Source organism: Rhodobacter sp. 4.3.4 (assembly GCF_058724655.1).
Genome location: NZ_JBZXDU010000002.1, coordinates 56,024 through 111,596 on the forward strand (window position 1 = coordinate 56,024; position 55,573 = coordinate 111,596).

General features: G+C 63.2%; 54 protein-coding genes and 7 pseudogenes (1 of these 61 only partly in view). 22 read left to right on the forward strand and 39 right to left on the reverse strand.

Annotation, left to right across the window (positions count from 1 at the left end):
* Together AC4PTB_RS17630 and AC4PTB_RS17635 are read right to left on the reverse strand one after the other, a co-directional pair.
* Window positions 1-478, reverse strand: partial view of an ABC transporter permease subunit gene (locus AC4PTB_RS17630; protein ID WP_136904868.1) — the 5' portion only. 488 nt of this gene lie to the left of the window's left edge; the window shows 478 of its 966 coding nt (coding positions 1-478); it begins with the start codon at window positions 476-478; the stop codon falls past the left edge of the window.
* A gap of 70 nt (window positions 479-548) precedes the next feature.
* A complete protein-coding gene (locus AC4PTB_RS17635) occupies window positions 549-1,847 on the reverse strand; it encodes an extracellular solute-binding protein (protein WP_136904867.1) in 1,299 nt (432 codons plus the stop codon).
* A gap of 113 nt (window positions 1,848-1,960) precedes the next feature.
* Here AC4PTB_RS17635 and AC4PTB_RS17640 point away from each other — a divergent pair, with 113 nt between their 5' ends.
* Window positions 1,961-3,142, forward strand: a complete 1,182-nt coding sequence (locus AC4PTB_RS17640) for an IS5 family transposase (RefSeq protein ID WP_492190214.1) — start codon at window positions 1,961-1,963, stop codon at window positions 3,140-3,142.
* A 350-nt stretch (window positions 3,143-3,492) separates the two neighbouring features.
* Here the strand turns inward: AC4PTB_RS17640 and AC4PTB_RS17645 are convergent, their stop codons facing one another.
* The 15 genes from AC4PTB_RS17645 to AC4PTB_RS17715 form a co-directional block, all read right to left on the reverse strand.
* Window positions 3,493-4,518: a TrbL/VirB6 family protein gene (locus AC4PTB_RS17645; protein ID WP_136904866.1), complete on the reverse strand. Its 1,026-nt coding sequence runs from the start codon at window positions 4,516-4,518 to the stop codon at window positions 3,493-3,495.
* Window positions 4,518-4,937 (reverse strand): hypothetical protein, encoded by a 420-nt coding sequence (locus AC4PTB_RS17650; protein WP_136904865.1) that lies wholly within the window; start codon window positions 4,935-4,937, stop codon window positions 4,518-4,520. Before AC4PTB_RS17650 ends, AC4PTB_RS17645 begins: the two co-directional genes overlap by 1 nt.
* 17 nt (window positions 4,938-4,954) lie before the next feature.
* Window positions 4,955-5,989, reverse strand: a complete 1,035-nt coding sequence (locus AC4PTB_RS17655; protein WP_113901330.1) for an ATPase, T2SS/T4P/T4SS family — start codon at window positions 5,987-5,989, stop codon at window positions 4,955-4,957.
* Between the two features lie 20 nt (window positions 5,990-6,009).
* Window positions 6,010-6,942 carry an IS110 family transposase gene (locus tag AC4PTB_RS17660; protein ID WP_136904864.1) on the reverse strand — a complete coding sequence of 311 codons (933 nt, stop codon included), beginning with the start codon at window positions 6,940-6,942 and terminating at the stop codon, window positions 6,010-6,012.
* Between the two features lie 203 nt (window positions 6,943-7,145).
* Entirely contained in the window at window positions 7,146-8,474 is a 1,329-nt protein-coding gene (locus AC4PTB_RS17665) for a TraB/TrbI/VirB10 family type IV secretion system protein (protein WP_136904863.1), read from the reverse strand.
* Entirely contained in the window at window positions 8,471-9,184 is a 714-nt protein-coding gene (locus AC4PTB_RS17670; RefSeq protein WP_169583143.1) for a TrbG/VirB9 family P-type conjugative transfer protein, read from the reverse strand. Before AC4PTB_RS17670 ends, AC4PTB_RS17665 begins: the two co-directional genes overlap by 4 nt.
* Window positions 9,181-9,828, reverse strand: coding sequence for a VirB8 family type IV secretion system protein (locus tag AC4PTB_RS17675; RefSeq protein WP_136904862.1), 648 nt, complete (start codon window positions 9,826-9,828; stop codon window positions 9,181-9,183). Before AC4PTB_RS17675 ends, AC4PTB_RS17670 begins: the two co-directional genes overlap by 4 nt.
* Window positions 9,829-9,854: 26 nt before the next feature.
* Window positions 9,855-10,652 carry a type IV secretion system protein gene (locus AC4PTB_RS17680; RefSeq protein WP_136904861.1) on the reverse strand — a complete coding sequence of 266 codons (798 nt, stop codon included), beginning with the start codon at window positions 10,650-10,652 and terminating at the stop codon, window positions 9,855-9,857.
* The gene (locus AC4PTB_RS17685) at window positions 10,649-11,815 is read right to left on the reverse strand and encodes a lytic transglycosylase domain-containing protein (protein WP_136904860.1); all 1,167 of its coding nucleotides are present in this window, start codon (window positions 11,813-11,815) and stop codon (window positions 10,649-10,651) included. The genes AC4PTB_RS17680 and AC4PTB_RS17685 overlap by 4 nt, the downstream gene beginning before the upstream one ends.
* Before the next feature lie 4 nt (window positions 11,816-11,819).
* The gene (locus AC4PTB_RS17690) at window positions 11,820-12,035 is read right to left on the reverse strand and encodes a hypothetical protein (RefSeq protein ID WP_136904859.1); all 216 of its coding nucleotides are present in this window, start codon (window positions 12,033-12,035) and stop codon (window positions 11,820-11,822) included.
* On the reverse strand, window positions 12,032-14,428 hold the full coding sequence (locus tag AC4PTB_RS17695) for a VirB4 family type IV secretion/conjugal transfer ATPase (RefSeq protein ID WP_136904858.1): 2,397 nt from the start codon (window positions 14,426-14,428) through the stop codon (window positions 12,032-12,034). The genes AC4PTB_RS17690 and AC4PTB_RS17695 overlap by 4 nt, the downstream gene beginning before the upstream one ends.
* Window positions 14,418-14,696, reverse strand: a complete 279-nt coding sequence (locus AC4PTB_RS17700) for a VirB3 family type IV secretion system protein (protein ID WP_018065947.1) — start codon at window positions 14,694-14,696, stop codon at window positions 14,418-14,420. Before AC4PTB_RS17700 ends, AC4PTB_RS17695 begins: the two co-directional genes overlap by 11 nt.
* Window positions 14,697-14,705: 9 nt before the next feature.
* Window positions 14,706-14,996: a TrbC/VirB2 family protein gene (locus AC4PTB_RS17705; RefSeq protein ID WP_136904919.1), complete on the reverse strand. Its 291-nt coding sequence runs from the start codon at window positions 14,994-14,996 to the stop codon at window positions 14,706-14,708.
* A gap of 20 nt (window positions 14,997-15,016) precedes the next feature.
* Window positions 15,017-15,694 (reverse strand): lytic transglycosylase domain-containing protein, encoded by a 678-nt coding sequence (locus AC4PTB_RS17710; RefSeq protein WP_346655932.1) that lies wholly within the window; start codon window positions 15,692-15,694, stop codon window positions 15,017-15,019.
* Between the two features lie 46 nt (window positions 15,695-15,740).
* Window positions 15,741-16,100, reverse strand: a complete 360-nt coding sequence (locus AC4PTB_RS17715) for a hypothetical protein (protein ID WP_136904857.1) — start codon at window positions 16,098-16,100, stop codon at window positions 15,741-15,743.
* 312 nt (window positions 16,101-16,412) lie between these two features.
* Between AC4PTB_RS17715 and AC4PTB_RS17720 the strand changes: the two genes are divergently transcribed.
* The gene (locus AC4PTB_RS17720; RefSeq protein WP_394347651.1) at window positions 16,413-16,571 is read left to right on the forward strand and encodes an RNA-binding protein; all 159 of its coding nucleotides are present in this window, start codon (window positions 16,413-16,415) and stop codon (window positions 16,569-16,571) included.
* Between the two features lie 67 nt (window positions 16,572-16,638).
* Here the strand turns inward: AC4PTB_RS17720 and AC4PTB_RS17725 are convergent.
* Window positions 16,639-17,834 (reverse strand): annotated as a pseudogene (locus AC4PTB_RS17725) (Fic family protein).
* 300 nt (window positions 17,835-18,134) lie between these two features.
* Between AC4PTB_RS17725 and AC4PTB_RS17730 the strand changes: the two are divergent.
* Both AC4PTB_RS17730 and AC4PTB_RS17735 read left to right on the forward strand, forming a co-directional pair.
* Window positions 18,135-18,800, forward strand: coding sequence for a hypothetical protein (locus tag AC4PTB_RS17730; protein WP_136904856.1), 666 nt, complete (start codon window positions 18,135-18,137; stop codon window positions 18,798-18,800).
* 239 nt (window positions 18,801-19,039) lie between these two features.
* Window positions 19,040-19,882, forward strand: a complete 843-nt coding sequence (locus AC4PTB_RS17735; RefSeq protein WP_136904855.1) for a hypothetical protein — start codon at window positions 19,040-19,042, stop codon at window positions 19,880-19,882.
* A 127-nt stretch (window positions 19,883-20,009) separates the two neighbouring features.
* On the opposite strand, the gene AC4PTB_RS17740 is transcribed toward AC4PTB_RS17735, so the two are convergent.
* Entirely contained in the window at window positions 20,010-20,345 is a 336-nt protein-coding gene (locus tag AC4PTB_RS17740; protein WP_136904854.1) for a YnfA family protein, read from the reverse strand.
* Window positions 20,346-20,558: 213 nt separating this feature from the next.
* Between AC4PTB_RS17740 and istA (AC4PTB_RS17745) the strand changes: the two are divergent.
* The 4 genes and pseudogenes from istA (AC4PTB_RS17745) to cobF all read left to right on the forward strand — a co-directional run.
* Window positions 20,559-21,635, forward strand: a pseudogene (istA, locus tag AC4PTB_RS17745) (IS21 family transposase); the annotation flags it as partial.
* A complete protein-coding gene (locus tag AC4PTB_RS17750; protein WP_492192667.1) occupies window positions 21,618-22,046 on the forward strand; it encodes a hypothetical protein in 429 nt (142 codons plus the stop codon). The pseudogene istA (AC4PTB_RS17745) and the gene AC4PTB_RS17750, both read left to right, overlap by 18 nt.
* Entirely contained in the window at window positions 22,043-22,774 is a 732-nt protein-coding gene (gene cobA / locus AC4PTB_RS17755) for a uroporphyrinogen-III C-methyltransferase (RefSeq protein ID WP_136904852.1), read from the forward strand. The genes AC4PTB_RS17750 and cobA overlap by 4 nt, the downstream gene beginning before the upstream one ends.
* Complete coding sequence (gene cobF, locus AC4PTB_RS17760) at window positions 22,767-23,531, forward strand: precorrin-6A synthase (deacetylating) (RefSeq protein WP_136904851.1); 765 nt, start codon at window positions 22,767-22,769, stop codon at window positions 23,529-23,531. Before cobA ends, cobF begins: the two co-directional genes overlap by 8 nt.
* Before the next feature lie 137 nt (window positions 23,532-23,668).
* Here cobF and AC4PTB_RS17765 read toward each other — a convergent pair.
* The 5 genes and pseudogenes from AC4PTB_RS17765 to AC4PTB_RS17785 form a co-directional block, all read right to left on the reverse strand.
* Window positions 23,669-23,773, reverse strand: a pseudogene (locus AC4PTB_RS17765) (IS5/IS1182 family transposase); the annotation flags it as partial.
* Between the two features lie 108 nt (window positions 23,774-23,881).
* Window positions 23,882-24,091 carry a DUF1403 family protein gene (locus tag AC4PTB_RS17770; protein ID WP_136904850.1) on the reverse strand — a complete coding sequence of 70 codons (210 nt, stop codon included), beginning with the start codon at window positions 24,089-24,091 and terminating at the stop codon, window positions 23,882-23,884.
* Window positions 24,092-24,162: 71 nt separating this feature from the next.
* Entirely contained in the window at window positions 24,163-25,293 is a 1,131-nt protein-coding gene (locus AC4PTB_RS17775; protein ID WP_136904849.1) for an NnrS family protein, read from the reverse strand.
* A 3-nt stretch (window positions 25,294-25,296) separates the two neighbouring features.
* Window positions 25,297-25,959, reverse strand: a complete 663-nt coding sequence (ric, locus tag AC4PTB_RS17780) for an iron-sulfur cluster repair di-iron protein (protein ID WP_136904848.1) — start codon at window positions 25,957-25,959, stop codon at window positions 25,297-25,299.
* Window positions 25,960-25,974: 15 nt separating this feature from the next.
* Window positions 25,975-26,364, reverse strand: a complete 390-nt coding sequence (locus AC4PTB_RS17785; RefSeq protein WP_136904847.1) for a UbiD family decarboxylase domain-containing protein — start codon at window positions 26,362-26,364, stop codon at window positions 25,975-25,977.
* Window positions 26,365-26,562: 198 nt separating this feature from the next.
* Here AC4PTB_RS17785 and ubiT point away from each other — a divergent pair, with 198 nt between their 5' ends.
* The 3 genes and pseudogenes from ubiT to AC4PTB_RS17800 all read left to right on the forward strand — a co-directional run.
* A complete protein-coding gene (ubiT, locus tag AC4PTB_RS17790; RefSeq protein WP_136904846.1) occupies window positions 26,563-27,012 on the forward strand; it encodes a ubiquinone anaerobic biosynthesis accessory factor UbiT in 450 nt (149 codons plus the stop codon).
* Entirely contained in the window at window positions 27,012-27,989 is a 978-nt protein-coding gene (gene ubiU / locus AC4PTB_RS17795) for a ubiquinone anaerobic biosynthesis protein UbiU (protein WP_136904917.1), read from the forward strand. Before ubiT ends, ubiU begins: the two co-directional genes overlap by 1 nt.
* Before the next feature lie 52 nt (window positions 27,990-28,041).
* A pseudogene (locus tag AC4PTB_RS17800) lies at window positions 28,042-28,659 on the forward strand (U32 family peptidase); the annotation flags it as partial.
* A 37-nt stretch (window positions 28,660-28,696) separates the two neighbouring features.
* Here the strand turns inward: AC4PTB_RS17800 and AC4PTB_RS17805 are convergent.
* From AC4PTB_RS17805 to istA (AC4PTB_RS17845), 9 genes are all read right to left on the reverse strand, one after another.
* On the reverse strand, window positions 28,697-30,313 hold the full coding sequence (locus AC4PTB_RS17805) for an ISL3 family transposase (RefSeq protein ID WP_492192661.1): 1,617 nt from the start codon (window positions 30,311-30,313) through the stop codon (window positions 28,697-28,699).
* A gap of 170 nt (window positions 30,314-30,483) precedes the next feature.
* Entirely contained in the window at window positions 30,484-31,110 is a 627-nt protein-coding gene (locus AC4PTB_RS17810; protein WP_136906878.1) for an ABC-type transport auxiliary lipoprotein family protein, read from the reverse strand.
* Between the two features lie 15 nt (window positions 31,111-31,125).
* Complete coding sequence (locus AC4PTB_RS17815) at window positions 31,126-32,907, reverse strand: MlaD family protein (protein WP_249306453.1); 1,782 nt, start codon at window positions 32,905-32,907, stop codon at window positions 31,126-31,128.
* Window positions 32,852-33,649: an ABC transporter ATP-binding protein gene (locus AC4PTB_RS17820; RefSeq protein ID WP_078542935.1), complete on the reverse strand. Its 798-nt coding sequence runs from the start codon at window positions 33,647-33,649 to the stop codon at window positions 32,852-32,854. Before AC4PTB_RS17820 ends, AC4PTB_RS17815 begins: the two co-directional genes overlap by 56 nt.
* Window positions 33,646-34,884 carry an ABC transporter permease gene (locus AC4PTB_RS17825; RefSeq protein ID WP_136906880.1) on the reverse strand — a complete coding sequence of 413 codons (1,239 nt, stop codon included), beginning with the start codon at window positions 34,882-34,884 and terminating at the stop codon, window positions 33,646-33,648. Before AC4PTB_RS17825 ends, AC4PTB_RS17820 begins: the two co-directional genes overlap by 4 nt.
* A 33-nt stretch (window positions 34,885-34,917) precedes the next feature.
* Complete coding sequence (locus AC4PTB_RS17830) at window positions 34,918-35,613, reverse strand: DUF502 domain-containing protein (RefSeq protein ID WP_212635384.1); 696 nt, start codon at window positions 35,611-35,613, stop codon at window positions 34,918-34,920.
* A gap of 179 nt (window positions 35,614-35,792) precedes the next feature.
* Complete coding sequence (locus tag AC4PTB_RS17835) at window positions 35,793-36,380, reverse strand: hypothetical protein (RefSeq protein ID WP_136906882.1); 588 nt, start codon at window positions 36,378-36,380, stop codon at window positions 35,793-35,795.
* A gap of 215 nt (window positions 36,381-36,595) precedes the next feature.
* Window positions 36,596-37,387 carry an IS21-like element helper ATPase IstB gene (istB, locus tag AC4PTB_RS17840; RefSeq protein WP_136906884.1) on the reverse strand — a complete coding sequence of 264 codons (792 nt, stop codon included), beginning with the start codon at window positions 37,385-37,387 and terminating at the stop codon, window positions 36,596-36,598.
* Window positions 37,377-38,906: an IS21 family transposase gene (gene istA, locus AC4PTB_RS17845; RefSeq protein WP_136906904.1), complete on the reverse strand. Its 1,530-nt coding sequence runs from the start codon at window positions 38,904-38,906 to the stop codon at window positions 37,377-37,379. Before istA (AC4PTB_RS17845) ends, istB begins: the two co-directional genes overlap by 11 nt.
* Before the next feature lie 202 nt (window positions 38,907-39,108).
* Between istA (AC4PTB_RS17845) and AC4PTB_RS17850 the strand changes: the two genes are divergently transcribed.
* The 7 genes and pseudogenes from AC4PTB_RS17850 (at window position 39,109) to madM (ending at window position 45,763) form a co-directional block, all read left to right on the forward strand.
* Window positions 39,109-40,164 carry a patatin-like phospholipase family protein gene (locus AC4PTB_RS17850; RefSeq protein ID WP_136906886.1) on the forward strand — a complete coding sequence of 352 codons (1,056 nt, stop codon included), beginning with the start codon at window positions 39,109-39,111 and terminating at the stop codon, window positions 40,162-40,164.
* 3 nt (window positions 40,165-40,167) lie between these two features.
* Window positions 40,168-41,547, forward strand: coding sequence for a GntP family permease (locus AC4PTB_RS17855; RefSeq protein WP_136906888.1), 1,380 nt, complete (start codon window positions 40,168-40,170; stop codon window positions 41,545-41,547).
* Window positions 41,548-41,807: 260 nt separating this feature from the next.
* Window positions 41,808-43,484 (forward strand): alpha/beta hydrolase, encoded by a 1,677-nt coding sequence (locus AC4PTB_RS17860; RefSeq protein WP_136906890.1) that lies wholly within the window; start codon window positions 41,808-41,810, stop codon window positions 43,482-43,484.
* Between the two features lie 15 nt (window positions 43,485-43,499).
* Window positions 43,500-43,724, forward strand: a pseudogene (locus AC4PTB_RS17865) (hypothetical protein); the annotation flags it as partial.
* Window positions 43,725-43,873: 149 nt separating this feature from the next.
* Complete coding sequence (locus AC4PTB_RS17870) at window positions 43,874-44,338, forward strand: excisionase family DNA-binding protein (protein ID WP_136906892.1); 465 nt, start codon at window positions 43,874-43,876, stop codon at window positions 44,336-44,338.
* Entirely contained in the window at window positions 44,335-44,904 is a 570-nt protein-coding gene (locus AC4PTB_RS17875) for a PIN domain-containing protein (protein ID WP_136906894.1), read from the forward strand. Before AC4PTB_RS17870 ends, AC4PTB_RS17875 begins: the two co-directional genes overlap by 4 nt.
* A gap of 172 nt (window positions 44,905-45,076) precedes the next feature.
* Window positions 45,077-45,763 (forward strand): malonate transporter subunit MadM, encoded by a 687-nt coding sequence (madM, locus tag AC4PTB_RS17880; RefSeq protein ID WP_249306457.1) that lies wholly within the window; start codon window positions 45,077-45,079, stop codon window positions 45,761-45,763.
* Here the strand turns inward: madM and AC4PTB_RS17885 are convergent.
* From AC4PTB_RS17885 to AC4PTB_RS17905, 5 genes and pseudogenes are all read right to left on the reverse strand, one after another.
* Entirely contained in the window at window positions 45,696-46,865 is a 1,170-nt protein-coding gene (locus AC4PTB_RS17885) for an ABC transporter permease (protein WP_136906896.1), read from the reverse strand. The genes madM and AC4PTB_RS17885 overlap by 68 nt on opposite strands.
* Entirely contained in the window at window positions 46,862-48,013 is a 1,152-nt protein-coding gene (locus AC4PTB_RS17890) for an ABC transporter permease (protein ID WP_136906898.1), read from the reverse strand. Before AC4PTB_RS17890 ends, AC4PTB_RS17885 begins: the two co-directional genes overlap by 4 nt.
* Window positions 48,014-48,017: 4 nt before the next feature.
* A complete protein-coding gene (locus AC4PTB_RS17895) occupies window positions 48,018-49,007 on the reverse strand; it encodes an HlyD family secretion protein (protein ID WP_131389224.1) in 990 nt (329 codons plus the stop codon).
* A 78-nt stretch (window positions 49,008-49,085) separates the two neighbouring features.
* Window positions 49,086-50,226: pseudogene (locus tag AC4PTB_RS17900) on the reverse strand (IS3 family transposase).
* A gap of 21 nt (window positions 50,227-50,247) precedes the next feature.
* Entirely contained in the window at window positions 50,248-50,838 is a 591-nt protein-coding gene (locus AC4PTB_RS17905) for an IS4/Tn5 family transposase DNA-binding protein (protein WP_249306459.1), read from the reverse strand.
* 165 nt (window positions 50,839-51,003) lie between these two features.
* Between AC4PTB_RS17905 and AC4PTB_RS17910 the strand changes: the two genes are divergently transcribed.
* Genes AC4PTB_RS17910 through AC4PTB_RS17920 form a run of 3 tightly spaced genes read left to right on the forward strand, consistent with a single transcriptional unit; the run spans window position 51,004 to window position 53,042 of the window.
* Window positions 51,004-51,645 (forward strand): TetR/AcrR family transcriptional regulator, encoded by a 642-nt coding sequence (locus tag AC4PTB_RS17910; protein ID WP_136906900.1) that lies wholly within the window; start codon window positions 51,004-51,006, stop codon window positions 51,643-51,645.
* Entirely contained in the window at window positions 51,645-52,055 is a 411-nt protein-coding gene (locus AC4PTB_RS17915) for an organic hydroperoxide resistance protein (RefSeq protein WP_036721207.1), read from the forward strand. Before AC4PTB_RS17910 ends, AC4PTB_RS17915 begins: the two co-directional genes overlap by 1 nt.
* 9 nt (window positions 52,056-52,064) lie before the next feature.
* Window positions 52,065-53,042 carry a zinc-binding dehydrogenase gene (locus tag AC4PTB_RS17920; protein WP_036721204.1) on the forward strand — a complete coding sequence of 326 codons (978 nt, stop codon included), beginning with the start codon at window positions 52,065-52,067 and terminating at the stop codon, window positions 53,040-53,042.
* A 440-nt stretch (window positions 53,043-53,482) separates the two neighbouring features.
* Here the strand turns inward: AC4PTB_RS17920 and AC4PTB_RS17925 are convergent.
* Window positions 53,483-53,818: pseudogene (locus AC4PTB_RS17925) on the reverse strand (IS5 family transposase); the annotation flags it as partial.
* A gap of 122 nt (window positions 53,819-53,940) precedes the next feature.
* Here AC4PTB_RS17925 and AC4PTB_RS17930 point away from each other — a divergent pair.
* Window positions 53,941-55,557 (forward strand): ISL3 family transposase, encoded by a 1,617-nt coding sequence (locus AC4PTB_RS17930; protein WP_492192661.1) that lies wholly within the window; start codon window positions 53,941-53,943, stop codon window positions 55,555-55,557.
* Window positions 55,558-55,573: the final 16 nt, after the last annotated feature.

The window sequence follows — 55,573 nt, forward strand, 5'->3', positions numbered from 1 at the left end:
TATGCTGGTCAAACAGCATCATCCCGATCAGCCCGGCCACCGGCGGCGCAATGGCATAGACCGAAATCAGCGCGGTGCGGTAAGGCCCGCGACCCTGGATCACCGCATCGGCCTTGACCGCCAGCAGAAGCCCGAGGCCCAGCGAGGCGGCAGTCACGACTGCGGTGAAGAAGGCGGTGAAGGCCGCGATATTAAGATATTCCGCCGAGCCTAGCGCATCGGTGTAGTTGTCAATGCCCACGAAGGTGGCGCCAAAACCGAACGGGTCCTCAAGGTAGAAGGACGAGCTGATCGCCTGCACCGAGGGCCAGTAGAAAAAGACGAAGATCACCAGAAGCTGCGGCAGCAGGAACAGCCACGGCAACAGCGGCCGGTCGAACTGAACACGCTTGGCAGGTTCGGGTTGTGCTGTCAGGGCGGCGCGCAGCCGGGCAAAGGGCCGGGCCTTGGCGGCAAGCGGGGCGGAAAGATCGGTCATCAGGGCCTTGCGGGAAAAAGCAAAGACCGCCGGGCCCGGGAGCGGGGCCCAGCGGTCGAAAGTCAGGCGATCAGCCCGCCGTCTTGGCGAATTTGGCCAGCAGCTCGTTGCCCTCGGTCTCGATCGCCTTGAAGGCGTCTTCCACCGTGGTTTCGCCGGAGAAGATCTTGTTGAACTCGCGCTCCTCGATCACCCGGATCTGCGGGTAGAATCCCAGGCGGTAGCCCTTGGACCATTCGCCCTGCGGCAGCGACAGTTGCATGATGCCGATCTCGGCCTGCGGGTGCTTTCCGTACCAGCCATCCGCCTTGGACTTTTCATAGGCGGCAGTGGTGATCGGAACATAGCCCGTGGCCTGATGGTAGAAGGCCTGGATGTCGGTCGAGGTCAGGAAGCTGAAGAACTCGGCCGTGCATTTGTTTTCCGCATCCGGCTTACCGGCAAAGGCAAAGAGCGACGCGCCACCGATGAAGGACGACTTGTTGCCGTCGGCCACGGTCTCGTCATAGGGCAGGAACGTGGCCGAGAAGGGCATGGTCGCGGTCTTCGACAGGCCACCGAACGACCCCGAAGAGCCGATCCACAGCGCAACCTTGCCTTCTTCGAAAGGCTTCTGGTTGTCGGCCCAGCCCGCGCCGTAGAAACCGAAAAGCTCGGCATCGTGCCAGGCCTTTACGCGGTTCCAGAACGCCAGCACTTCGGGGGCGGTGGCATTCAGCGTGGTGCCTTCGAAGCCGTCATAGCCATTGGTGTTCGAGGCCATCTGCACATTGTTGCGCGAGAAGAAGTTCTCGAAGAACATCCAGGTGAGCTGCGAGGCGGTCAGCGGGATATAGCCCGCTTCCTTCAGCTTCGGCGCCGCGGCCTCGAACTCGGCCCAGGTCTTCGGCACCTCGACGCCCGCCTTCGCAAAGGCTTCGTCATTGACATACATGATCGGCGCCGACGAGTTGAACGGCATGCCGACGAACTTGCCCGCGGCATCGGCATAGAAATGGCGGATGCCGGGGATGAAGGATTCGCGGTCAAAGGCATGACCGTTCTGGACCAGCAGATCCTCGGCCGGAATTATGGCATCGGGTGCGTTCATGATCGTGGCGGCCCCGGCGTCAAAGACCTGAAGGATGTTCGGCTGTTCGCCCGAACGGAAAGCGGCGATGCCCGAGGCCAGCGCCTCTTCATAGGTGCCCTTCGACACCGGGGTCAGCCCGCAGGCTGCCTGGGCGCTGTTGAACTTCTGGGCGATCTGGTTGATCACCTCTTCATTCGCGCCGCCCATACCATGCCACCAGGTGATCTGCACCGGTTCGGCAAGGGCCGAAGTTGCGGTCAGGGCAAGGACGCCAATGGCGGAAAGTGTCTTCTTCATCGCGGGAACCTCTAGGAATTGCTGGCCGGACCTTAGCAGGCCGCTGAAATAGTCGGCCTCGACCGCGGATGCAGAACATGATTCACCCCTTCCCATAGCGAAGGGGGATCACGATGCGGGGCACGGACGAGACGAGCGGGTCGCTTTTCAGCTATGTCGACCTCGAGGATCGCATCCCGGCCAGGCATCCGCTGCGCAAGATCCGGCAGGTGGTCAATGATGCGCTGGCCAGCCTCGATGCTGATTTCGAAGGGCTTTACATCCGCTTCGGCCGCCCCTCGATCGCGCCGGAACGGCTGATCCGGGCGAGCCTTCTGCAGATCCTGTTTTCGATCCGCTCCGAGCGCCAGCTGATGGAGCAGATGGATTACAACCTGTTGTTTCGCTGGTTCGTCGGGCTGGGGATCGACGATCAGGTTTGGGTGCCGACGGTTTTCACGAAGAACCGCGACCGGCTGATGAATACCGAGATGTCGCGCAAGATAATGGCCGCGATCCTGGCGCATCGCGAGGTGGCGCCGCTCCTGTCGGACGAGCATTTCTCGGTCGATGGCACGCTGGTGAAGGCTTGGGCGTCGATGAAAAGCTTTCAGCCGAAGGCGCCGCCGCCCGAGGCCGAGGATCCCGATGATGATCCGGGTGACGAGGATCCCGGCGCGCCGCCGCCGCCAAGCCCCGCCCCCGACGCGACCGAAGCAAAGCCCGATCCGATGCCCCGCAGCCGCCGCCAGAACCGCAATGCCGAGGTCGACTTCCGGGGCGAGAAACGCTCGAATGCGACGCATGCCTCGACCACCGATCCCGAGGCGCGGCTTTACAAGAAATCCCCCGGCACCGGTGCGATGCTGTGCTTCATCGGCCATGCGCTGATGGAGAACCGCTCCGGCCTGATCGTGCAGGGCGAGCTGACCCGCGCCGATGGCCACGCCGAACGGCAAGCCGCGCTCGACATGATCCACCGACATTCGCCGGGGTCAACCCGGCGCCTGACGCTGGGCGCCGACAAAGGTTATGACGCCGCCGAATTCATCCGAGATCTGCGCAGGGCCTGCGTCACGCCCCATGTCGCGCAAAAGGCCCGACATTCCGCCATCGACCGCCGCACCACCCGCCACGACGGCTACGCCCTTTCCCTCAAGCATCGAAAGCGGATCGAAGAGGCTTTCGGCTGGGCCAAGACGGTCGGAGGGATGGCGCAGACGATGTATCGCGGCATCGAACGGGTGCAGTCGCGGTTCATCCTGACGATGGCCGCCAACAATCTGGCAAGACTGCCCAGGCTGCTCGCCGCCTGAGGACGAAGAGCAGTGGACCGGCGGGCGCTCAAGCCCAGAACTCGTACGAAAACGGGAAGTCCTTCTCGTCTGCCGACTATTTCAGCGGCCTGTTAGGGCGGACGGATGACGGATCGATAAAACTTATATGTCGCCGTGAAGACAATCGGTGCCAGACGCGCTGCTGGTATCGACCACGCCAGTTTCGCAGCCTGACGTGCCCGGCCACGACCGCACTTCAAAAGCTCGGCCGAGCTCATCATGAATGGCTGCTATCGACAGTTGTCAGAAGTGCGATGCCGCATTGCAGTCAGACAGCTATCCGCCCTTCGCATCAACGAGAAGGCATCATGGCGGCGGCGCATTAGGTCTCACCGACCCAACTGCTTCGCTCTCTCAGCCATCCTGACCACCTGCGCGCTTGCCGTAGCTGCAGCACTCCGCACAGCGGCGGGTGCCTGCATTGTCCCCCGCCCAATCACTTCACCTGTCGTGAGCGCGCCAATCCGCGCCCTGCCCTTCACGCCGTCGGTATTGAGGATCCCCCTCATGATCCCGGCCGAGCCAGAGACCACAGCTGGTGCCGCGGCAACCATCAGGTTTCCAGAGATCCCCCGCACGATCAGGGGTGTTGCCGCAACGAAGCCCTTGGCCAGGAACACCATCACGAAGAACGGCACCAGCGAGCCGATGTTTGTGGCTGAGTTCGGGTCGCCGAGCTGGGCCAAGAGCGAGTTCGCCATTCCGACGACGGTCGAGAACATGGCGGCGATGACGATGGGGTAGAAGGCGTAGCTGATCGTCGTCGAGACCCATCTGTGGAAGAAATCCTTGGTTGCGTCGAAGAGCGACAGCGCGATCATGATCGGCGCGAGACCGAGCATCAGGGTCAGCATCATCTTAGCGAAGATGAGGACGATCCCAGTCATGAAGCCAAGGAGGCTGAGGAGCACCAGGCCGATCCCACCGAGGATCGCGCCTGTCATCCAGTTCAGATTGCTGCCGATCGCGTTCAGATATGTCGCGAAGCGCTCGATCAGGTTGTCGAACTCTCCCGCGAAATGGGTTGCGCCTGCGCCACCCCCGCCAACGGACGACACTAGCGCGCCCGCTACATAGTCAAGCCCACCAATGACGGCATTCGCAACCGCATTGAAGTTGGCCCAGTTGAAGGCGAAGAGGCCTATCAGTGTCAGCTTGATGAGATACCAGAAGAAGCTGGCCCCATCCATGCTGCGGAATTGGAAGGCCATGTTGATGCAGACGCCGATCAGCGAAAGCGTGACCATCAGCAGGACGATCGTGCCGGTATTGCTGGCCACAGCCCCGAACTGAGACTCGGCAGCATCGACAAGGAAACCGTCAGCGGTTCCGACCATCCAGCTGACTACGCCCATTACCAGTTGCCCTGAGCTTCGCAGATGTCCTGAACCGCGTGGCGCAGCTCGTTGCGCTGCTGCCGGATGTCCCGCTGCGCTGACGTATGTTCCGCGGCTGATGCCAGGCGATACCGTTCGTTGAATTCTTCAGAGGCATCTTCCCATGCCGGGAAGCGGACTTCGCAGCCGCAGTTGCCCGTATCGACGATCTGTTCCCATGCGCGCAGTTCGTACAGATCCATCAGCGTCAGCGCCTTGTAGGCCTCGCGCGGGTGGACTTCATCCATCCAGGTCGGTCGTTCAGGCCGGTCGTTGCAGATCCGGTACTGCTTGGGGGACATAGTCACTGTGAGATCATTCGTGACCTGCGGCGAGGTCTGTGCCGCGAGGGGCGCGGCCAGCAGGGTGACAGCTGCGGTGAGGGTGATCTTGCGCATGGGGTTTTCCTTTCGGGTCATTCGGCGGTGACCGTTGGGCGCTTTGTGACCCCGGTTCCGGCAGTGTTCTGGTTTGGATGTCTCGCCTGCCCCGGCAGGAAGAACTCGGTAATGCCGCGGGCGCCGTCATAGCGGCCTGCCTGGATGATCACGTCGATGGAGCCCTCGATGTAGTCGACCATGTCGGCATAGGTCATCGGCACATCGGTCTTGAGCGCGGCTATGGCGAGACGGCGGACGGCCAGTTGCGGGGTTTCGGCATGCAGCGTTGTGAGCGAGCCGCCGTGGCCGGTGTTGATCGCCTCGAGGAAGGTCATGGCCTCGCGGCCGCGAACTTCGCCCAGCACGATCCGGTCCGGCCGCATCCGCAGGGTCGAGGCCAGAAGCACATCGGCGCTGCGGGCCTCCGTGTCGCGATCAGCAATCAGCGTCACGGCATTTGGCTGCTCGGGCCGCAATTCTGCAGCCTCTTCGATCGTGATGATCCGCTCTTCGGGCGGGATCAGGGAGAGGATCTTGCGCGCTGCGACCGTCTTGCCGGTCGATGTGCCCCCCGAGACGATCATGTTGAGCTTGTTCTCGACGCAGAAGCGCAGGGCGGCATCAATGTCGCCGGAGGCCACCACATCGCGCAGCGCTGCATTCCGTTCACGGCGCAGACCTTCGAGGCTGCGCTCCTGGCCATAGAGAAAGCCGAGCTTGATTGCCTCCAGCGGCAGGGAGGAGAAGAACCGCAGCGAGATGGAGAACCCACCCTCGACGGCGGGCGGCTGGATCACCTGCGCCCGGATCGGACGGTCCCGGTAGAGGATCGAGACCGAGACGATGGGTTTCTTGGTACTCAGCGTGGTCGATGCCGCCGAGGCGATCTGGTTACCGAGGTCCTTGATCTCGGTCTGATTCAGCGGCGTGCCGAGGCCCCGCATGAAATGATCGCCCTGGAACTCGCCCCAGACACGACCATCGGGGTTGATACAGATCTCGATCGTGTCGTCGCGCTGCGCGGGCGCGCCAAGCCGGTCGAGCGAGGCTTCGAGATAGCTCGCCGCCATGTCAGAAGTATCCGTTATGATCAAGCACGGGCGTCAGCCCAAGTGCGGTCGTCGCGTACGAGCGCGTTGGCGAGGATGACGAGTTTGCGCATGACCGCAGTGATCGAGACCTTCCACGGTTTTCCGGCTCCAATGAGGGCTTCGTGTATCTGGCGCAATGGCGCGTTGAACCTCGTCGCGATGAGCGCCGGCATGAACAGCATCGTGCGGATTGTCTGGCGACCGCCGCTGATCCGAGCCTTGCCTTTCCACATGCCAGACTGTCGGGTGATCGGCGCGAGTCCCGCGAGGCTGGCGACCTCCTTGGCGTTCATGCTGCCAAGTTCAGGCATCTCGACGATCAGCGCGATGGCGGCGACCTGGCCGATCCCGGGAATGGAGAGAAGAATCTCATAACGGCGCGCGAGCTCCGGATCGGCTTTGACGTAGCGCACCAGCTCTGCGTCGATCTGGGCGATCTGCGTCTTGATCTGGCGGTAGCGCGCGTTCAGCTGCGAGATGATCACCTTGCACCGCGCTGTCGCCAACCGATTCCGGCACGCTGTCCGGTCTTTGATCAGGCCGACGCGCGCGACGTGCAACTCCTTGATTTCCATGAGTGCATTCGACCGGGCCGGGCTGGCTTCGAGGTTGAGCACTGCGCCCATCCGTGCGAGAAGCTCGGCATCGACGCGGTCGGTCTTGGCGGTCTGGCCCGTTGCCTGCGCGAAACGGCGCGCCCGCGTGGGGTTCACCTTCACCAAGCCATGGCCTGTAGCGGCCAAGGCTTGTTCGAGGTCCCGATGGTAGGGACCGGTCGGCTCGTAGATCACCCTGACGGGTGTTTTCCCGAGCCACTTCGTCAGTGCCTTGAGACCGGCGGCATCGTTGGAAAACTGCTCTCGTCGCCCGTCCGACATGCGAAACGCGTCGAGTGTCGCCTTTGAAATGTCGATCCCTACCGTGTTGTTCAACTTCGTCTTCCTTATCTTGTTATGCGGGGCAAAGTGCTGAAACCTTCCCCAGGTATCCGTTCAGGACATGCGAAACTGCAGGGGTGATCCCACTTCTGATCGGCCCAATTCGACCATCTCCAGATCGATCCGTCCCCCGCTGCCGACCGGGTTGATTTGCCCGGTCGGCAACCCCCGCAAACTGTGTGAGAGCTGGGGTCATCCTAAAACAAAATCTCCAGATCGCGGTCGACCATGACCGTTATCCGGGTGCCCTGATCGACATGGATCACGGGACGGATCGCCAGATAGTCCTGCATCACGCTTTGCGTGCTGTCGCGCAGGTCCGTGCCCACATCGCTCGCGATATCGGCAGCAGCCTCATCCTCGATCTGTCCAGCGGCGGCCGCAGGCAAGGCCCCGATCAGCGAGATCAGCGTGGCCGAGCCAAAGCGCTGCGCGAAGCGGGTGTCGACAAAGCCGGTGGTGCCGGTGCGGCCGAGCTCGTCGCCACCATAGGCACTGATTTCCACGGTCTGGTTGTCGGGCAGGATGATGCGGTCCCAGGCCACCATGACCCGCGACTGCGCGAGCGCCACATCGGAGCGATAGCGCCCTACGAGACGCGCGCCGCGCGGGATCAGGACACGCGTGCCGTCGAAGGAATGGACGTCCTCGGAGACGATGGCGCGGATCGCGCCGGGCAGCGTGCTGTCCAGCGCCGTCTCGGTCACGGCCTGGATCATCGTGCCCTGCACGACGGTGTTGCCGGGGTTCACGATCACTTCGGCCCGCGTCACCGGGGCGGGCCTTGCGCCTGCGCGGACGAAGGCTTCGTCTTCATTCAGGCGCGCGGCCTCAATGCTGTTCTCTTGGTCGGTCCCTGCCCCCATCCCGGAAAACGCGATCATGGGCGACGCGATGCGTTCGGCCCGGGCCTCCGCTTCGGCGATGCGGCGGCGCTCAAGTTCGGCGAGCCGCAGCTCTTCCTCGTTCGGCCCGAGGTCCGTCGGCTCAGGCGGGGTCAGCCGCGCGACCTCGAGGTCCATGCGCAACTGGTCAAGCTCGCGGTCGCGTTCGGTCAATTGCCGCTCGAGCGCGCGTTGCGCCTCGGTCGAGGCCTCCTGCAGCGCCGCGATCTGCGCCGTGAGATCGGCGATGGCCTGCTCCGCGCCGCTGTCTGATGCCTCGACAGGCCGCGCGCGCAGGTCTTCGAGTTCCGCGCGGAGCGTCGCGAGGCTCTCCGTCAGCGCAAGTTCCGACGCGGAAGGGCCGGTCTCGGCCGGTGGCGGCGGCGCAGGCTCGGCGACAGGCATGGGTGCGAGGTCGCCGAAGCCCGATCCCGTAGTCTGGAACTCTTCGGGGGCCGCGGTCGGCAAGGGCGCTTCCGGTGATGGCTGAAGGGCGGCCCAAGCAAGCCCCCCCACGGCCAAAATCCCGGCCACGCCAAGAATCGCCGTTAGCGGGGATGGACGTGTGACCGCCCGCTTCTTGTCGCCCGTCGCTTCAAGGGCCGCGAGGCGCGCGGCCAGGTCTTCGGTGTCCTGGCTCATGACGTGGGTCCGCCCACATCCTGAACACAGACCTCGTCTTCGCCGAGGCGCAGGACCCATTGGCGGTTCACGCCCGAGACACGGATGACGCCGTCCTCGAGTGCCGTGCTGTTCACCGCCCGCTCGCCACCATTGGCATAGCGGAAGATCGCCGGGACCGGCGCGTTTCGCGCGAAGCGGAAATACGTGAATGTGCCGTCATCCCAGACGGCCGTCGGTGTGAACTCCTCGCTTGCGCTGACGGCATAGTTCGCGTTCGGCGCATCAGCGGCGACCGCCCGGGTTGGCTGAACGCGGCTCTCGGGATAGCGGAACTGCACGACATAATGCGGGGTCTCGCGCGCCTCGACCACGTGGAAGTAGTAGGAGCGGCGGTTCGTGTAGACCGTGATGTTGGTGGCCACACCCGAGGCTGCAGGCTTTATCGCGAAAGCCCGCCCGCCTGGCACGCCGTCGAACTGGAAGCCGACTGTGTCGCCCGCGATGATCGAACGGATGGTCTCGCCCTCACCGAACTCGACGGTGGTAACGCGGGTCAGGGTGGTGACAACGCGGTAGACCTGCCCCTCGGTCCAGGTCGCGATCCGGACGCGGTTGTCATGGGGTCCGGGGCGTGGCGTGGTCTCGGCCGAAGCTGCGAGTGAAGTGAGCGCCAGGGCACTGGCGACCAGCAGGGCGTGCACGGAGGTACGGACGAAAACGGAGGTCATTCGGAACGGTCCGATCGGATGGCATATTGGGTGACGGTGAAGCCGAAGGGGTTTTGCCAGACGTCGTCGATCGTGCGGGTCCGTTCGGGTTGGAAGGCAAACATGAGCGTGGCGGTGAAGGAACCGTCCTGCGCCCCTTGCGGGCTTGTCAGGCGCTTTCTGAGGCGCACCTGCGCGCGGTTTTCACCGATGAGCGTGATTGAGGCGATCTCGACAGCCATCTCTGCCGCAGGACCATATCGCGTCGGCGGATAGCTCTCCTGCCCGGAGGTCCACATGGCGCGCATGCTGGCCTCGGCCGCCCCGGTGGATTGCGCCAGCACGCGGCGCACGCGCAGGTCGTTATCGAGTTGGTTGTAGGCCTCGCGATCAAGGATGTAGCGGTAGATCTGCGCCTCGATGATGGCGGGTCGCTCGGCAAGCGAGACCGTTTCGACCGTGGCGTTCGGCAGAGCGAGACCCGTTGCAGGATCATAGGGCACGACGACCGGCGGGGGCGTCTCGACCATCAGGGCGACGGCGGCGGCCGCAAGGCAGCCGAAGACACCGAAGCCCGCTCCGCCAAGTCCGATCATCCGCCAGAGCTGCTCCCGGCGCAGGGCGCCATGGATCAGTTCCTCTTCGACGAGTTCCCGCGTGCTCATACCTGCCGTCATGTCTGGAGCCTTGCTCATGGCGCGAGGCTCGGCAGGGTGAAGTCCATGTACCGGCGCTCTTCGGCGACGGTGGCGGCATCCACCACGCCCGCATTGCCTGCGCCGAGGGTCTGGATGGCTTCAAGTTCCCACATCCGCGTCATGGCGATGGCGAGTTCCGCCGTAACACGGGTGTTGTGGTCCATCGACGCCTTCAGGTCCTCCATGTCGGGGATAATCGCGACGAGCTGTTCGACACGTTCGAGGGATTGCGCTGCCTCTGCATGGCTGTTCTGGGCCGCCGCCGACATCACAGCGCCGGTCGTGGCGCGGGTGGCGACACCTTCAGCGCCGGGATTGCCGCTCGTGGCGATCTCGCGCAGCGAGTCCTCGTCGAACCCGGCACTGGCAAGGGCTTGTTCCATCTGCGTGCGCAGGGGACCTGCGTTGGGGCCGATCAGGCTCGACCAGTCGCCCGCCTGGATGCCGCGGATCAGACCAGGGATGTCTTCGAAATTGGCCTGCAGGAGGCCGTCGAGATCGCCGCCCATGGCGAGACCGAGGATACTGCGCGGCCCGGTGAGCGAGGCATACATCTCGTTCAGCTGATCGAGCTGGCCTTGCAGCGTCTCGAGCTGCGCGAGCGCATTGTCCAGAAGATCGGTCTGGATCCCGAAATCTTGCAGCATCTGCTGAAGCTGGCGGATTTCCTGGGCGATGTTCTGGGTATCGACCGTGGGCACGCCCTGTGACGCGACGGGACCTGCAAAAGCGAGGCCAAGCGCAAGTGTCGCGGCACCGGTGGCAAGGGAACGGGACATGCGCTTGATCATCGCAAACTCTCCAAGGTGAAATCCATGAACTGCCGCTCGGCGGCTTGGGCGGCGGCCATGGCGAGTTGTTCCTCGCTCAGCGGCTGGGTGTGGGCGGCCTTGATCCGGGTGCGGATCGCGACCAGCCGGGCCAACTCGGCGCGCGCATAGGTGTTGAGCGCGATGGCCTCATGCAGGTCTTCGGTCTCACCGATGCGGGTGATGATGTCCTGCACGCGCAGGGCGGCCGCGCGAACCGAGACCAGCGAATAGTCCCCGTAGACACCTGCCCCATGGGCCGACAGGCTGAAGCTCGCGTTCGCCAGAAGGACTGGATCAATCGTACCGAGCGCATCGATGCCGCCCACGGCGGCAAGGTAGCTGTTGTATTGCTGCGGGATCACCACCACGTAGTGCTGGGTCTCCGCGAAGGGCGGGACGCCGCCGTAGTCTTGCACGTTGCCCGGGCCTGCGTTGTAAGCGGCAAGCGCATGGATGATGTTGCCATCGAACATGTTCAGCATCATCGCGAGGTATCGCGCGCCGCCGGTGACCTGCAGGTACGGGTCGTCGTAATAGGCGGGGTTGATGCCGAGATCGCTTGCGGTGGCAGGCATGATCTGCGTGAGCCCGAAAGCCCCGGCGGGTGAGCGCGCACCAATCTGGAACCGGCTCTCCTGCCAGATCAGCGCCTGCAGAAGACAGCGCCACTGCACCAGAGACAAGCCAGCGCGGCTCACCCCGGGCAGGCTATGTGTGTCGCGCGCGGCGCGGATGATCAGCTCTTCGATCCCTTCCCGGGCATCGCCAAACATCCGGGCTGCAGCCGGATTGTTGTCCTCAGGCGCGTAGAGGCTGGCTGCGGCGCTCTCGACATCGTCAACAGCCCCCTGTCCCGTCTCGAGCCCTGCCACGGTGCCTGCGACATCGCCTGAGCCGAGGGACATGGCATCCATCAGCCCTTCGAGGGAGGCGAGTTGCTGGCGTTCGATCTCGGCCAGTTCCTCTTCGCGGGTCAGTCGGTCTTGCTGCAGCGCTAGGTCCTGATCGGTCTGTTCGAGGATTGCCTGTCGTTCAGCAAACAAGCGCAGATCGAAGGTCGGCACGCCTTGAGCGTTGGCTGGCCCGGCCGTGGGACCTGCCAGCGCAAGGCCAATCATCGAGAGGGGGAGCCAGCTCCGCATCGGCTTAGCCGCCCGCCCTCAGCAGCACGAAATCGCAAGCCGTGTCGCGCCGCGTGACTTCCGCCCCCATGGTCGAGATCGTGGTCATGGCAGTTCCTGCCTGCGCAGGGGCCTCGCGGAAGTTGAAGCAGTTGGCCTGCGCGGGATTATGCTGGGCACAGGCTGTCAGGGTCAGGCCGAGCCCAAGCAGCACAACGCTGCGCGTGATGGTACGGGTCATGTCACTCTCCAGAAATCAGGGCGATCGCGGTAATCGGAGCCAACAAGAGCCTCGCCCTTCTCCATGCCGCCAAGGATGGTCACGAGGGGACCGAGGGCGCTGAGATCGGCGTCGATCACCACCGCGCCACGGTCATCGCGCACGAGCGCGAGGCGAGAGGCGGAGCCGACGCCCAGAAGCACGTCGAGTTCTTTCTCGCTGAGGCCGAGCATCGCGTAGTCGGCGGCCGAGGCGCGGATGTTGGGCAGGAGCACCTGCGTCGGCACGGCTTCCACGATGGTCTTGCCGGTCCGGGTGCGCTCGAGCTGGCTGGCATACTGGGTCATCATCACGACGACCGCGTTCTGCTTTCGCGCGGTAACCAGCCAGTTCGAGAGTCGCTCCGCGAAATACGCGTTGTCGAGGGCCTTCCAGGCCTCGTCGATCACGATGATCGTGGGCTTGCGATCCTCGATCACCCGCTCGACCCGGCGGAAGAGGTAGGACAGGACCGCCATGCGTTCCCGTTCGCTCTCGGAGTCGAGGATGCCGGTTAGATCGAATCCCGCGACATCAGCGTCGGTGCTGCCCCCGATTTGGAACGTGTCGTTTGCGTTCGCCCCGAAAATCCAGCCGTAGCGGCCCTCGGCGGTCCATTCCTGCATCCGCTCGAAGAGATCGCCGTCGTCATCGGTCGAGACGAGGAGCGAGGCGAAGTCCGACCAGTTCCTGAGCCCCGCATTCCCGGCGCTTGCGTTCTGGCGCACGACCTCCTGCAGGCGGTTGGTCTGCACCGGGGTCAAAGGCCGGTCGCGGCGCTCGAGGAGGCTTGCGAGCCAGTCAGCAAGCCAGGCCTGACCTCGGGCATCAATGTCGGTCTGCAAGGGGTTGAGCCCCGTGGGCCGTCCGGCGCGCACGGTCGAATAGCTGCCGCCAAGCGCGCGGACGGCCATTTCCATGCCGGCGCGGTAGTCGAAGACGAAGAGCCGGGCACCTGCGCGCCGGGCCATGGTCATGAGGAAAGCCGCGAGCACGGATTTGCCCGACCCGGGGCGGCCGAGGATCAGCGTGTGCCCGCCTGTGGGCTCACGGTCCGGCGCCCCCTCTTCGTGGAAGTTGAACCGGAACCCGCTGCGCTCTGGCGTCGGGAAAAGCGTGATCGGCACGCCCCACGGCACTTCCCGGCCAATCTTGCCGAGCGGCGTGCGATGGAAGGTGGCGAGATCCGCGAAGTTGTGGTTCGTGATCGCGGCCTTGCGGCTCCGCGCCCCGGTGTTGCCAGGATGCTGCGCCATAAAATGCGCCCGCGCCCCGAAGGCTTCTGAGATCAGGTTGATGCCGGAGGTGGCGGAGATGTTGCGGATTTCGGCCGCGATATCGTCGAGCTGGCCTCTGGTGCGCGCATAGACGGCCACCGTCATATGGTGTTCACCGAAGATCAGGCGTTTCGATTCCAGATCGTCCTGTGCGAGTTCGAGTTCCTGCGCGAGGCTGACGGCCCCGTCATTGGCGGCCTGCATCAGGCGCAACTGCCGCTTGATGCGACCCGCCATAATGTTGGCATTGATCGGCACAAAGGAGTGTGTGACCACCATGTCGACGGGCAGGTTCAGCTCGTCGAGCATCAGGCTGTCGGTCTTGGCGGGGTAGTTCTTCACTGCGAAGATCGTGCCGAGCTTGTCGCCGACGGCACCGTCAGAGAGCGCGATGGTCGTGCCGCGGAAGGTGACGCGGGTATTGGCAACATCCTCGGCGATCACGCCGAGGCGCGATCGCGGGTAGAGCGGATGCTCCTCGCCTACGTTGAGCGAGCCGAGGAAGCCCAGAAGCTCGCCAGTGCTGGCGGCAAGGAGGCGGGGTTTCAACTCATCGAAGGATGACAGGAGAAATCCCACGACCTCGTCGAGCTTTCGCAAGCGCCGGGTCGTGTCGGCTGCATGCCGGGCGCGTCCCGCGCTCAGGCCGAACGGCAGACGGCTGCCGGTCTCCGGGCGCTTCAGCACCGTCAGGGTCAGTGTCTTGTCGCGCAAGCCCGACCAACCCAGATGGGCCTGCCAGCGTTGGTCAACGGCGGCGGCGAACCCTGCGCCCGGGATGGGCGGCAGGGTCACATCGACCGCTTTCGAGACCTTGTGCAGGTAGAAGGAAAACCCCGTCCCGACCTGCGCAACGATGCCCGCCAAGAGCCCGCCGATTCGGTCGAGATGGGCGTCCTCGCTCGTGGTGCTGTTCACCCCTTCGAGCCGGATGCATTGCATCAGCTCGTTGCCGCGCGTCCGGATCGTCCGGTCGGTCACAAGGCTGACGTAAGGCAGCATGGAGGAGAGCCGTTTCTCGCCCATGACCCATGCGGGCAGCGCGGTCAGCGGATCGAGCGCGTCGGCCACATCATCGGCAACTCCATCACGGGGCATAGCTGTCGCCCCCATGGAGTTTGCGGTTCGTTGTAGGCGGGGTTTCCTGCAAGGTGATGACCAGGACGTCGAGAAAGTTCGGATCCCAGTCCGCGGCTTTCCAAAGCGCCGGCCAGGCCAGCCCCGCGAAGACGGCCACCACCCAGCTCTGGACCCAGAGGAACAGGAGCGTCGAGCCGAAGAGCCAAACCATGGCGTACATGATCGGCAAGCCCATCAGCTTGGGTGGCCTGAGAAGGCCGATGAACACGCGGGACTGGTCGGACATCGGTTTGGCTCAGGTCGTCCAGATGGCGGCGACGATGGTGGGCGCTGCAGCGATGCCCGCGATCGCGACCACGACCCAGAGCGCTTGGCGGAAATCGAGGATGCCGAAGAGCCAGGAGAGGAACACGCCGATCAGCGCGAGCGTGCCGATCACGATGCCCAAGGGGCCGGTGATCGCATCGACGATGCCTTGCAGAAGGGTTTGCACGGGCGACAGATCGATGCTTTGGGCCAGCGCAGGGCCTGCCAGCACGATGAGGGCGGTTGCGCCGAGCGCGACAATGGCCCGCGCGCGGAGCACGCTTTGAAGATTCTTGGACGTCACGAAAGGTCTCCTCTCAGCCGCTGGAACACGGCTGTCACACGGGCCACATGGCCTTGGGTTTCTCGAAAGGGGGGAATGCCGCCATGGCGGGTGACCGCATGGGGACCGGCATTGTAGGCCGCGAGCGCCAGCGCTGGATCGCCGAACTGCTCGAGCATCATCAGAAGGTACCGCGCCGAGCCGTCGAGGTTCTGGGCGATGTCATGGGGATCGACGCCGAGATCGCGGGCGGTGTCGGGCATCAACTGGCCAAGCCCGATGGCCCCGACCGGGCTCAAGGCGCCGGGATTGTAGGCGCTCTCGACCTCGATATTGGCGCGATAGAACAGCGTCCAGTCGGTGACCGACAGACCCGCCTGGCGCAGGGCGTCATGGCTGCCGTAGCGCAGTGCCGTGGTTTCGATAGCGTGGAGGATTTCGGGGGAGGCGCGGCCAGCACGCGGGGTAACCGCTGCGGCAGCCGTCACATCGTTCAGGGGATCATCATCCCCACGGGACTGCGGTTCTGCAAAAAGAAAGAGACGATCTGAAAGAGGCCCGTTCTGGGCGTCGTCGCCGCCGGTGAACGAGCGCAGGCTGCTCGTAGTCTCGGCGGTGTCGATCAGTCGACCGTCGGGACTGACCTGGAAGATAAAGCCGCCGGCACTCGCGAGAGTTTCGGCGGCCAAAGGCATTGAAGAGGCGGCGGTACCTAGTAGAAAGACGAGCGCAAACGCGCAGTCAGTTGTCCTTGACCAAAACCGGGCCGGTCCTTGGCTCGGATGTCCGTCCGGGGGCTGCGTGATGCTCGCGGGCACCCTCGACGAGCGGGATGCTGGCGGTCGTGCAGCCCATGTCGGCAAGGAAGCTGACAAGGCCGACGATGGTCTTGAAATCGCGCAGCTTGAGGACGCTACGGCTGGTGACGAGCATCTTGTCGTCGCGCCCGTCCGGGGCAACGGCCCGGATGACCCAGGCGCCGTACCAACTGTTGTGGCGCTTCTCGGCCCCTTCCTTGCAGACCACCTCGATGAGGTAGCCTTCGGCAAGGAGGCCGCGCAGTCCATCTTCTGTAACCACATTCGGGGCTTCTTCTATCATGGCCTTCCCTTGGGTCCTTCTTCTGCCTGAGGTGCAGTCTCGGGCCCACGGGGTCGCAACACCGTGGGCGATACAATACAACATGAACGATAGCAAGACAATTAAAACGACTTGACAAAGATCGCCTTGCTCCGATAACGATGATAGCTGACAAAATCGTGATCTTAAAGGCGGCAAAGGAGTTTTGCCCTGCACATGACCTGTGCGTGCAACATCCCTCTGGTGCTGCTGATCACGTTTAGTGTGGCGGTGGGGCCGGCCCATGCCTGCACTCCGCCCGAGCGGCCGTTCCTGCCTACGTCACGAGAGGACATGCGCGCCTACGCGGATCTGATCCGGGGGGATTTCGAAGCCTACATCACCGAGGTGCAGGATTACTTCCGCTGCCTCGATGATGAACGCGCGCGGGCTTTTGTTGAGGCCAGGGAGGTGAGCGAGGAATACGGGCGGTTCGTGGACGCCTTGGAATAGTGGACTTCCCTTCTACCGGACCACCACGAAGATGGGCCGCGCTACGCCTGTTGCGCTCCTGCGAACCTCAGCCCTTGTGGTCGGGAAACAGCCCCGGCATCCACCGCCCAGCATACTTTGCAGGGAAAGCCAGCTTCAGCGGCGCACGGGTCGATATCGACGACAGAGCACCCGCCTCCAGAAGCGCGGATGTTACCCGTCGCGCAGTGCGGTCGCTGGTGCCAAGGATGGTCTCGACCTCTCCGCGCTCGATTTGCCCCTGATAGAGCACAGCCTTCAGCACGGTATCGGCTTTTGGTGGCAGCGCTCCGGCACGCATCCCTTCTTCTGCCCAGATCAGGATGCGGTCGCGCAGCAGGTCCGGTCGCATCAGGCTTTCCATGAACTCTACCTGGTCAACGCAGGTGCGCAGGAAGAACTGCGCGAAGGAGGCAAGCGCGGCCTCGCTGAGCGTGCCCCGTCCGTCACGATCGCCACGGCGGGGGCCGTCACACGCGGCGAGGTGTTCCTTGTAGGCTGCCTCTTGTCGCGCAAGCCCGCGCGCCACGGACCACAGTCCCCGCGTGTCCAGGGTTTTTCGCAGCATTGCGTAGGACATCAGGCGGGCAACGCGACCATTCCCATCAAGGAAGGGGTGCACCCAGAGAAGCCTGTGATGGGCGCAAGCCGCAGCAAGGATCGGCTCGATCCTGCCGGGAAGGCTGTAGGCTTTGTGCATCCGCTCCAGAAAGCGGGGAACAGCACCAGGGCTGATGGCGACATGGCGCCCGACTTCAACGTATCGGTGCGCAGTTCGCCAGGTACTATCGGGAATTTTTCACCTGTCTTTGGGCTTGCGACGAAGAGAAGCTCGGACGGCAAAAGCTCACAAAACCGTCGATGTAGTTCGATGACCGACGCGGGCGCTGTTGGTGGTTCGGCCATGCCATCTTCGTCGATCCATTTCTGAACGGCGATATGCGCCTTCGCTTCTAGCTGAAGGTTTCGCCTCGATGGATCGGCACTGTAGTCGTTCCGCATCGCACGTTCGATGTCGACGGGATGGGTGTCATGCCCCTCGATGAGGTTGCTATAGTAACAGTTCATCGACCGCACGAGATCGGCAAGCGCCTCGGCCATTGAAGCGGGCAAGCTGCTGCGGAAGCCGGCGGACTTCTCCGCCAACTCGAGCACGAGATCATTCAAGCCTGCGCGGGCGAGAGAGCCCTCCGAGACCATGAGTGGCTCGAACAGGCCTACCGTCTCTCCATCGTCGCGAACCATCGAATGACCTTCTTCTTGGCCGCTTCACTAGCCGTGCGAACTTCCATCGAAAATAATTCTTATCATAGTATTGCGTGACACGATACGGAAAACGTGCCCGATGACTTGGCCGGTTTAATGGCCGCTTACGCGTGGATCGTGGATGTAAGTGCTCAATCGGTGCGTCGAAGCGAAATCAGGCTTTGGGCGGGCATCTACGACCACCGCCTCGGGACGACATCGCAGCCGATGCGCTGAAATTTCCTTGCTATCGGTAGTGTTGTTTTGTATCGCCGCACTATTATAGCGGGAGTCGGCGTCATGAAGCACAGGAAGCACAGGGTCCGGACCGCGGCGGCTGCCGCGGCCATCACCGTATCGAGCCTCGGAGGTTCGGTCGAGCCGGCGCAAGCCTATCAAGTCGACTGCGCCATCCTTCTCTGCTTGGCAGGTGGCTGGCCGGCATCTGCACCTTGTGCCCGTGCACGCGCGGTCTTCACCCGTCGGATCACGCCCTGGCCGATCGAACCGCCGTTACAGATCTGGCGCTGTCCGATGGGGGCGTCGTTCACCGCCCCTGCCCCGCTTTCGCCGATGGAGCGTATGTACGACATCGTTTTCCGGGACGGGCCTCAGCTCAGCGTGCCGCGAGATCCCCTGCCTCTGGTCCGGGTCCAGTCTGACGAACGCGCTGACGTCGACATCTCGGGTGATGCCTTCGACTTCGTGCGCAGCATCCGCGTGTTTCACATCCAGTTCAGCCAGCGCCAGAACCGAGACGGCGACTGCATCACATCGGACTCCACGCGCCTCGGCTCCTACGGGGTCCAGGGTGACTATCACTGGACCAGATCCAGCGTTGCCCAAGTCCCGCCCGCCTCCGATCTGCCCACTACCGGACACTGCAACTGGGTGAGCTACCGCTCGGTCTTCGTCGACTGGCGCGATCATGAGGGCAACTACGGCTTCGAAGAGGTCCGCTACTGAATTTGCGCGGGCCTGCATCAGGCAGGCCCGCCTCCGACACAACTTGCACCGGAGACTGTGCACCGAACCCGAAAAGGGAAACGACGCCAGACCGTAAAGCCTGACGCCGCGCTAGAAGAACCCGTGAACAAGGATCTTCTAGCGCAAAGTCCAAACCTCTGCAACCGGCAAAGTTGTTTTGCTGGCAAGAATGTTGTTTGCGCTCGGCATGGGGTCGTCTCTCACAGGAGACACCGACCATGGAACCCACGACCGGCCTGATCCTGCGACGGATCACACAGACAGATCTATCCGTATCCGCCCACAAGCTGGCAACCGTGATCCTCGACGCTATCGCGTGGAAAGAGGGCTACAACGGGTTGCCGCGCGGGACGGCCGCATTCACCCTCACCGATCTCGCGTCCAAAATGAGCATCTCGCGCCAGTACCTGACCGAACTGCTGGCGGAACTCGAGGCGTCCGAGTTGGAGCTGAGGCGAGAGAAGCCAAACGGCAAGTTCGCCCCCTGGCTCTTCCGTTTCGCTGCCTTTGACGCCGAGGGGGAAGATCAGGATATTGAGTCAGGCACAGGCGACACATCACTATCTAGAGATAAAGATAACAAAACTGTATTCTCAGGACAGATCACTATTGGCGCTGGCTCGAACGTCTTCCAAACCTGTTGGGCCGAGTTGATCAAGGCGGCAAAGAAGGCCCTGCCCTGCTGGAACGTCGACACGCAGGTGATCTGGGACCGCTTCCTGGCCTTCAACCGGTCTCGCGGAAACGACAAGGTTCCTGCCGGGTTCCTCCTTGGGTTCATGCGTCGCTGGCGAACCTCACCCGGCACGGTGAGCCGATCGGAGGCACCGCCTACGTCGGAGAGAGCGCTCGATCCACGAGAGCGGGAGCTGCACGACCAGATCAAGGCTGCGCCCAGTGGGAACCGGCAGTTTCACGCTTCAGACCTGTGTCGGCTCATCGGTCAGACAGCCTACGAGGCTCGGGTCATGGAGATCATCAGCCAGTTCGGATGTCCAAGGTTTGCAGCAGTTCTCGCCGTGCACGGACGCGCTGTCCTAGCCGGCGAAATTCAGCGGTAGTACGCCCCGTGCATCATCTTCGAGCGTCACGATGTGTGGAGTTTGCCACGGCAGGACTTGGGCCGATCCAGATGATGGTCATCCCGTCTGGGCGTTTTCGGTCGACGAACTGGTCAGACAAGAAAGATCACGCACTTCGAGGGGCAAACAGGATGAGTGCTGCACCGAGCAAACAGAGCATAGCGCCGCTCATGTCCCACGTATCAGGCCGCTGCTTTTCGACAAGCCAAAGCCAGAGGAGCGAGGCCGCGATGTAGACGCCGCCATAGGCCGCATAGGCACGCCCCGCGAAATCCGATGGGGCAAGGGTCAACAGCCACGCAAAAACGGCAAGGCTGACGAGGCCTGGCAACAGCCGGAGAGGGCTCGCCCCTTGCCGCATCCAGGCCCGGACGGCGAAACAGCCAAGGATCTCGGCCAGGGCCGCTCCGGCGTAAATGGCGAGTGTGGCAGGGGCGGTCATGACGACACTTCGCTTTCGGGATGGCGGTGATCGGTAAGCGTCCGGCCTGACCGCCCTGCCGCGTGGTGAGAGAGGCGGATAGTGTCCACAATCGATAGTGGACTGTTGATTTCCACTGAGAACTGACCCGGGTAGGCGGATAATTTCCATTGAGATTTGACCCATGTGACCCTCCCCCGAGCGAAGAGCGAGGGGGTCAAAGGAGTGATCGACATGGGACTACTCAACGTGATCCGGAAGCTGCGCCTACGTCAGGGTTTGGCGATCCGGGAGATCGAGCGCCGCACCGGAGTGTCGCGCAATACCATCAAGAAGTATCTGAAGGCTGATGTGATCGAGCCCAAGTTTGCGACGCCGGAACGGTCGAGCAAGCTTGATCCATTTGCCGAGACGCTGGCAGGCTGGCTTAAGACCAATGCGAAGAAGGGACGCAAAGATCGGCACACGCTGAAGAAGATGCATGCCGATCTCGTCGCTCTTGGCTTCACCGGCTCCTACAACCGGGTGGCGGCCTTTGCACGGCAGTGGCGTGCCGATCGTCAGCGCGACGAGCAAACAACGGGGCGCGGCACCTTCGTCCCGCTGGCTTTCCGCCCGGGCGAGGCGTTCCAGTTTGACTGGAGCGAGGACTTTGCGGTCATCGGCGGCGAGCGGATGAAGCTGCAGATGGCGCATATCAAGCTGTCTCACAGCCGGGCCTTCCTTCTGCGGGCCTATCCCTTGCAGACCCATGAGATGCTGTTCGACGCGCACTGGCATGCGTTCCGGGTGTTCGGCGGCGTGCCAGAACGCAGGATCTACGATAACATGAAGACGGCGGTGGATCTTGTGGGCCGCGGTAAGGCGCGGCAGGTCAATATCCGCTTTTTGGCCATGGCGAACCACTATGTCTTCGAGCCAGATTTCTGCAATCCGGCAGCAGGGTGGGAGAAAGGGCAGGTCGAGAAGAACGTCCGCGACTCCCGTCATCAGATGCTGCAAGGCATGCCGGACTTTCCCGATCTTGCCGCGCTGAATGACTGGCTGGAACAACGTTGCGTCGCGCTGTGGCACGAGACCGCACATGGCACGCTGTCTGGAACAATCGCCGATGTCTGGGCTGAGGAACGGGCAGCCTTGATGCCCCTGCCAGTGGCCTTCGACGGCTTCATCGAGATCAGCAAGCGCGTCTCGCCCACCTGCCTGATCAGCTTTGAACGCAACCGCTACAGTGTTCCAGCATCATTTGCGAACCGGCCAGTCAGCCTTCGCGTCTACCCCGACCGGCTGGTCGTGGCTGCGGCGGGCCAGTTCCGCGCGGGTTTGACAACCTTTGCGCAGGCGCGGCCGGTGCATGGCGAATGCGGCGGCTATATGGCCTTGGGTGCTGGGTTGGTGGCCGCCGATGGCACGCACCACCAGATGGTGGGTCTTTTGGGGTTAGAAACCAGCTTTGCCAAGCGGCGCATGCATCTGGGCTACCGCCTTGCACGGCCCCTACACCCCTTGCCGGGACAGCTGGGGATGGCGGTGCTGCGCGGGCATGAGTTCCACTATGCCACCATCCTGAGTCAGCCCGACCCCGTCCTTGCTGCGGTAGAAGATGCCAATGGTGATGCGGTCCCCGAAACCGGTTCCTGCCGCCAAACCTCTGGCGGCGCGCGCGTCAGCGGCACTTTCTTTCACCTGATCTCTCCTGCCAGCCCAAAGGTTTCCCCATGAGCGGCTTTGTCTCTTTCATCTCCTCTGGCCCCGGCGACCCGGAGCTTTTGACGCTCAAAGCAGCACGGCTTTTGTCGCAGGCCGATGTCATCTTATTCGATGATCTGTCGGCTGGCCCCATCTTGTCCCATTGCCGGGCCGAGGCCGATCTGATCGCGGTCGGCAAACGGGCCGGGCGCTTGTCGCCCAAGCAGGATCAGGTCAGCCGGCTTCTGGTCGATCACGCGCTGACCGGTGCCAAGGTGGTGCGGTTAAAATCCGGCGACAGCGGCATCTTTGGCCGTTTGGAAGAAGAAATCTCCGCCCTGAACGCAGCAGGGGTGGGGTTTGAAATCGTGCCGGGCGTGCCTTCGGCCTGTGCGGCGGCGGCAGCGGCGGGCATCCCTCTGACGCGGAGGCTGACCTCGCGCCGGGTGCAGTTCGTGACTGGCGCCGATGTGACGGGTGATTTACCTGAGGGGCTAAACTGGGCCGCACTGGCCGATCCGGCGGCTACCACCGTTGTCTTCATGGGCAAACGCACCTTCCCGGTTCTGGCCGCGGGGCTGATGGCACGCGGCTTATCCGCCGATACCCCTGCCCTTGTGGCCGAGGCCGTCGGTCATCCCGAACAGCGCCTGACTTGGTCCACCATCGGAGCCTTGGGCGCAGTGATCGCGGCTGAGGCGGGCAGCGGTCCGGCGGTGATCCTATACGGCCCTTTGATGGAAGGCTCATCCGATGATTGACCTGACCCTGATCGGGATCGGTACGGGCAATCCCGAACATGTGACTTTAGAAGCGGTCAAGGCGATGAACAGCGTCGATCTGATCCTCATCCCGCTTAAGGGCGAGGACAAGGCCGATCTGGCCGGGCTGCGCCACGAAATCTGCCGCAACTGTATCACCAATCCGGCGGTTCGGATTGAAACATTTGATCTGCCAGTGCGCGACCCCGAAACGCCAGACTACCTGCGCCGCGTCAAAGATTGGCACGACGAGATCGCAGCGGTCTGGGCCACGGTGATTGCTGGTCATCTGGCGCAGGATGGCGGGGCAAAGGTGGCGTTTCTGGTCTGGGGCGATCCGTCGCTTTACGACAGCACTCTGCGCATCGCCGAGCGGCTCGGCCGTAGAATGCCCCTGCGGCTGAAGGTCATACCCGGCATCACCGCCATTCAAACACTATGCGCAGCGCATGGAATTCCGCTGAATGACCTTGCCGCCCCCGTCGCCATCACCACAGGCCGCCGGCTGCGCGAAACCGGCTGGCCAGAGGGTGCGGCTACGGCTGTTGTCATGCTGGACGGCGGCTGTGAGTTTGCCGCGCTCGACCCGGCTGGGGTAGCAATCTGGTGGGGGGCCTATGTCGGAATGCAGAACCAGATTCTGCTGTCCGGCTCCTTGGCCGAGATGTCCGATCTTATCGTCCAGACGCGCGCCAACGCGCGGGCTGAGCATGGCTGGATCATGGATATCTATCTGATGCGGCGCACAATTCCCTAGCAACTGTGTTCACCTATCAGGCTGGGTCTGCCACGGGATGCCTGTTTTGAGGATGGCGTTTGCGATTGTAACTAGTCTGCGGGGGCTTTGTTGCGCTATTAGCGCTGAGGCCGGAGGTGTCCCTTTCCCAGATATCTTCAGCGCATGCGGACGGTCTCGGGCGTGCCGAGCGATGTGAAGCGGTTCATGAGTGCGATGCGGATTTGAACCTCTGCATCCTGCCTGTCGAAGTCTCGAGGCATTTGAGATCATGGTGCGCGCCACCACCTGGCCCGAGATCGAAGGCGAATGCGGATTGCCGCGCAAGGCGCTTGAGGCGGCAGCACGGACGTATGCCAAGGCAAAATCGGTCATCGCCATCTATGGTCCCTTCGCCCCGCCATTGCAGTGCAGTTCCCGGCCGCCGCCAGGGCCAGACGATCGCGCCAAAGCGCCAGAGGCACATCCCCCGACGCCGTTGCCTGACCCAGATGCGCCAGCGCGGCCCCGGACCAGAAGGCCGCCGCCTCCGGCGTCTCGGACGGCGCAGAGACGATCCAGCCCGGCAGCCGGGGCAACATCCGGGATGTCCGGCGCTTTCCCACCAGCGCAGGTCCGGCCCGGCCGCCCGACGGAACGGGTTAAGTAGGTTTCATTCACGCGGAGAGCTTCCAGCCGCCCGGCCCGCGCTGAGGATCGGGCGATTGAGCGGTCGGTAGAACGCCTGGGTGGCTGCGATGGCCGAAAGTGTCCACCCTGCGCTCCAGCAGAGGGCCGAGGGCGCGAGCGCGGTCAGGGTCAGGCGCAACACGGCGGTAAGCTGGATAAGGACGAACGCGGCACACAACAACGGTCCGGGACGCAACTCGCCCGGTTCGCGGCGCATCCAGGCCCGCGCCATGACGGCCAGGATCATACTTCCCATCAACCCCGTCGTCAGGGCATGGACGGCCGTGGCCATCGGCAGCCCGTGCATTCCAAGCAGCCCGGCCCCGACGAGCCCCAGGCCCAGCGGCAGCCAGAGCCAGGCACAAAGCAACAGGGCAATGTCCCGGTGGCCGCGCAGGAGCGGAGCCATATCCCACCGCCGCATCCGTGCCGCCTGCCCGAAGGCCGCAGCGAGAAGCAGCGCGCCGACCCCCTTCTCTCCAGCCCCGGCAAGGTGCAGCGCCAGCGCCGAGGCCAGCGCCCCGTCGGCCAACCGGTTGTCCCACGGCATGCGCCGACGCGGCTTGCGGTCATTGGCGCGGGCCGCCAGGAAAGCAGGTATGATCCGCCCTCCGACAACCGCGACCACGAACGTCAGGCCCAGGACGGCGGTCAGGCCGTCGGCAGCCAGACGCAGCCGGACCGCAATCAGCAAAAGGACAAGAGGTGCCAGCGCGATCGGCAGGCGCGACCACGCCCCGGCCCGTCCGACCGGAAGGACCAGGCAAAGCGTCAGCCCGAAGGGATAAAGCGCAAGCCCGGCCAGTGACACGCCATCGGGCTGGCAGCTTCCTCCCGCCAGCCGCCCGATCACCCAGGCTGCCACCAACGATAGGGTCGCGAGCGGCGGTACGCCGGACACGGACATTCCTGCGTCCTTCAGCCAATGCGGCAGGGCGGTGAGCAGATAGCCCCCCATCGCCGCGCCGACAAAGCCCAGCATCAGCTCTTGCTGGTGCCAGGCGGCCGGGTCGCAGGACAGCCCGGGCCAGAGCCAGACCAACGGAACCAGCCCGGCCCAAAGCGCCGCCAGAAGGAATAACGGCAGATGCGGCGCGCGCCAGGCCCCGCTCACAGGTCAGGCGGCAGCGTCGAAGCGGGGGAACAGCACTTCGTTCTCGAGGTGCATGTGGACCACCAGGTCGCCGCTGAACTTCTTCAACCCGGTGTAGAGCGCAGTCCATGACCGGCAGGCCCCCTCGGGCAGGGTCAGGCCATTGGTCACATGCTCGACCTTGCGCAAGAGGCCGGCGGCCGTGTCATGTTCGTGGCGCATGGCCGCTATGGGGTGCTGGATCGCCGGATGGCCGCCCTGCCGCATCATCGGGAACAGAACCTGCTCTTCCTTGGCCATGTGGCTGTCCAGCTCATCCCGCAGGGTCAGGAGCGCCTCAGTCAGCCCGATCGGGGCTTCCTCGTGGTCGCCATGCACGGTCACGACCTTCTGGGCCAGCGGGATCAGCCAGTCCATCTCGACCCGATGGGTCTCGTGGTAGCGGGTGAGAATGTGGTCGATCAGGGGCAGTGTTTCAGTCGGGGCCTCGCAACGTGCAGCCGCTTCCAGGAGGGTGAGCTCGTTTAGCAGCAAGTCGACGGCAATGCCCTGCTTCGCTGCCGCTTCCGCAAGCGACAGCTTGGCGCCACAGCAGAAGCTGATGCCGTTTTGCCGAAAGACCTCGGCTGCGCCTGGCAGGGTTCCGGCGATGTCGCCAACAAGGGCGGAGGGGGAGAGTTCGGTCATCTTGAGGGTCCTTGCTCAGGAGTCCAAGCGCTTGCCCGGGGGGGTGCGATTCGCAGCAGGTCGACCGCCCGAGCGGCGACCTGTGCAGTGATCTGGGCCGTCGTCTCGGGCCGCAGGCAGGAACTGACCAAAGGCGGGAACCTCGTCCAGGCGCAGACTCAGGCCCGCCGCCACTCGCGACGGTGTGCCGAAGAGGTTGGAAACGACCGGCATCCGCGCCCGCTCGCCCCCGCTTTCCGCTGTCTCGAAGCGCAGCACCGGCCCGCCGGCCCGCAAAGCCGCCAGCTGGACCGCGGCCATTTCGTGCCGGATGTCCACGGGCGCGACGATCCGCGCCAGTTCACCGGCCGCCTCGGCATGGGACAGGAACGCACGAAGATCGTGAAAGACGGGCAGGCTGCGCATCGCGGGAGAGTCCTTTGCCAAGGCGATACCGCGACGCCGCAGCAGGAGACTTGACTATTATCAAACCACCGTGGCGGCCCTCCGCCTATCAGGGGGTGATCCGATCAAGGAACGCACGATGCCCGACCCCCTGCCACGCCTGCCCCACGTCATTGGTCTGGCGGTTCGTCCCTTGCCGCGCTGCTGCCCCTGAATCTGATGCTGTCCCGCCTGACGCGGCGCCTTGTGTCCTCGCATCCGTCGATGCTGCGGCGCCTCGACGACCACGCGTCCCGCCGGTTCCTGATCGACCCGGTGGACCTGCCTTGGGCTCTGCTCCTGCATCCGCAGACCGCGACGATGACTGCCCATCCGCGCAACCGGCCGCCGGCGCATGACGCGCGCATTGCCGGAACCCTTTCGGCATTCCTTGCCATGTTGCACGGGGCCGAGGATGGGGACGCGCTGTTCTTCTCGCGGGATATCACGGTCGAAGGCGACACGGCCGCAGTCCTCGCGCTCCGCAATGCGATCGACGACGCCGAACTCGACCTGACCGAGGAGCTTGCCGCGCTTTCCGGGCCCATGGCGCATCGCTTGCGCCGGATGCTGACACGGGCGGAGCGCGCGACCGGACCGCATCTGCACCGGATCGGAGATCCGCAATGATGGAACTGGTCTGCCCGGCAGGCACTCCCGCTGCCCTGCGTGCCGCCGTCGAGGCCGGTGCCCATTCCGTCTATTGCGGCTTCAACGACGAAACGAATGCCCGCAACTTTCCGGGGCTCAACTTCTCGCCCGACGAACTGGCCGAAGCGGTGGGCTTTGCCCATGGGCGAGGCACGAAGGTGCTCGTTGCGATCAACACCTTTCCCCGCGCGGGGGCAGAACCCCTTTGGCACCGGGCCGTGGCAAATGCCGAGACCGCCGGCGCAGATGCGGTGATCCTGGCTGACATCGTCCTGCTCTCCCATGCCGCCGAATACCACCCCACCCTGCGCCGCAATCTCTCGGTGCAAGCGGCCGCGGCCAACCCGGACGCGATCAACCTATATGCTAGCGCCTTCGGGGTCCGCCGCGTTGTCCTGCCACGCGTGCTGACAGTCGAGGAGATCGCCGCCATCAACCGAGAGATCGACGTCGAGACCGAAGTCTTTGTCTTCGGCGGCCTTTGCGTCATGGCCGAAGGACGCTGTTCGCTGTCCTCCTTTGCAACCGGCCAGTCTCCCAACATGAACGACGTCTGCTCGCCCGCCAGTCACGTCGCCTATGCCGAGGAGGGACACGAGCTGGCCGCACGCCTGGGGGGCTTCACCATCCATCGCACCCCCAAGTCCGCCCCGGCCCCCTATCCCACCCTCTGCAAGGGCTGCTTCACCTCCGGGAACCAGACCGGCCACATCTTCGAGGACCCGGTCTCGCTGGACGCCACGCACCTGATACCGCGCCTGGCCAAGGCCGGGGTCACTGCGCTGAAGATCGAAGGCCGCCAGCGCAGCCGGGCTTACGTCTCGCAGGTGGTGCGCGCCTTCCGTGCCGCGGTCGAGGCGCAGGATGCAGGCCTTCCCCTAGGCGGCAGCACCCTCTCCCGGCTGACCGAGGGCCAGGCCGCGACCGCCGGCGCTTATGCCAAGACCTGGAGATAGCCGCATGGATCTGACCGTCGGCCCCAACTTCTTTTTCTAGCCCGCCGAGAAAGTGCGCGCTTTCTACCGCGACCTTGCCCCTGCACCAGTCGCCCGCGTCGTGCTTGGGGAACTCGTCTGCTCCAAGCGTCTGCCTTTCTGGCAGGGCGAGGTTCCGGGTGCCGTCGATAGGCTGGTGGCTGCGGGCAAGGAGGTCGCCATGACCTCGCTGGCCCTGATCACGTTGAAGCGCGAGCGGAAACTGACCGCCGAATTGCAGGACCTCGATCTGCCGGTCGAAGTCAACGATGTAACCGCCCTGGCCCATGTGCCAGAGGGTCGTCCGTTCTGGGTCGGCCCCCTGGTGAATGTCTACAATGAAGGCACCATGCGCTGGCTGATCCGGCGCGGCGCGCGGCGCGTCTGTCTGCCGCCAGAACTTGCGCTCGCCTCCATCGCGGTGTTGGCTCGGGTGGCGGGTGACCACGGCGTTCCGGTCGAAGTCTGGGGCCACGGTCGCCTGCCGCTGGCGATTTCGGGCCGCTGCTACCATGCGCGGCTGCACGACCGGTCAAAGGACAGCTGCCAATTCGTCTGCGAACAGGATCCGGACGGCCGCGAAGTCGAGACTCTGGATTGCCAGCCGTTCCTGGCGGTGAACGGGGTGCAGACGCTCAGCCAGTCGACGGCCAGCATGGCTGTCGCGTAGCCCTTAAATCGGCTCTGCCTCAATCTGTGTGGCGGAGGGGCAGCATTCTTGCCCTCAACAGTTCTGGCCCGGCTCGGCCGTACATGGCGCGTTTGAGGGTCTTCAGACGATTAATCTGACCTTCTGCTTGGCCGTTGCTCCAGGGCATCTCGATAGCGTTTTTTACCGCATCGAAATCCCGGTTCAATGTGCGTGCGAAGTGCACGATGGGCGCCAGGTCGGTTTCGATCGCGTCGTCGATCCATGCAGGGAGCGGGTCTGCCTCGCGGCCACGCAGGATACCGTTGAACCGCATGACGAGGCAGCGCATCGTTGCGAAGGCGGGAGAGCCAGCCTTGAGCGCGTCGACTTTCCGCGCCTGATCCGGGGTGAGTTTTCCGCGGGGTTTGATACACAGCGCTGCCGCGATGACCGGGGAGATCGCGTGCCCCGTTTCCGGGTCCCGGACCGGTTCCAGGATCTGGTGCTCCAAGGCAGGGCCCTTCGCTTGCTTTTCGGCTCTGCGCCACCCCGCCAGCAGCCGCTGCAAATGCGTCGGGCTCCCCTCGTAGCCACGCTCTCGGATCAGACGGAACAGGGCGCTTCCAGTTCGAATTCCGCCCTTCCAGCTTTGGCTCAGGAACTCTTCAAAGTACCACGGCGAAGTCGGCTTCAAAGCTGCCCGCCTGCGGTCCGGCGGCGTCTCGAACTGCAGCCATTTCGCGATGCTGCGACGAGGGAACCCTGTTCGCCGCCCAATCTCGCTGCAGGTAAGCCCCTGATTTCGAAGCGCATGGATGGTGGTGAAAATCTCTTCCCGAGACGTCCTGTGCGCAAGGCGGGACTTCAGAAGGCTTCCCTCTGCGGTGATATTGTCGGCGTCGGACAGCAGCGCCCTGCCGGTCGCACGGCCGTGAAGGTTCATCTGCTCCTCGATAGCCTGCCGCAGGTTCTGCACGATATGAAACCGGTCGGCGACCTGTTCCGCTTGCGGCGCGCCTTGCCGGGCAGCCTGGGCGTAGAGACCGCAGCGATCTCTGCTGATCACTTCCACCTCGGGATGTCGTTTCAGCCAGTCGGTGCAGGTGACCACATCACGATCTTCGAGAACATCGATGACCGCGCGACGCTCCAGATCGACAATGATCGTGCCGTAGGTCTGCGACTTCCGCCAGCTCCAGTCGTCGATCCCGATGACGGTCGGCGGCTCGGCAGTGTCTTGAGCACGGTTCTTCAGCTGCCTAAGCACCGTGTCATCACTGACCCCAAGGCCCAAGCGGTGCAAGAGCCGCTCGGCAGGCCGCCCGCCGGTCGCGTGCCCAAGATGGCTGACAATTTCCCCGACACGCGAAGTGCGCCGCGCAAAAGGACGCGCAATCGAGCCGATCTGGTCCGAGAAAGTCCGGCGCGGGCAGGCGGGTGCCAAACATCGCCAACGGCAAACCCAGAGGGTTACCGTAACCCCGTCACCATGGGCGGGATAATCCTGCAGCCGCCTACGCCGCCAGCCGTGACGACGTCGCGATTGCAATCCACAGTCTGGGCAGATGCCGTTTGGTGTCAGACTGCCGGATACAGTCCACCCGCCGGAATCGCGCCGCTCAACGCTTTGAACGGAAACATCGCTCCCGGGCGACCAGTGCTTCCTTGAAATCACCACTATCCCTCCTGAATCTTCCCGTTCTCAGGATAGTGCGCCACACAGATTGAGGCAGAGCCGAATTAAGGGCAACGCGACAGCCGCTCTTTTAGCGCGCTGTATGACCCCAGGCAGTCGAACGGCCCCACGCGACGGCATCCAACCTTACCGTCCTGTCTTTCGGCAGATCAACGCGCCTTGACGCCCAGAGATGCAAGAACCCAACCGGACAAGTCCTTCAGCATCACTTGCGTGGCACTGCTGAAGCCTTCAACCACATCGATCGTATCTGTCGTGTCAACCGGGAACGCAGCATTGAATGTGCGAACGGAAATCACGGATGCATCGCTTTCCTGAACAAGCCTTGCCGTCAGGCGCACACGGATAGTGGCCCCTTTGCCGTCTGGTGCAGCTTCGGCCTGAAAGTCGGTCAGTTCGGAAATCAGCGCATAGTCGCCAGAGCCACCAAGCGGCCGCCGCCCGACGTAGCGAAAGGCATTGCTGTCCTCGATCGTGCGGACGATCAGGGTCTGGATCATCAAGGGCGTTTCCGAGGCCCATTGCCCGTCGGTCAGGTATTGCGCCTGAAGGGGGCGCGGACGGATCATGATCCGATCCGTCATCAGGGTGCCGGGGGCAGATGGAACCTCGATCACAAGCTGCCGTGTCAGACTGCTGCGCGCGACTGGCGCTTCGGGCGGTGCTTGCAGGTCATAGCTCTCCAGCGGCGTCGCCGAGCTGTTCAGCGCAGAAATCGCAGAGCAGCCAGAGAGGAAGGCAGATGCAAGCAGGACGGTCAAGGTCAGGCGGGGCATGGCAGTGCTCTTTCGTTACTGGCGGAAGGCGGGCGTATTGGTTCCGCCGATAAAGAACCGGGCTGGATCGCGCCTGATCTGGTTGGTCAACTGATCGAGGTTATTGATCAGGTCACGCATTTCCCCTGCAAGACGGGTGTATTGCGGAAGTGCGCTCGTGGTGAATTCGGTGATCGGCGCGCCAGATGCTGTCGCGGTGCGGGCCACTTCGTCAAAGGCCAGCCGCGCTGCCTCGCTTGCCGCCTTGAGATCGGCCGTCACGCCGGGGATATCGGCCGAGACCTGCGCTATGGCCTGATCAAGATTGGCAATCGTCTGGCGAAGATCAGCGGTGATGGCGGCCACTTCGGTATTGATGACCTTGTCCGCACCGTCAAATGTGCGCTCGGCGGCAGAAAGTGTGCGCTCGCCCACCTCGAGTGCCGAATTGATCGAGGTCAGTGTATCATTTGCGCGCGTGAACGTATCGGTCACCGCGGTCACGGCCAGACTGGCGTCGTCCATCAGCCCATCGACCTTGCCACTGGCATCGGTCAGGCTTTGGCTGACGTCGGCAATCGTCTGGTTGGCCGTTTCCATGGCCGACCGGATATCAGCCATCAGTGCCGGAAGGTCGGCATTGGCGGCTTCGGAAATTGGCTTCAGTGCCGTCCGGGCCTCGGCTACCAGCGCGGCGCCGTCGATGGTCACCAGAGAGTCAAAATTGACTGCGGCCTTGTTGATCGTCTCCAGCGTCGCCGTAAGGTCGGCGATCATCGCATCGGTGACCTTGATGGTGGCTTCGGCTTCGGTCAGTCGCGCGGTGGCGGCTTCGCCGGTTTTGCGGAACTCGGCGACAAGACCGCGCGCTTCGGTCCCGATCTGTTCGACCTGCACCCGCAGTTCGGCGATGCCAAGACGCACCTCGTCTGTCGTTCGGAGCAGCTCATCATTCATGTAACGTTCAGCCGAAGAAAGGGTGCTCGTAGCCTGGTCCAATGCAGCGGTTCCGCTGGCAAGCGTCGTCCCCGAATCCGCGATCAGGACATCGACGTTCTTCAGAGTGCCCTCAGCTGTCTCGAACAGGCTTTCGGCACGCCCGGTGAGGCCTTCCAGCATGCCGTTGAAGGCTGAAATGTCATCCGCAAAGGCTGCAACCGACTCCGTGACAACTGAAAAATCCTCAAGTGCCTTTGAAAGGCCTGCCGAGGCCGTTTCCGCGTTGGCCAGGATGTTATTGATGCGCTGAATGTTCTCAGCGCTGGCAAGGTTTGACAGATCCTGCATCACCCGTAGCGCTTCTTCGACCAGTTGCGGCGCATCCTCGGTCAGGCTTTGCAGCACTGAACGACCGGCTTCGATCTTGGGCACGTCGTCCGGGCTGACGTCCCGCAACAGGGGATCAGAAGGCTCTCCGGGGCTGATACCAACAAACGAGACGCCGGTCACGCCCTGCGACTCGATGGTCGCCACAGAGCTTGTGCGGATTGGAACATCGGCGGCGATTTCCAGCTGGACACGCACTGTCCCATCGCCGTTCGGCGACAGGCGGACATCAACGACCTGCCCGACAGGCAAGCCTGCAAATCGCACGTCCGAGGCCTGAGCAAGCCCGGCAACCGACGTGAATTCAACGTCATAATAGCTGAACTGACGATCAAGCTGGAACTGCGCAAACCAAAGGAAAAATCCAAGGATTCCCAAAATCCCAGCAAGCGTGAAGGCACCGATCAGAATATAGTTTGCCTTGGTTTCCACTCGCTCAATTGCCCTTCCGTTCACTTTTTTCAGCCAGTGCCGCCCGGGCGCGTGGCCCATGGAAATAATCGTGAACCCATGGGTGATCGATATTCAGCATCTCGTCCATGGTCCCGGTTACCAGGACCTTCTTTTCCGCCAGCACCGCGATCCGGTCGCAGATTGCGTGGAGTGTGTCCAGATCATGCGTCACCAGAAAGACGGTCAAACCCATCGTATCGCTAAGTTGGCGGATAAGCGTATCGAAATCAGCCGCGCCAATCGGGTCCAACCCGGCGGTAGGTTCGTCCAGAAACACGATTTCGGGGTCCAATGCCAGGGCACGCGCCAATCCGGCCCGCTTTCGCATCCCGCCTGACAGTTCCGACGGGTATTTGTCTCCGGCCAGATAGGGCAGGCCCGACATCGATATCTTGAGGTCGGCCATGGCTTGGCGCAAGGCCGGATCCAGACCTTCGACCGAGCGCATCGGCACCTCGACATTTTCTCGAACATTGAGCGACGAAAAAAGGGCTCCATCCTGAAACATCACGCCCCAGCGCCGCTCCAGCGCGGCCCGCTCGGCCTCGGTCGCCGTGCGGACATTGGTTCCCAGCACCTCGATCTCACCGGCCGCTGGCCGTTGCAATCCGGCGATGGACCGCAAGAGCACCGACTTGCCGGTTCCAGACCCACCGACAACCCCCAGGATTTCGCCTCGGTAGACATCCAGATCCAGCCCGTCATGCACCACATGACTGCCGAACTGATTGCGGATCCCACGCAGGCGGATCACCGGCTCCCGGTCCGTGGGTACAGTCATATCCCCACCTCTGCGAAAAAGATGGAAAACAACGCGTCAATCACGATGACGGAGAAGATTGCCGTCACGACTGCGGCAGAGGTCTTCTGGCCGAGAGATTCCGCGTTGTTGCCGACCTGCATGCCGGCATGGCACCCCACGATGCCGATCACGATCGCAAAGAACGGGGCCTTGATCATGCCAACCATCAGGTGAGACACGTCGGTGCCTTCGATCAGCCTCGACTGGAACATGGCGGGCGATATGCCTAGCTCCACCCAGCTCATCAACCCGCCGCCCAACAGGCCCGCTGCATTGGCAATCATGCCAAGGATCGGCAGCATCAGCAGCAGCGCCAGCACACGCGGTACGATCAGCGCAGCAGCGGGATCGATTCCCAGCGTCCGCATCGCGTCGATCTCTTCGCGCATCTTCATCGACCCGATTGCTGCGGTGAAGGCCGAAGCGGTACGGCCAGCCACGATGATCGCGGTGAGAAGGATGCCAAGTTCGCGCAAGATCGAAACAGCGATGAGATCGACGACAAAGACCTCGGCCCCGAATTGCCTGAGCTGTGTCGAGCCCTGAAACGCAAGCACCACGCCGATCAGAAATGCCATCAGGGCGACGATCGGCACGGCCTTGACGCCGACTTCCTGGCAATGATGAACAAGCGCGGTCAGGCGGAATTCGGTCGGATGGAAAAGCGACCTGCCAAGTCTTGCGAGGAATAACCCGAGAAAGCCCAGAAGCTGGGTCAGAAACGTCCAGCCTGCGGCAACAGAGCGGCCGAAATCATCCAGCCAGGCGGCCAGCGAGAACTTCCGCCTTTTCGCGGATTCTACCTTCGGCAAGGCCTTGCGGACCGTTTCGACAAGCGCAGCGGCGTGCTCGGCGGCACCGGAAATCTGCAGGGTATGCCCGGCGGACTCCGCCACCTTTCCGGTATCGGCAATCGCCCATGCGGCAGCAGTGTCAAGCCGCTCCACGCCGGAAAGATCAACGGTAAGCGGTCCTGCCGCGGCAGCCTGCATCAACGTGCCATGCAGAGAAGTCAGATCGACGAGGGAGAAATGCCCAGCAAGACGCACAAAGACCACTCCGTCGTCGCGATCTGTCGTGACCGATGCCGATCCGCTGTTCAATTCGAAGATCCCAAACAACACTTGCCGATTGTTCTTGATACTTGTCGCGCCCGCCAGAAGCCAGACGCTGGTCACATCTGCGCCCGTATTTCCGATCAAGTATGCCGCCATCGGCCTTCCGACCAGGCAGGATTGCCGATTGCCTCATCCCTTTCCCGCTTCGGTAGGCTTTCGATGGTAGGCGATGCGGTCTGGCGCATTGGACCCGCCGGTGATGACAAAACTCATCGCCTGATCAAAGGTCCAGTCGGTGAAGGTCAGTTTGTTGACGGGAACGATCTCGATATAGCCCGACGTTGGATTCGGCGAGGTCGGCACATAGACCACTGCCAGTTCCTCCTCGGTGCTTTCGTCCTTCATGATGCGGGTGACCAAACCGATGGTCTTCATTTCGGGTGAGGGAAAATCGATCAGGACGACGCGCTGGTCTCCACCTTCGTTCGCGCTTCCCGCAACGGTCAGGAACCTTTTCGTCGCCCAGTAAACCCGCTCGACGAACGGAATACGGCCAATGAACCATTCGAAGATCAGGATCATCCTCTGGCCAACGACGCGGCTGGCACCCCAGCCGAGAAGCCACAGGAACCCCAGGACGACAAGCGCCGCGACGACGGATAGCAGGCGGTCGTCCTGGAGCCATGCAGCCAGAACCGGGTGATCCGGCGCTATTCGTCGGGCAATGCCCGTGACCCACGGCAATCCGGCCCGCGCCAGTTGATTGAACAGAAGGGACAGAATGATCCAGGTAATGATCAGGGGCGCCGCCGTGATCGTGCCGATCAGGATATAGCGACCGGCCGACTTCATGCCTTTGTGTGCCTCGGGTAGTGCCATGGTCATCAGCCCTTTCCTGCTCAGTCCGCCAAACCACCAAGGTTCTTGCAAGCCCGGCCAACGTTATCCAGCAATTCACAACGGCTAGGGTAGGCAGACCAGCCGTCGCCTCCCCAATGATGAGCGTATCGACCGTCATTTGCTCACCCGGTCCACGCGATGAGGAGCCGCGCCGCGTTTCGAGCTCAGTAGCGCGTGCGCGACCGCTCACGCGACGGAAGCTCTCCGGCATGATCCAGCGCGCCCGAGGGGGCCTTGCGGCGGGCCCGGTCCGAAAGCGGGCCTTTGCCTTCGTCGGCATCCGGGTCATTCGGGTGCAAGGAGCTGCCATCTTCCATCATCGGGTTCGGCCCGTCCTCGCCTGCCTTTTTCAATGCCATCGCTTTCAGCGCCAGATCGTGCTGGGTGGGCGCGTCGCCGCCTTCGCCCTCGGCGCTGTCATCGGCCGCGCCACCGCGCGCAGCACGCTCGGCCATCGCGCGCTCCAGTGCGGCGCCCAGATAGTCATGCTTGCTGAGCGTTCCGGCATTGCCGGTGGCAGGCGTGGCCCCGGCGGGGGCGCTTTTGGCGCGGGCTTCGCGCGCCTGCCGGTCGGCAATGTCGCGCGCCCGGTTGCGGCGGCTGCGCAGGCGGCTGATCAGGTCGGAAAGCTCCCGGTCCGAGAGCTGCCCCAGCGCGGGGTGGCGGGCCATATCCGCCATCTGCAGTTCATCGGCATCAAGGGCGCGGCTCTCTTCGGCGCCGGCAGGGGGGGTGTTCTGGGTGTTGGTCATTATCGTTTCCCTTTTTTGACAAGGTCTCAGTGCAAAGCTCGCGTCAGAACCTTTCACGCCTCTCGCAGATGCATGCTCAGTCTTCGGCCTCTGCCTTGGTGGCGTGCTCGGTGCCTGGTTCATGCTCCGGCGGGCTGTAAGTTGTTGATTGCCAATGAGATTTGACCCGGCATTGTCGCCGAGATCTGACCCATCCAGTTGTTATGTTCTGCGCGTCATGTTGGGGTCAATGCCGCTGTCTCCTTTCGTTTCTTTTTCGCCGTTTCGGAACTTGCTCTGAATCGATAGCTGTCATTGCCGGTCTCCAGAATGTGGCAGCGATGGGTGAGGCGATCGAGCAAGGCGGTGGTCATCTTGGCGTCTCCGAACACGCTGGCCCATTCGCTGAAGCTCAGGTTCGTGGTGATGACGACGCTGGTGCGTTCGTAGAGTTTGCTCAGAAGGTGGAAGAGTAATGCACCGCCGGAGGCACTGAACGGCAGGTATCCCAGCTCGTCCAAGATCACCAAGTCGGTTTTGACCAGTGCCTCGGCGACCTTTCCGGCCTTGCCCTGGGCTTTTTCCTGCTCCAGCGCGTTGACCAGCTCGACCGTCGAGAAGAAGCGCACGCGCTTGCGGTGATGCTCGATGGCCTGGATGCCAAGGGCTGTGGCAACATGGCTTTTCCCAGTGCCGGGCCCTCCGATCAGGACCACATTCTCAGCAGCATCGAGGAACTCGCAACGATGGAGCTGACGGACCAGAGCTTCACGGATCTCGCTTGCGCTGAAGTCGAAGGCGGACAAGTCCTTGTAGGCCGGGAAGCGGGCGGCTTTCATGTGGTAGGCGGTCGAACGCACCTCACGCTCGGCCATTTCCGCCTTGAGAAGCTGCGACAGGATCGGCATGGCGGCTTCAAATGCGGGTGAACCTTGCTCATGCAGATCCTGCACAGCCAGCGCCATGCCCGGCATCTTCAGGCTGCGCAACATAATGATCAGCGCAGCGCCCGCGGGATCATGACGCATGACGGGTTCCTTTCCAGGTGCGCAGCCCATCATAGCGCGCGACATTGGCCTCGGGCTCCTTGCTCAAAGACAAGGCTGCAGGAGGGTTCACGTCTGGCTGGTCGGTTGGTTTGCCATCGAGCAGCCTGTGGAGCAGGTTCAGCACATGGGTTTTTGTCGGCACGCCCGCCCCTAGGGCTAATTCCACTGCGCACAGCACTGCCTGTTCATCGTGGTGCAGCACAAGGGACAGGATATCGACCATTTCTCGGTCCCCGCCGGGCTGGCGCAGCATCTTCGCCTGTAACATGCGGAAGGGTTCGGGCATTTCCACGAAGGGGGCGCCATTGCGCAGCGCCCCAGGTTTGCGCTGAACCACCGCCAGATAGTGGCGCCAGTCATAGACAACGCGCCCCGGTTGGCGGTGCGACCGGTCGATGATGCGCTCATGCGTGCAAATCACGTGCCCCTCGGCGACAACCACCAGCCGCTCGGGGTAAATGCGCAGGCTCACTGGCCGGTTCGCAAAGCTGGCGGGCACAGAATAACGGGTGCGATCAAAGTTGATCAGGCATGTCGGCGCGACGCGTTTTCTTTCCTCGACAAAGCCATCGAACATTGTGGGGAGCGCCATCAGCGCAGGCTTCTCGGCCTCCCAAACATCGGCAATGCTTCCAGACAACGTGCCATGCGCCGTCTCAGCCCACAGCAGCTTGCAGCGGTCTTCCAACCAAGCATTCAGCGCATCCAGATCTGGAAAGGCTGGCATCAGCTGCCACATGCGATGGCGCGCGTCGCGGACATTCTTCTCGACCTGTCCCTTCTCCCAGCCCGCCGCCGGATTGCAGAACTCGGGGTCAAATACATAATGGCTGGTCATCGCCGTGAACCGCGCATTCACATCGCGCTTCTTGCCTATTCCGACCTTGTCGACGGCCGTCTTCATGTTGTCGTAGATACCGCGACCGGGCACGCCTTCGAAGACGCGGAAGGCATGCCAATGGGCATCAAACAGCATCTCATGCGTTTGCAGCAGATAGGCCCGAACCAGGAAGGCGCGGCTGTGCGACAGCTTGATATGCGCGACCTGCAGCTTGATCCGTTCGCCACCGACATAGGCCCAATCTTCGCTCCAGTCGAACTGGAACGCTTCGCCCGGTGCGAACACCAGCGGCACGAAAGTTCCACGATCCGTCGTCTGATAAGCGCGCTGACGTTCGCCCTTCCATTCCCGAACGAAGGCCGCAACCCGTTCATAGGAGCCGTCATATCCCAACTTCACCAGATCGGCGTGCATCAGCTTCGCCGTCCGGCGTTCTTTGCGTGATTTGTGCTGATCCGACACCAGCCATGCTGTCAGTTGAGTGGCATATGAATCCAGCTTGCTAGGGCGATCCAGCGTCTGAAACGTAGGTTCAACAATCCCCTCCCGCAAATACTTCTTGATTGTGTTGCGCGCCATGCCTGTGCGCCGCGCAATCTCGCGAATGGGCATCTTGTCTCGCAGCGCCCATGTCCTGATAACCTTCAAAAATCCCATGTCGATCACTCCATTTGCCCCCAGCTGGTTCAAGCCGGGAACAGGTTGCACATGGGTCAAATCTCAGTGACAATTTTGGCGGTTGCCGGGTCAAATCTCAGTGGCAATCAACATTCTTGCGTCAAAGTGCGCCTGTCTTGGGGTCAGCGTTGCCGGGCCACGCCTTTCCAAGTATGTTGCTGCAATGCAGCATGGAGATGGCATGGGCAACGTCAACACTTGCAAGAAGATCAACCTGGCACTTCAGGGCGGCGGATCGCATGGCGCCTTGACCTGGGGGGTTCTGGATCGGCTTCTGGAGGACGACAGGCTTGAGATCGCCGAAATCAGTGGCACAAGTGCCGGGGCGATGAATGCCGTTGTGCTGGCGGATGGATTCGAGCGCGGCGGGCGCGAGGGCGCGCGCGCAGCCCTTGAAGGTTTCTGGCGGGCAATCAGCCAGGCGGCGCTGGCCTCGCCTTTGCAGCGCAGCCCGCTTGACCGGATGCTGGGGCGTTTCAGCCTGGATGCGTCTCCGGGCTATCTGTTCTTTGAAAGCCTGAGCCGCGTGATGTCGCCTTATCAGCTGAACCCGCTGAACCTGAATCCGCTGCGCGACCTTGTGGACCGACAGGTGGACTTCGGCAACGTGAACCGATGCAAGGCGATTTCGGTGCATGTCACCTCCACGCATGTCCGCTCCGGGCGTTCGCGCATCTTTTCGCGCGGGGACGTGACGCTGGACGCGGTGATGGCCTCGGCCTGCCTGCCGCAGATCTATCCGGCGGTTGTGATCGACGGCGAACCCTATTGGGATGGGGGTTACAGCGCCAATCCCGCGCTGATGCCGCTGGTGGTCAGCCCCGCAAGCCCCGACATCGTGATCGTCCAGATCAACCCGATCGTGCGCCACGACACCCCGACCTCGGCCCGCGAGATCATCAACCGTGTCAACGAGATCAGCTTCAATACCGCGCTGATCAAGGAGTTGCGTGCCATCGCGCTGATGCAAGAGATCGTGCGGGCCAAAGGGATCGACCTTGGCGCGGCGGGGCAGACCCATATCCACCTGATCCACACAGACGCCGAGGTGCAGGATCTGGCCGCCTCCAGCAAGATGAACGCGGAATGGTCCTATCTGAAGCTGCTTTTCGAACGCGGGCGCAGCTGGGCCGACACATGGCTGGCCGCCCATTTCGACAAGATCGGCAAGGAGTCCTCGTTCGACCTGGCGGCATTCTTCGATGACCCGCAGACCACGGCGAGCCGGGGGTTCTAGGCGATGATGGGCATCCTTGTCATCCTTCTGGCCCTCGGATGCCTGATGTTTCTCGCCTATCGCGGGCTGAGCTTGCTGTTGCTGGCTCCGGCGATGGCGATGCTGGCGGTGCTTTTGGCCGAAGGTGGCCCGTTGCTGGCCAGCTATACGCAGGTGTTCATGCAGGCCACCGGCGGCTTCATCATCCAGTATTTCCCGCTGTTCCTGCTGGGTGCGGTGTTCGGCAAACTGATGGAGGCGTCCGGCTCGGCGCAGGTTCTGGCCAATGGCATCATTCGCGGGCTGGGGCCGGCCCGGGCAATCCTTGCGGTGATCCTGTCCTGTGCGGCGATGACCTATGGCGGGGTGTCGCTGTTTGTCGTGGCCTTCGCCGTCTGGCCCATCGCATCGGCACTGTTTCGTGAGGCTGATCTCCCCAAGGTCCTGATCCCGGCGACCATTGCCCTGGGGGCGTTCACCTTTACCATGACGGCACTGCCGGGCACGCCCGCCATCCAGAACGCGATCCCGATGCCCTATTTCGGCACCACGCCCTTTGCCGCGCCGGGGTTGGGGTTGATCACTGGGGCGCTGATGCTGGGACTGGGCTGGGGCTGGCTGCAATACCGCGCGCGCGTGCTCGGTCCGGGGTATGGGGAACCGGGCCGCAACGACATCGGGCGCAGCTCCGGTGCAGCCCCCAGTCTATCGGTGGCGGCTTTGCCGCTGGTGCTTGTGCTTGCGTTGAACCTTGCCTTCACCTTCCTTGTGATCCCGGCAATGGACACCCGCTATCTGGCGCTGCCCGAATACGGCGCAACCGACGCTGGTGCGCTGCGTGGAGTGTGGTCGATCATCGCCGCTCTGACCCTGGCCTCTCTGGCGCTGGTCACCATGAACTGGCGGCGTCTGGCGACGGGACTGTCCGCGACGCTGGACGACGGCGCCAGGGATGCTTTGAAGCCGATCTTCAACACCGCAAGCCTTGTGGGCTTCGGTGCCGTGATCGCCTCGCTATCGGCCTTTGGACTGATCCGCGATTGGGTCGTGACGGTGGGCGGGGATAACCCTCTGATCTCGCTGGCGGTCGGCACCAGTCTTCTGGCCGGGATGACGGGATCGGCCTCGGGCGGCATGTCGATCGCGCTATCGACCTTGGGCGAGACCTATCTGGCCATGGGCCAGGCTGCGGGAGTTTCGCCCGACCTTCTGCACCGGGTGACCGCTGTTGCGACAGGTGGGCTGGACGCGCTGCCGCACAATGGCGCAGTGATCACCTTGCTGACGATCTGTGGCCTTACACACCGGGAAGCCTATCGGGACATCTTCATGGTCGCGGTGGCGATCCCGGTCATTGCTCTGGTCGCGCTGGTGGCTGCGGGCACGGCATTCGGCAGTTTCTGACGCGCCAGCGTCCGGACTCTCCCGGTCATGCCAGATGTCCCGGTGCCGCTGGGGCGCGCTGGCAAGAGGAACTCACAAAGCGGACTGTGATTCCCTTTTGTCAACATGTCCTGGGCGCTGCAAAGGTCGTTGCCGATGCGTCGCGTGGCCTTTATCTGAAGCCTGTGCGGCGGACGGCTCAGACGAGCCATTTGCGATTGCCCGGACCGCGTCGCAAAACTGCTGTGAAGCCCATGGGGCAACGCCAGATCGAGGGAAGAATGGCCAGGCGGCATATCGCAAATATCATTGGTCCGTTCTCCATACCCTGCCTTTTGCTCGGCCTGTTGTTTTTTGCTGCCTCCCTGACTCCCTCGCTCATCCCGCGTGGTCCGACGGTGCAAGGCATCCTTGGCGGGCTTGTCATGGCAATCGGATACTTGATCGGGCAGATCGCCGGGCTGATCTGGCGGGCTGCGGATTTCCCCGTTCTTTCAGGACGACCCGCAAAGGCGCTGACCGCGTTGCTCTCGGTCCCGCTGATCGCGTTTTTTCTCTGGGTGCTCGGATCAAGTCTGGTCTGGCAGAACGACATCCGCATGAAGATGGGAATGGGGGAGGTCGACGCGCTCAATCTCGCAACAATCCTGTTCCTTGCTTTCGCGACCTTCGCAATGGCCTACGCAGCAGGCCGCCTCATCGCTTCACTTTTCCGCCTGATCCGCTCCCGGCTTTTGCGCGTGATGCCTGCACGGCGCGCAAATGTGCTGGGTGTTGTCGTGGTCGCGGTGATCCTGCTCGTGGTAACCCGAGAGGGTATCGTGGATCATGTGGTGACGGGGCTTGATGAAAGCTACGAGAAAGCGCAGGAGTTGTTCCAGAACGCTCCGCCCCGTCCTGACGATCCGCGCATGACCGGAAGTGCGGAATCGCTGATCGATTGGGCGGCCATAGGCAGATATGGTCGGGATTTCATTACATCTGGCCCGACTGCCGATGATATCGCAGCCTTCACCGGTCGGCCTGCGCTCCATCCGATCCGGGTCTATGTCGGGCGCGCTAATGGCGAGACGCCTCAGGAAAGAGCCGAACTGGCCCTGGCCGAGTTGATCCGGCAGGGAGCGTTCGAACGCGAGGTTCTGATTGTCGCCAGCCCCACGGGCACCGGCTGGATGGATCCGGGCTCGCAGGATCCCGTCGAGTATATGCATGGGGGAAACATCGCCACGGTCGCGGCCCAGTATTCCTACCTGCAATCGCCGCTGGCGCTCATCCTTGAAACGAATACAGGCCTTGAACAGGCGACAGCTCTTCAGGAGGTGGTGCACGGGTACTGGAGTACGCTGCCCGATGACGCGCGTCCCCGCTTTTACGTCCACGGGTTGAGCCTTGGTGCCTGGTCGTCGATGCATGCTACGAACATGTTCCGCTTGCTGGACGATCCGATCAACGGCGCGTTCTGGGCCGGACCGCCGTTCCCCTCGACCCTATGGAATTATTTCCAGAACCATCGCAACCCGGGTACGCCCTGGGTCCTGCCGGATGTCGGAAACGGGTCGCTGGTCCGTTATGCCTCACACACCGCCGATGCGTCGCAGGCCGAGGCTGCGTGGGGGAGAATGCGCATCGTTTTTCTGCAATATTCCAGTGACCCGGTTGTCTTTTACGATCCGCGTTCGCTGTGGCGCGCACCGCCCTGGGTGCGGGACCCGCCAGCAGAGGACATGTCAGAGCATTTCATGTTCATGCCTGTCGTGACGCAGTTTCAGCTGGCGCTCGACCTGGCGCTGTCTTTCGGTGCCCCGACCGGCCACGGGCATGCGTATTATGCGCAGGATTACATCGGGCCATGGGTTCAGGTCACAGCGCCGACAGGGTGGTCAGAGGAGGACACCGCGCGCCTCAAGGTGCATTGCGATCTTGGTTTCAAGCAAGGATGCGTGAACGGCTTGCAATAGGGTCTGCACGGCCGGACCGCTCGGGCAGAGGCCAAGAAGACGCCGGCTTCGGGCAGGACGCCCCCGGTCTTTCGCGCCGCACTGTCCGAGTTGCCGCTTTTATCCGCTTCGATGGCCGCGGCCATTACCGGCGGCGGCCGCGCCGCGGTCCAGCGCAACCTCGCATTGATGGAAGCGCGGGGTCTGATCCGCGAGGTGACAGGACAGGGGCGATTCAGAATGTGGTGCATTGCGAACTGAAGGTTAGAGCGGGTGTTGACGGCCCAATTGGCAGTAGCGATGACCGCGAGCGCGCGGCAGGGCGCGCAGAAACTCGCCAACACTAAATGCATTTGTTGCACTTATTTCATATATGGTGGTAGAGAACAGAAACCGGAGAGGAGACCACCATGAACATGCTGGCACACCGACATCTTCCACCCACGCCGCAGGACTCAGCGATCGCGCGCGTTTCTGGCCAGGCATTGTCACGCTTCGCCCAGGCGCGCGCGCCGTTGAAGCTTCGTGTGACGGACTCCGAGCAGATGGAGCCGATCGAGCTTCCTGCGGGCGCCGTATCGCTGCTTATGGAGATCCTCGAAGCGATGGCAGCGGGGCGGGGTGTCACCATCATCCCCGAGAACGCCGAACTCTCGACCGTACAGGCCGCTGAGGTTCTGAACGTCTCGCGTCCGTTCCTGATCAAGCTGCTCGAGGATGGTGCCATACCGCATCGAAAGGTCGGCAAGCATCGCCGCGTCCGTATGGAAGACGTGATGTCCTACAAGGCCGCGATCGATACCGAGCGTGAAGCTGTGCTCGATCAACTGGCCGCCGACGCTCAAGAGCAGGACATGGGCTACCGCTCGAAATGAGCCAGTACACGGTCCTGTTCGATGCGAACGTCCTTTATCCCGCGCCGATGCGCGATGCACTGATGCAGTTGGCGGTCACAGACCTTTTCAAGGCCAAGTGGACGGCCGACATCCATCGGGAATGGATTGATGCGCTTCTGCGCAATGAACCTCATCGGGACCGCGCCGCGCTGGAGCGAACCCGCGATTTGATGGACAGGGCCACACGCGACTGTCTGATCACCGGCTACGAGGCATTGGTGCCGGCCCTGACACTGCCGGACCCTGACGACCGGCACGTTCTGGCGGCGGCAATCGTTGGGCGCTGTGACGCCATCGTAACTCAGAACCTTAAGGACTTCCCAACAGAGGCACTTGCGCCTTTCGGTATCGAGACCCAGCACCCCGACGACTTCTTCCGGAACCAACTGTCTCTCGCACCCGGTCTAGTCTGTTCTGCGCTGCGGAAAGTTCGCGCGCGCCTCAAGAATCCTCCCAAAAGCGTAGACGAGTATCTCGCGATCCTGACGCAGCAAGGGCTGGTCGCTACTGTTGCCGACCTGGAGCAATTCGCTGACCTGCTTTGACCCTAGAACTGCCCTGACTGAATACGTTCTGGCCAGAGTTGCGGCACCCGATCCCTCGTCACCGCGAAATTTCGCCTGCCAGGACTGCACGCCCGTGGACTGCGAGAGTCGCAGTGAATCTCGGGCAACCGAACTGCCGGATCACAGCGGCAATGCGCGCATCGTACGCGGCTTGTCCTATCAGCTGTCCGACCGGCTGACGGCGGGTCGGCTGCACGGATCGGCAGTGGCCATCATCATCGGTCTGATCCTGGCCTGGATCGGCGGCATGATGACCGGGGGCAGCCGCGGGCTGGCGGATGTGCCGCTGTTCACCGGGATCGGGCTGATGGGGGGCGCGATGCTGCGCGACCTGGCCATCGTCTCGACCGCTTACGGCGTCGACATGCGCGAGATCCGCAAGGCCGGCGCGGCGGGGGTCAGCGCGCTGGCCTTGGGGATCGTGGTGTCCTTCGCGGTGGGCGCGGCGATCGCGGCGGCCTTCGGCTATACCGATGCGGTCAGCATGGCGACGATCGGCGGGGGTGCGGCGACCTATATCGTGGGTCCGGTGACCGGCACCGCCTTGGGCGCCAGTTCCGAGGTCATCGCCCTGTCGGTCGCTGCGGGGCTGCTGAAGGCGGTGCTGGTGATGATCGGCACGCCGCTGGTCGCGCCGCTGATCGGGCTGAACAACCCGAAATCGGCCATGGCCTATGGCGGGCTGATGGGCACGACCAGCGGCGTGGCCGGGGGGCTGGCCGCGACCGACAAGCGGCTGGTGCCCTATGGCGCGATGACGGCGACCTTCTTCACCGGGCTGGGCTGTCTGATGGGGCCGTCGGTCCTCTATCTGGCGCTGCTGGCCGTGACGGGCTGACCGTCTCGACCGCCAGCACCACGAGGCCCAGCCCCGCGACCAAGGCCCACAGATGCCACAGGATGGGCGCGATCTCGGGCAGGGTCGCGCCCATCTGCGTGACCCGCACCAGCCCGTCGATGGCCGCCGTCGACGGGATCAGCTGCGCCAGCGCGTTGAGATGGGCCGGGATCGCCTCGACCGGCCAAGCGAAGCCCGACAGGAAGAAGAACGGCATCCCGAGCGCCAGCAGCACGACCTGCACGACCTCGCCCCGCCGGAACAGCGCCGCGACCAGCTGCGCCAGAAACCCGGCCGCCAGCAGGAAGGGCAGGCCCAGCATCATCAGCGCCCCCGGCCCGCCCAGGATCGGCAGGCCATAGAGCACCGGCAGCACGATCAGATAGACCGGCAGCAGCCCCGCCCAGATGGCCAGCCACGCCCCCGCCCGGCCCAGCAGCCGCCAGACCGGATGGCCGGGCAGCGGCCCGCGCCGGGTCGCAGCCAAGGCCAGCCCCATCATCATCGTCTGCTGCAGGATCAGCACGAAGGCCGCGGGCAGCACATAGGTCGCGTAGCCCGCCGCGGGGTTGAACAGCGGCACCTCGATCTGGTTCGCGGGGCTGACCTGGGCGGTGGCCACGGCGCGGGGCGTGCCTTGGGCGATCAGGCGCCCGGCCTCGACCTCGGCGCCCATCTGGCGCAGGGGGACGGCGGCGCCCTGCATCACGCGCTGATACATCAGGAAATAGCTGGCATCGGCATAAAGCGCGACGGGGCTCTGATCGCCGCGCAGCAGGGCGCGTTCGAACCCGTCGGGGATCAGCATGACGCCATAGGCGCGGCGTTCATGGACCAGCCGCGTGGCCTCGGCCATGTCGGGGGCGTGGTGGGTCAGGGCGACCGCCTCCGACGCGTCCACTCGCCGCGCCAGATCGGCCGATGCGGTCGAGCCGTCCTGATCGACCAGCACCACCGGCACGTCACGCAGCAGTTCGGCCCGATAGGGCAGCGGATAGATCACCGCATAAAGGATCAGCGCCAGCAGCACGATCATCCGCACCTGTTTGTCGCCCAGCACGGCGGCCAGTTCCGCCCGAAAGGCGGTGGCAAGCGCGCTCATGGCGCGGCCTCCTGACGGGCCAGGCGCGACAGCTGCGCCAGGATCAGCGCCGCCAGAACGCCCGCGATCACCGCCAGCCACAGGACCGACATGGCGGATATGTCCAGGGGCGTCGCGCGCAGCGACTGGTCGATGCGCAGCTGCACATACCAGGTGCCGGGAATGGCCGCGCCCCAGGCCTGGGCCAGGGTCGACATCGCCTCACGCTGGAAACCCAGGCCCATGAATCCGAAGGCCGGCGCGGTGATCAGCGCGATCATGCTGGCCGCCCGGCCCATGTCGCGGGTCAGCACAAAGGCCAGCGCCCCGATCATCTGCGACGCCAGCACGAACAGCACCGCGCCCAGGGCCATCAGCCACAGCGACCCGCGCAGCGGCACCGCCAGCCAGCCATACAGCGCCACATCCGACAGGCCCAGGAGCAGCAGGAAGACGACCGTATAGGGCAGGATCTTGCCCAGCATCGCGGGCAGGATGCCGCCCGCCATCCGCATCAGCACGCGCGGATGCCGCCCCGGGCCGAAATCCAGCGACACGGCATAGGCGGTCGCGGCGGCGGCGATGATCTGCAGGACCGTGGGGATCAGCGCGGCCAGCAGGAAATGCACATAATCAAAGGCCGGGTTGAACAGCGCATGGGCCTGCATCGGGATGGGCTGCAGCGCGACCATGGCCTGCACGGGCGCCTCTCCCTGACCCTGGCGCACCGACAGGCGCAGGCCCGCCAGCGCCGTGTCGATGGCATTGCGGGCGCCGCGGGCGACCAGCGATCCGGCGCTCATGTGCTGGTTGTCGTAGAAGGTGACGATCTCGGGGCGCGCGCCCCGGGTGATGTCGCGTTCCAGGTTCTGGGGCATCAGCACCGCGCCGCGCACCGCACCGGACACGATCAGCGACCGCGCCTCGGACAGGTCTGATGCGCGATGGGTCACGGTCAGTTCGGGCGCCGCGTCCAGCATCCGCGTGACCGCCCGCGACAGGTCCGACCGGTCCAGGTCGATCACCGCCACCGCCATGCCCGTGGGAATGCCTGCGCGAAAGATGCCGCCCAGGACCAGCAGCATGATCAGCGGCAGCACGATCACCAGCCCCGCCAGCGCCGGGCGGCGCGGCAGCAGGCGGATCTCGCGCGCCATGACGGCCAGCATGGCCCTAGCGGTCCAGCTGGATCAGCGCGGACATGCCGGGGCGCAGGCCCTCCAGCGGCGCGACGGGGCGGGCCCGCAGCTCAAAGCTGCGCAGGTCGAAATCGCCCGTCGCGCGGGTGGCGCGCCAGCTGGCGAACTGGCCCTGCACGTTGATCAGGGTGATCTCGGCCTCGGTCTCCGTGTCCAGCGCGGGGATGCGGATGGTCAGCCGGTCGCCCATCGCCAGCCCCGCCAGCAGGTCCTCGCGCAGGTTGAAGGTGAACCAGGCCTGGTCCAGATCGACGATGGTGAACAGCGGCGCGCCCGGGCCGACATTCTCGCCCAGCTCGATCGTGCGGCCAGAGATCTCGCCCGACATGGGCGCGAAGATCCGCAATTCGTCCAGATCGGCCTGGCGTTGGGCCAGCGCGGCCTCGGCCTGGGCGACCTGGGCCGCGGCGACCTCGCGTTCCTCGGGCGAGGCCCCGGCCCGGGCCAGGTCCAGCTGCGCCTCGGCGGCCTCGACCCGGCCTGCGGCGGCGTCGAGGTTGCGCGTCGACTGGTCCAGCGCCGCCTGCGGGCGCAGGCCCTGCTGCGACAGGCCCGTGTCGCGGCCCAGCTGCTCCTCGGCCAGGCGCAGATCGGCCTGGGCCGCGGCCAGCTCGGCCTCGCGGGCGCGGATCACCTCGGGGCGGGTGGCGCCGGCCGCGGCCTCCGAGGCGCGGGCGACCTCCAGCCCTGATGCTGCGGCGGCATGGGCGGTGACCAGCTGCGGGTTCGACAGTTCGGCCAGCAGCTGGCCGCCCTCGACCCGCTGGCCCAGATCGGCCTCGATCCGCGTGACCCGGCCCGAGGTGCGGGCCGAGACATCGACCCGCGGGGCCGCGACCTCGCCCTGGATCAGCAGGGGGCCGGGGCGCGTCGCCCACCAGACGGCACCGATGACCAGCCCGGCCAGAACGGCCAGGACCAGCAGCGGCAGAAGGGATCGGCGGGGCGCTTGGGCAGGTTTCATCGGTTCGGTCCCTGACATTCGACTGAGGGCCAGACTACGCCCGGCCCGCGCCGGGGACAATGAATAGCCCCGGGTTTTCTAGACACTTTCGTGTTTCATCACCTGCCGCCGTTCGAACTCCGCAGGCGACAGCATCCCGTTCCTCGCATGCTTGCGCTTGGGATTGTAGAACATTTCGATGTAATCGAACACATCCTGCCTTGCCTCTTCGCGTGTCCGGTAGGTTCTGCGCCTGATCCGTTCGCGCTTGAGCAGGTTGAAGAAGCTCTCGGCGACAGCGTTGTCATGGCAATTCCCGCGGCGGCTCATCGAATGCTCAAGATTGTGGCTACGCAGGAAGGCCGTCCAGTCCATGCTTGTGAACTGGCTGCCCTATCGGAGTGGATCAGCACCTTTCTCTTTGGCTTGCGACGCCAGACCGCCATGAGCAAGGCCTGCAAGACGAGATCTGTCGTTTGCCTGCTTTGCATTGACCAGCCGATCACACGCCGGGAATAGAGGTCGATGACCACCGCCAGATAGGCGAAGCCCTCTTGCGTCCGGATGTAGGTAATGTCGGTCACCCAAACCCTGTCCGCCGTCTCGACATCGAACTGCCGATCAAGGGTGTTGTCGACGATGACCGAGGGCTTGCCGCCATAGCTGCCGGGGCGGCGCTTGTAGCCGATCTGTGCCTTGATCCCTGCAATCTGGGTCAATCGGGCGACCCGGTTCGGACAGATGTTTTCGCCCTGTTCGACCAGATCATCGTGCAGCTTGCGGTAACCATAGACCTTGCCGCTCTCAGCCCAAGCTTTCTGCAGCAATTCTGTCTGGCGCTTGTCTTCGTATGCCCTCTTGCTCAGCGGTGCCTGTAGCCAAGCATAGAACCCGCTCGGTTGGATGCGCAGGCACCGGCACATGGCCCGCACCGAAAACTGCCCCCGATGCTCGGCCACGAACGCGTATCTCACTTTGCATCCCTGGCGAAATACGCGGTGGCCTTTTTTAGGATGTCACGCTCCTCGGACACCCGCGCCAGTTCCCGCTTCAGCCGCCGGATCTCAGCATCTTTATCGGCATCGCCCGAGGTCGCCTTCGCAAACTTGCGCTTCCAGGCATAGAGCGAGTGCAAACTCACCCCCAACCGTTCCGACACCTCTTTGATCGGGTAGCCCCGTTCGGTGATCTGCGCGACCGCATCACGCTTGAAATCGTCGCTGAAGTTGCCTGTGCCCATCATGGCCTCCTTGCCTCACAGTTAGCAAAGAAGGCGTCCACGAAACATGGGGCTATTCAGGACGCGGGTCGGGTTGATCTTGCGTTTGAGCGCTGCGGCCCCCTTAAATTTTGAACGCGACCAGAACTTGGCCGCTGTCAGCCCGAGCGGCAAGCCATCTGGTGTGATCGCCAGACTTGCATGCATCAGGAGCCCACAGATCGCGTGCTTCTGGTAGCGGCCTTCCTTGAGCTTGCGGCCGGTCGACACTTTCGTAAACCCGATCTTCTCCGGCGAGGCGCGTTTGAACGAAAATTCTGTGGTGTCCTGCAGGATCAGGACAGGACCGTCGGTTGCCTTGATACGCAGGGCAGAGGCGGCAAAATGGCCCTCAAGGATCTTGTCTTCACTGACATTTCCGTTGGAGAAGAAGCGGTAGGCGGCCTTAGTGTTCGACCAGTCCTGAAACGCCGTGGGCAGAGATTTGCCAGGGCGGTCCCCGAGAGCCTCACGCATTGCTCCCAGGCGCCGGTTCAACCGGGCATCGCCCAGATCGCATCCTGACGTTTCCGTTTCCACCCAACTCTGCCCCATGCCTGCACCTCGATTATTCGGTGCCACATGACGAATCATGATCGCTTGTGCTCAGGCAAGGCCAAGTGGGTGGGTGAATCAATTCGCCGCACCACTTATGGGTAACTGCAAGCCGATCAGCCTGCTGCCAATTCGCTCAACACTGGCCTGAAAAAAGATTAAGGGAAACTAGACGACTGGTCTATTAACGCCTATATCCCTTGTATGACACTGACATCCAAAGCTGAAGCCACACGGCAGAATCTTCTCGACACCGGCTACAGGCTTGTCCTGAGCAAGGGCTTTTCCGCACTCGGTCTTCAGGAAATCCTGAAGGGGTCTGGTGTGCCAAAAGGCTCGTTCTATCACTACTTCGCGTCCAAGGAGGCGTTCGGTTGCGCGCTTTTGGACGACTACGTTACAGAGTACGGCGACCGGCTTGACCAGTTGCTTGCCATTGAAGCCGAAAATGGACGTCAGCGGCTGCTACGCTACTGGCAAGCGTGGCTCGATCCAGATGCGGGAGAGACCGCAGGGCGCGGATGGGCGGAAGACTGCCTTGCCGTCAAGCTGTCGGCCGAGGTTGCCGACCTGTCTGAAGCCATGCGGATGGCCCTCAGCGATGGCATCGAACGAGTGTTGCATCGCATCACCACTCTGATCGTCGAGGCGCGGGACGATGGTTCGCTTCCACCTGGACCGGAACCAGAGGCTTTGGCGCAGGTTCTTTACCAGATGTGGCTTGGTGCCGCGCTGCTTGCCAAGCTGACCCGTAGCCACATGCCGATGCAGCGGGCCATGGTCGCCACGAAACAGCTTCTGGCTTGTCCGGCAGATCCTACTTTGCAGACGAAAGGAACGGCATAATGAAGATTTTCTACAAAACACGCGCCACGGCCATCGGTGGCCGCTCGGGCCACACGGCGCTGGATGACGGCAGCCTTGCGCTCGACCTGACGGCGCCGAACTCCGGCAAGCCGGGCGCGAACCCGGAACAGCTCTTCGCCATGGGGTATGCTGCCTGTTTTGACAGCGCATTGCACCATGTCGCCCAGGTTCGAAAACTGGCACTGAGCGGCAGCAAAACATCAGCCGAAGTCGGTATCGGCCAACTGCCGGATGGCGGGTTCAAGCTGGACATCGACATCCATGTTAAACTCTCCGGTCTGGATGAGGCCACGGCGCGCGACCTGGTCGAGGCGACGCATCAGGTCTGCCCCTATTCCAATGCGACACGTAATAACATCGATGTGCGCCTGCACGTCACCACTGTGTAATGAAACATCATGCGCGGCAACATTCACACCACGTTTGGCGAACCGGCCGACGTCCTGATCGTGTCGGACAGCGCCATCCCGCAGCCCGGTCCCGGTCAGGTACGCATCAGGACCATCCTGTCGCCGATCCACAATCACGACCTCTGGACGGTGCGTGGCAGCTATGGCTACAAGCCCGAGCTGCCTGCCATCGGCGGCTCGGAAGCGGTCGGCACCATCGACGCCCTGGGCGCGGATGTGACGGGCGTGACAGTTGGGCAGCGGGTCGCGGTCGCGGGCGTTCATGGCGCTTGGGCGGAGTATTTTGTGGCACCTGCCACCGCACTGGTTCCTGTCCCGGACGCCATTTCAGACGAAGCGGCTGCGCAGCTTATCGCCATGCCGTTCAGCGCAATCTCGTTGCTGGAATTTCTTGACGTCAAAAGCGGGGACTGGGTGATCCAGAACACCGCAAATGGCGCGGTTGGCAAGATTCTGGCAAGGTTGGCCACGGCGCGCGGTGTGCATGTCGTCAACCTTGTGCGCCGCGATGCCGGGGTCGACGAACTTTCCGCAGTTGGAATCGGCAATGCTGTCTCAACAGCGACCGAGGGCTGGCAGGACCGCGTGCGGGCGATCACCGGCGGTGCATCCATTCGCGCGGCGGTGGATTCCATCGGCGGCACGGCCAGCAAAGACCTGCTGTCGCTTCTTGGTGAAAACGGGCTGCTGGTGTCCTTCGGCACGATGAACGGGGAACCGATGCAGATCGCCTCGGGCGACCTGATCTTCAAGCAGGCTGTGGTGAAGGGATTTTGGGGCTCCAAGGTCAGCGAGGCCATGCCGACCGACACGAAAATCCGTCTGATCGGCGAGCTGCTACGCCTTGTCGCCACAGGCGAACTGGACCTGCCGGTCGAGGCGGTGTTTGCGTTTGAGCAAATCACCGATGCCGTCAAGGCCTCCCTTGCGCCGGGCAAGAAGGGCAAAGTGCTGCTGAGGCCGTGAACTGCGGTGACGCTCAGCCACCCAATTGGACAAGGTCTGACATGTCTTTCTGGTTGCTGTCGCATTTAGGCCTGTGAGCTGATGGTGCCCCACGCCAGTAACTCAGCTACCATCCTTGTCGACACTGACAAGGATGGTAGCCTGCGTTCGTGGGCAAACGCATGTCGCGTATGAGAGATGCCAGAGGCGATCATTCTGCCTGCAACGGCTAAAGACATGCAGCAGGCCCGCACCGATAACCTGACGATACATCCCGTTTTGGTCGCAACATCGGCTATGCCACTGATAAAGCCCAAGAAGACATCGAGAGCTGTCATGCGCTGCCTATGATCCGGATGCGACAGAACCGTAATAATTTCTTCGGCTTAATCGACATCGCCTGCTTCAGCTTCAGACGTTGCCATTTGTCAACATTGCCTAGGCTCCAGACTCATTGATCTTCACAGCCAGAACATGACTGTTGCGGCGAGGGCGACGGCGGATAGGAAGGTCTTGGCGGATCTGTCATAGCGGGTTGCGACCCTGCGCCAGTCTTTCAGCCGACCGAACATGATCTCGATGCGGTTGCGGCGGCGATAGCGCCGCTTGTCGTAGCGGACAGCTTTGCCGCGTGACTTCCGACCGGGGATGCAGGGGCGTATCCCCTTGTCTTTCAACGCATCTCGGAACCAGTCGGCGTCATAACCCCGGTCCGCGATCATCCACTCGGCATCAGGCAGACTGCCCAGCAGGGCGGCGGCTCCGGTATAGTCACTGACCTGGCCTGCTGTCGCGTAGCCCTGAGATGCGGCATACGAAAGTCAACGAAATCAATGGGGCTGCTTTGCCATTAAATAGGCTCTGCCTCAATCTGTGTGGCGCACTATCCTGAGAACGGGAAGATTCAGGAGGGATAGTGATGATTTCAAGGAAGCACTGGTCGCCCGGGAGCGATGTTTCCGTTCAAAGCGTTGAGCGGCGCGATTCCGGCGGGTGGACTGTATCCGGCAGTCTGACACCAAACGGCATCTGCCCAGACTGTGGATTGCAATCGCGACGTCGTCACGGCTGGCGGCGTAGGCGGCTGCAGGATTATCCCGCCCATGGTGACGGGGTTACGGTAACCCTCTGGGTTTGCCGTTGGCGATGTTTGGCACCCGCCTGCCCGCGCCGGACTTTCTCGGACCAGATCGGCTCGATTGCGCGTCCTTTTGCGCGGCGCACTTCGCGTGTCGGGGAAATTGTCAGCCATCTTGGGCACGCGACCGGCGGGCGGCCTGCCGAGCGGCTCTTGCACCGCTTGGGCCTTGGGGTCAGTGATGACACGGTGCTTAGGCAGCTGAAGAACCGTGCTCAAGACACTGCCGAGCCGCCGACCGTCATCGGGATCGACGACTGGAGCTGGCGGAAGTCGCAGACCTACGGCACGATCATTGTCGATCTGGAGCGTCGCGCGGTCATCGATGTTCTCGAAGATCGTGATGTGGTCACCTGCACCGACTGGCTGAAACGACATCCCGAGGTGGAAGTGATCAGCAGAGATCGCTGCGGTCTCTACGCCCAGGCTGCCCGGCAAGGCGCGCCGCAAGCGGAACAGGTCGCCGACCGGTTTCATATCGTGCAGAACCTGCGGCAGGCTATCGAGGAGCAGATGAACCTTCACGGCCGTGCGACCGGCAGGGCGCTGCTGTCCGACGCCGACAATATCACCGCAGAGGGAAGCCTTCTGAAGTCCCGCCTTGCGCACAGGACGTCTCGGGAAGAGATTTTCACCACCATCCATGCGCTTCGAAATCAGGGGCTTACCTGCAGCGAGATTGGGCGGCGAACAGGGTTCCCTCGTCGCAGCATCGCGAAATGGCTGCAGTTCGAGACGCCGCCGGACCGCAGGCGGGCAGCTTTGAAGCCGACTTCGCCGTGGTACTTTGAAGAGTTCCTGAGCCAAAGCTGGAAGGGCGGAATTCGAACTGGAAGCGCCCTGTTCCGTCTGATCCGAGAGCGTGGCTACGAGGGGAGCCCGACGCATTTGCAGCGGCTGCTGGCGGGGTGGCGCAGAGCCGAAAAGCAAGCGAAGGGCCCTGCCTTGGAGCACCAGATCCTGGAACCGGTCCGGGACCCGGAAACGGGGCACGCGATCTCCCCGGTCATCGCGGCAGCGCTGTGTATCAAACCCCGCGGAAAACTCACCCCGGATCAGGCGCGGAAAGTCGACGCGCTCAAGGCTGGCTCTCCCGCCTTCGCAACGATGCGCTGCCTCGTCATGCGGTTCAACGGTATCCTGCGTGGCCGCGAGGCAGACCCGCTCCCTGCATGGATCGACGACGCGATCGAAACCGACCTGGCGCCCATCGTGCACTTCGCACGCACATTGAACCGGGATTTCGATGCGGTAAAAAACGCTATCGAGATGCCCTGGAGCAACGGCCAAGCAGAAGGTCAGATTAATCGTCTGAAGACCCTCAAACGCGCCATGTACGGCCGAGCCGGGCCAGAACTGTTGAGGGCAAGAATGCTGCCCCTCCGCCACACAGATTGAGGCAGAGCCCAATTAA

Coding starts and splice junctions, on each gene's coding strand:
- AC4PTB_RS17635 (WP_136904867.1), bottom strand. CDS start 1,847: ATGAAGAAGACACTTTCCGCCATTGGCGTCCTTGCCCTGACCGCAACT.
- AC4PTB_RS17640 (WP_492190214.1), top strand. CDS start 1,961: ATGCGGGGCACGGACGAGACGAGCGGGTCGCTTTTCAGCTATGTCGAC.
- AC4PTB_RS17645 (WP_136904866.1), bottom strand. CDS start 4,518: ATGGGCGTAGTCAGCTGGATGGTCGGAACCGCTGACGGTTTCCTTGTC.
- AC4PTB_RS17650 (WP_136904865.1), bottom strand. CDS start 4,937: ATGCGCAAGATCACCCTCACCGCAGCTGTCACCCTGCTGGCCGCGCCC.
- AC4PTB_RS17655 (WP_113901330.1), bottom strand. CDS start 5,989: ATGGCGGCGAGCTATCTCGAAGCCTCGCTCGACCGGCTTGGCGCGCCC.
- AC4PTB_RS17665 (WP_136904863.1), bottom strand. CDS start 8,474: ATGAGCCAGGACACCGAAGACCTGGCCGCGCGCCTCGCGGCCCTTGAA.
- AC4PTB_RS17670 (WP_169583143.1), bottom strand. CDS start 9,184: ATGACCTCCGTTTTCGTCCGTACCTCCGTGCACGCCCTGCTGGTCGCC.
- AC4PTB_RS17675 (WP_136904862.1), bottom strand. CDS start 9,828: ATGAGCACGCGGGAACTCGTCGAAGAGGAACTGATCCATGGCGCCCTG.
- AC4PTB_RS17680 (WP_136904861.1), bottom strand. CDS start 10,652: ATGATCAAGCGCATGTCCCGTTCCCTTGCCACCGGTGCCGCGACACTT.
- AC4PTB_RS17685 (WP_136904860.1), bottom strand. CDS start 11,815: ATGCGGAGCTGGCTCCCCCTCTCGATGATTGGCCTTGCGCTGGCAGGT.
- AC4PTB_RS17690 (WP_136904859.1), bottom strand. CDS start 12,035: ATGACCCGTACCATCACGCGCAGCGTTGTGCTGCTTGGGCTCGGCCTG.
- AC4PTB_RS17695 (WP_136904858.1), bottom strand. CDS start 14,428: ATGCCCCGTGATGGAGTTGCCGATGATGTGGCCGACGCGCTCGATCCG.
- AC4PTB_RS17700 (WP_018065947.1), bottom strand. CDS start 14,696: ATGTCCGACCAGTCCCGCGTGTTCATCGGCCTTCTCAGGCCACCCAAG.
- AC4PTB_RS17710 (WP_346655932.1), bottom strand. CDS start 15,694: ATGCCTTTGGCCGCCGAAACTCTCGCGAGTGCCGGCGGCTTTATCTTC.
- AC4PTB_RS17715 (WP_136904857.1), bottom strand. CDS start 16,100: ATGATAGAAGAAGCCCCGAATGTGGTTACAGAAGATGGACTGCGCGGC.
- AC4PTB_RS17720 (WP_394347651.1), top strand. CDS start 16,413: ATGCGCGCCTACGCGGATCTGATCCGGGGGGATTTCGAAGCCTACATC.
- AC4PTB_RS17730 (WP_136904856.1), top strand. CDS start 18,135: ATGAAGCACAGGAAGCACAGGGTCCGGACCGCGGCGGCTGCCGCGGCC.
- AC4PTB_RS17735 (WP_136904855.1), top strand. CDS start 19,040: ATGGAACCCACGACCGGCCTGATCCTGCGACGGATCACACAGACAGAT.
- AC4PTB_RS17740 (WP_136904854.1), bottom strand. CDS start 20,345: ATGACCGCCCCTGCCACACTCGCCATTTACGCCGGAGCGGCCCTGGCC.
- cobA (WP_136904852.1), top strand. CDS start 22,043: ATGAGCGGCTTTGTCTCTTTCATCTCCTCTGGCCCCGGCGACCCGGAG.
- cobF (WP_136904851.1), top strand. CDS start 22,767: ATGATTGACCTGACCCTGATCGGGATCGGTACGGGCAATCCCGAACAT.
- AC4PTB_RS17770 (WP_136904850.1), bottom strand. CDS start 24,091: ATGTTGCCCCGGCTGCCGGGCTGGATCGTCTCTGCGCCGTCCGAGACG.
- ric (WP_136904848.1), bottom strand. CDS start 25,959: ATGACCGAACTCTCCCCCTCCGCCCTTGTTGGCGACATCGCCGGAACC.
- AC4PTB_RS17785 (WP_136904847.1), bottom strand. CDS start 26,364: ATGCGCAGCCTGCCCGTCTTTCACGATCTTCGTGCGTTCCTGTCCCAT.
- ubiT (WP_136904846.1), top strand. CDS start 26,563: ATGCTGTCCCGCCTGACGCGGCGCCTTGTGTCCTCGCATCCGTCGATG.
- ubiU (WP_136904917.1), top strand. CDS start 27,012: ATGGAACTGGTCTGCCCGGCAGGCACTCCCGCTGCCCTGCGTGCCGCC.
- AC4PTB_RS17810 (WP_136906878.1), bottom strand. CDS start 31,110: ATGCCCCGCCTGACCTTGACCGTCCTGCTTGCATCTGCCTTCCTCTCT.
- AC4PTB_RS17815 (WP_249306453.1), bottom strand. CDS start 32,907: ATGGGCCACGCGCCCGGGCGGCACTGGCTGAAAAAAGTGAACGGAAGG.
- AC4PTB_RS17820 (WP_078542935.1), bottom strand. CDS start 33,649: ATGACTGTACCCACGGACCGGGAGCCGGTGATCCGCCTGCGTGGGATC.
- AC4PTB_RS17825 (WP_136906880.1), bottom strand. CDS start 34,884: ATGGCGGCATACTTGATCGGAAATACGGGCGCAGATGTGACCAGCGTC.
- AC4PTB_RS17830 (WP_212635384.1), bottom strand. CDS start 35,613: ATGACCATGGCACTACCCGAGGCACACAAAGGCATGAAGTCGGCCGGT.
- AC4PTB_RS17835 (WP_136906882.1), bottom strand. CDS start 36,380: ATGACCAACACCCAGAACACCCCCCCTGCCGGCGCCGAAGAGAGCCGC.
- istB (WP_136906884.1), bottom strand. CDS start 37,387: ATGCGTCATGATCCCGCGGGCGCTGCGCTGATCATTATGTTGCGCAGC.
- istA (WP_136906904.1), bottom strand. CDS start 38,906: ATGGGATTTTTGAAGGTTATCAGGACATGGGCGCTGCGAGACAAGATG.
- AC4PTB_RS17850 (WP_136906886.1), top strand. CDS start 39,109: ATGGGCAACGTCAACACTTGCAAGAAGATCAACCTGGCACTTCAGGGC.
- AC4PTB_RS17855 (WP_136906888.1), top strand. CDS start 40,168: ATGATGGGCATCCTTGTCATCCTTCTGGCCCTCGGATGCCTGATGTTT.
- AC4PTB_RS17860 (WP_136906890.1), top strand. CDS start 41,808: ATGGCCAGGCGGCATATCGCAAATATCATTGGTCCGTTCTCCATACCC.
- AC4PTB_RS17870 (WP_136906892.1), top strand. CDS start 43,874: ATGAACATGCTGGCACACCGACATCTTCCACCCACGCCGCAGGACTCA.
- AC4PTB_RS17875 (WP_136906894.1), top strand. CDS start 44,335: ATGAGCCAGTACACGGTCCTGTTCGATGCGAACGTCCTTTATCCCGCG.
- AC4PTB_RS17885 (WP_136906896.1), bottom strand. CDS start 46,865: ATGAGCGCGCTTGCCACCGCCTTTCGGGCGGAACTGGCCGCCGTGCTG.
- AC4PTB_RS17890 (WP_136906898.1), bottom strand. CDS start 48,013: ATGCTGGCCGTCATGGCGCGCGAGATCCGCCTGCTGCCGCGCCGCCCG.
- AC4PTB_RS17895 (WP_131389224.1), bottom strand. CDS start 49,007: ATGAAACCTGCCCAAGCGCCCCGCCGATCCCTTCTGCCGCTGCTGGTC.
- AC4PTB_RS17905 (WP_249306459.1), bottom strand. CDS start 50,838: ATGATTCGTCATGTGGCACCGAATAATCGAGGTGCAGGCATGGGGCAG.
- AC4PTB_RS17910 (WP_136906900.1), top strand. CDS start 51,004: ATGACACTGACATCCAAAGCTGAAGCCACACGGCAGAATCTTCTCGAC.
- AC4PTB_RS17915 (WP_036721207.1), top strand. CDS start 51,645: ATGAAGATTTTCTACAAAACACGCGCCACGGCCATCGGTGGCCGCTCG.
- AC4PTB_RS17920 (WP_036721204.1), top strand. CDS start 52,065: ATGCGCGGCAACATTCACACCACGTTTGGCGAACCGGCCGACGTCCTG.
- AC4PTB_RS17930 (WP_492192661.1), top strand. CDS start 53,941: ATGATTTCAAGGAAGCACTGGTCGCCCGGGAGCGATGTTTCCGTTCAA.